General features: G+C 69.3%; 33 protein-coding genes. 5 read left to right on the top strand and 28 right to left on the bottom strand.

Annotated features, from left to right (window positions below; genetic code table 11):
- Window positions 1–131 precede the first annotated feature (131 nt).
- The 5 genes from ACFU53_RS17305 to proB form a co-directional block, all read right to left on the bottom strand.
- Window positions 132–1,202 (bottom strand): hypothetical protein, encoded by a 1,071-nt coding sequence (locus ACFU53_RS17305; RefSeq protein ID WP_383992352.1) that lies wholly within the window; start codon window positions 1,200–1,202, stop codon window positions 132–134.
- Between the two features lie 221 nt (window positions 1,203–1,423).
- Window positions 1,424–2,017 carry a hypothetical protein gene (locus ACFU53_RS17300; RefSeq protein WP_383992349.1) on the bottom strand — a complete coding sequence of 198 codons (594 nt, stop codon included), beginning with the start codon at window positions 2,015–2,017 and terminating at the stop codon, window positions 1,424–1,426.
- 119 nt (window positions 2,018–2,136) lie between these two features.
- The gene (locus tag ACFU53_RS17295; protein WP_383992346.1) at window positions 2,137–3,423 is read right to left on the bottom strand and encodes a glutamate-5-semialdehyde dehydrogenase; all 1,287 of its coding nucleotides are present in this window, start codon (window positions 3,421–3,423) and stop codon (window positions 2,137–2,139) included.
- 85 nt (window positions 3,424–3,508) lie between these two features.
- A complete protein-coding gene (locus ACFU53_RS17290) occupies window positions 3,509–3,976 on the bottom strand; it encodes a hypothetical protein (protein ID WP_383992359.1) in 468 nt (155 codons plus the stop codon).
- A 159-nt stretch (window positions 3,977–4,135) separates the two neighbouring features.
- Entirely contained in the window at window positions 4,136–5,242 is a 1,107-nt protein-coding gene (gene proB, locus ACFU53_RS17285; RefSeq protein WP_383992344.1) for a glutamate 5-kinase, read from the bottom strand.
- 397 nt (window positions 5,243–5,639) lie between these two features.
- On the opposite strand from proB, the gene ACFU53_RS17280 reads away from it, so the two are divergent.
- Window positions 5,640–7,700 (top strand): hypothetical protein, encoded by a 2,061-nt coding sequence (locus tag ACFU53_RS17280; protein WP_383992341.1) that lies wholly within the window; start codon window positions 5,640–5,642, stop codon window positions 7,698–7,700.
- A 209-nt stretch (window positions 7,701–7,909) separates the two neighbouring features.
- Here the strand turns inward: ACFU53_RS17280 and obgE are convergent, their stop codons facing one another.
- The 8 genes from obgE to ACFU53_RS17240 all read right to left on the bottom strand — a co-directional run bounded on the left by obgE (window position 7,910) and on the right by ACFU53_RS17240 (window position 19,742).
- Entirely contained in the window at window positions 7,910–9,346 is a 1,437-nt protein-coding gene (gene obgE / locus ACFU53_RS17275; RefSeq protein ID WP_383992338.1) for a GTPase ObgE, read from the bottom strand.
- 168 nt (window positions 9,347–9,514) lie between these two features.
- Window positions 9,515–9,769, bottom strand: a complete 255-nt coding sequence (gene rpmA / locus ACFU53_RS17270) for a 50S ribosomal protein L27 (protein WP_020115438.1) — start codon at window positions 9,767–9,769, stop codon at window positions 9,515–9,517.
- A gap of 14 nt (window positions 9,770–9,783) precedes the next feature.
- Window positions 9,784–10,104, bottom strand: a complete 321-nt coding sequence (rplU, locus tag ACFU53_RS17265) for a 50S ribosomal protein L21 (RefSeq protein WP_067245664.1) — start codon at window positions 10,102–10,104, stop codon at window positions 9,784–9,786.
- 195 nt (window positions 10,105–10,299) lie between these two features.
- A complete protein-coding gene (locus ACFU53_RS17260; RefSeq protein ID WP_383992335.1) occupies window positions 10,300–11,601 on the bottom strand; it encodes a phospholipase D-like domain-containing protein in 1,302 nt (433 codons plus the stop codon).
- A gap of 241 nt (window positions 11,602–11,842) precedes the next feature.
- Window positions 11,843–16,075, bottom strand: a complete 4,233-nt coding sequence (locus tag ACFU53_RS17255) for a ribonuclease E/G (RefSeq protein ID WP_383992332.1) — start codon at window positions 16,073–16,075, stop codon at window positions 11,843–11,845.
- 245 nt (window positions 16,076–16,320) lie between these two features.
- Complete coding sequence (locus tag ACFU53_RS17250; RefSeq protein ID WP_383992329.1) at window positions 16,321–17,145, bottom strand: TIGR03936 family radical SAM-associated protein; 825 nt, start codon at window positions 17,143–17,145, stop codon at window positions 16,321–16,323.
- A 48-nt stretch (window positions 17,146–17,193) separates the two neighbouring features.
- The gene (locus ACFU53_RS17245; protein ID WP_383992326.1) at window positions 17,194–18,456 is read right to left on the bottom strand and encodes a hypothetical protein; all 1,263 of its coding nucleotides are present in this window, start codon (window positions 18,454–18,456) and stop codon (window positions 17,194–17,196) included.
- Between the two features lie 158 nt (window positions 18,457–18,614).
- On the bottom strand, window positions 18,615–19,742 hold the full coding sequence (locus ACFU53_RS17240; protein WP_383992322.1) for a glycosyltransferase: 1,128 nt from the start codon (window positions 19,740–19,742) through the stop codon (window positions 18,615–18,617).
- A 174-nt stretch (window positions 19,743–19,916) separates the two neighbouring features.
- On the opposite strand from ACFU53_RS17240, the gene ACFU53_RS17235 reads away from it, so the two are divergent.
- On the top strand, window positions 19,917–20,663 hold the full coding sequence (locus ACFU53_RS17235; protein ID WP_383992319.1) for a peptidylprolyl isomerase: 747 nt from the start codon (window positions 19,917–19,919) through the stop codon (window positions 20,661–20,663).
- Here ACFU53_RS17235 and ACFU53_RS17230 read toward each other — a convergent pair.
- Entirely contained in the window at window positions 20,647–22,011 is a 1,365-nt protein-coding gene (locus tag ACFU53_RS17230) for a DUF2079 domain-containing protein (RefSeq protein ID WP_383992317.1), read from the bottom strand. The genes ACFU53_RS17235 and ACFU53_RS17230 overlap by 17 nt on opposite strands.
- A 439-nt stretch (window positions 22,012–22,450) precedes the next feature.
- Between ACFU53_RS17230 and ACFU53_RS17225 the strand changes: the two genes are divergently transcribed.
- Together ACFU53_RS17225 and ACFU53_RS17220 are read left to right on the top strand one after the other, a co-directional pair.
- Entirely contained in the window at window positions 22,451–23,551 is a 1,101-nt protein-coding gene (locus ACFU53_RS17225) for a hypothetical protein (protein ID WP_383992314.1), read from the top strand.
- A 180-nt stretch (window positions 23,552–23,731) separates the two neighbouring features.
- Window positions 23,732–25,348: a recombinase family protein gene (locus ACFU53_RS17220; RefSeq protein ID WP_383992311.1), complete on the top strand. Its 1,617-nt coding sequence runs from the start codon at window positions 23,732–23,734 to the stop codon at window positions 25,346–25,348.
- Window positions 25,349–26,360: 1,012 nt separating this feature from the next.
- Here the strand turns inward: ACFU53_RS17220 and ACFU53_RS17215 are convergent.
- The 11 genes from ACFU53_RS17215 to ACFU53_RS17165 form a co-directional block, all read right to left on the bottom strand.
- Window positions 26,361–28,301 carry a TIGR03960 family B12-binding radical SAM protein gene (locus ACFU53_RS17215; RefSeq protein WP_383992308.1) on the bottom strand — a complete coding sequence of 647 codons (1,941 nt, stop codon included), beginning with the start codon at window positions 28,299–28,301 and terminating at the stop codon, window positions 26,361–26,363.
- Between the two features lie 148 nt (window positions 28,302–28,449).
- On the bottom strand, window positions 28,450–29,979 hold the full coding sequence (locus tag ACFU53_RS17210) for a CHAD domain-containing protein (RefSeq protein ID WP_383992305.1): 1,530 nt from the start codon (window positions 29,977–29,979) through the stop codon (window positions 28,450–28,452).
- A 95-nt stretch (window positions 29,980–30,074) separates the two neighbouring features.
- Entirely contained in the window at window positions 30,075–31,271 is a 1,197-nt protein-coding gene (gene rodA, locus ACFU53_RS17205; RefSeq protein ID WP_383992302.1) for a rod shape-determining protein RodA, read from the bottom strand.
- Window positions 31,268–33,592: a penicillin-binding protein 2 gene (gene mrdA, locus ACFU53_RS17200; protein ID WP_383992299.1), complete on the bottom strand. Its 2,325-nt coding sequence runs from the start codon at window positions 33,590–33,592 to the stop codon at window positions 31,268–31,270. Before mrdA ends, rodA begins: the two co-directional genes overlap by 4 nt.
- Before the next feature lie 132 nt (window positions 33,593–33,724).
- Window positions 33,725–34,396: a rod shape-determining protein MreD gene (gene mreD, locus ACFU53_RS17195; protein WP_383992297.1), complete on the bottom strand. Its 672-nt coding sequence runs from the start codon at window positions 34,394–34,396 to the stop codon at window positions 33,725–33,727.
- Window positions 34,397–34,425: 29 nt separating this feature from the next.
- Entirely contained in the window at window positions 34,426–35,379 is a 954-nt protein-coding gene (gene mreC, locus ACFU53_RS17190) for a rod shape-determining protein MreC (RefSeq protein WP_383992294.1), read from the bottom strand.
- A gap of 174 nt (window positions 35,380–35,553) precedes the next feature.
- On the bottom strand, window positions 35,554–36,573 hold the full coding sequence (locus ACFU53_RS17185; RefSeq protein ID WP_004931372.1) for a rod shape-determining protein: 1,020 nt from the start codon (window positions 36,571–36,573) through the stop codon (window positions 35,554–35,556).
- A 371-nt stretch (window positions 36,574–36,944) separates the two neighbouring features.
- Window positions 36,945–37,358: a nucleoside-diphosphate kinase gene (gene ndk / locus ACFU53_RS17180; protein ID WP_383992291.1), complete on the bottom strand. Its 414-nt coding sequence runs from the start codon at window positions 37,356–37,358 to the stop codon at window positions 36,945–36,947.
- Between the two features lie 76 nt (window positions 37,359–37,434).
- Window positions 37,435–37,788 (bottom strand): DUF4233 domain-containing protein, encoded by a 354-nt coding sequence (locus tag ACFU53_RS17175; protein WP_383992288.1) that lies wholly within the window; start codon window positions 37,786–37,788, stop codon window positions 37,435–37,437.
- 10 nt (window positions 37,789–37,798) lie between these two features.
- Complete coding sequence (locus ACFU53_RS17170; RefSeq protein WP_383992285.1) at window positions 37,799–39,307, bottom strand: bifunctional folylpolyglutamate synthase/dihydrofolate synthase; 1,509 nt, start codon at window positions 39,305–39,307, stop codon at window positions 37,799–37,801.
- A 257-nt stretch (window positions 39,308–39,564) separates the two neighbouring features.
- Window positions 39,565–42,195: a valine--tRNA ligase gene (locus ACFU53_RS17165; protein WP_383992282.1), complete on the bottom strand. Its 2,631-nt coding sequence runs from the start codon at window positions 42,193–42,195 to the stop codon at window positions 39,565–39,567.
- Window positions 42,196–42,332: 137 nt separating this feature from the next.
- Between ACFU53_RS17165 and ACFU53_RS17160 the strand changes: the two genes are divergently transcribed.
- On the top strand, window positions 42,333–43,265 hold the full coding sequence (locus ACFU53_RS17160) for a hypothetical protein (protein ID WP_383992279.1): 933 nt from the start codon (window positions 42,333–42,335) through the stop codon (window positions 43,263–43,265).
- 488 nt (window positions 43,266–43,753) lie between these two features.
- Here the strand turns inward: ACFU53_RS17160 and clpX are convergent, their stop codons facing one another.
- The 3 genes from clpX to ACFU53_RS17145 all read right to left on the bottom strand — a co-directional run bounded on the left by clpX (window position 43,754) and on the right by ACFU53_RS17145 (window position 46,676).
- A complete protein-coding gene (gene clpX / locus ACFU53_RS17155; protein WP_383992356.1) occupies window positions 43,754–45,040 on the bottom strand; it encodes an ATP-dependent Clp protease ATP-binding subunit ClpX in 1,287 nt (428 codons plus the stop codon).
- A gap of 204 nt (window positions 45,041–45,244) precedes the next feature.
- Complete coding sequence (locus ACFU53_RS17150) at window positions 45,245–45,925, bottom strand: ATP-dependent Clp protease proteolytic subunit (protein ID WP_383992276.1); 681 nt, start codon at window positions 45,923–45,925, stop codon at window positions 45,245–45,247.
- A 142-nt stretch (window positions 45,926–46,067) separates the two neighbouring features.
- Complete coding sequence (locus ACFU53_RS17145) at window positions 46,068–46,676, bottom strand: ATP-dependent Clp protease proteolytic subunit (protein ID WP_326585827.1); 609 nt, start codon at window positions 46,674–46,676, stop codon at window positions 46,068–46,070.
- Window positions 46,677–47,024: the final 348 nt, after the last annotated feature.

Raw genomic sequence — 47,024 nt, 5'->3', positions numbered from 1 at the left:
GCCCGCAGGGGCCGTGTCTTCTAGGGGCGCGGGGAACTGAGCGAGAAGCCCCACCCACCCGCGGCCGAAGAACACACCGAAGCGGGGTCAAAGGGGCGCAGCCCCTTGAGGATGGGACAGGGGGCCGCGCTTCACACCTTCGGCTGCGCGCTCTGCGCGAGCGTGCCGCACAGGGCCGTGGCGGCGCCCGTGCCGTACGGGTCGGTGCCGGCGGACGGGCCGCCCTCCTTGGCCGTCTGGCCGGCGAGGAGCGGGCGGAGGTGGTTCGTGACGTCGTCGGCGCAGGCCAGCGGCCCGGCCTGGACGTAGGAGACGACGACCTCGACCTGGTGGGTGCGCAGGTCGTCCTGGTCGAAGCGGAAGTGCAGCTCGCGCCGGACCGTGAAGAGCGAGGCCTCGGCCCCGGCCTTGCCGCCGGGCGCCCGCAGCGCGTACACGAGGGTGTGGGCGGCAACGACCTCCAGGGTGCCGGAGTCGAACTCGGCGGCCTGAAGGGTGCCCTGGACGCGGATCCTACGGTCGGCGAGTTCCGCGCGGGACGGGTCGAAGCGGACCAGCCAGCCGGTGGGGGCGTGCCGCCCGTCGGCCGCCGGGCGGTCGAAACTTTGCTCGAATTGATCGAGCTGCTCCGAATCGAGCAGCCGCCGCACGGGCTGGACGGTGGTGCCCCCGAGCACCTCCGGGTCGAGCGCGGAGGCGACCAGGTACTCCTTGGCGATGGTCAGCGCGGAGACGACCTGGCTGTCGGTGAAGTGCTCGGTACGCCGGGTGGCCGGCATCGTGATGCCCTCGGCGCCGATCCGGAACTGGGCGGCCGGGCTGTGCGCGTACAGCGTCTCCGACTCCTCGGCGCCGGGCACCGCGGACTGCGGAGACAGCGGGATCACCGTCATCCTGAGCGGCTCGGTGGGCTTCGCGGCCGGGGTGTCGTACGGGTGGCGGACGCCCATGTAGATCGCGGTGCCGAAGGCGAGGGCGACCAGCAGGACGAGGACCAGGGCCTGGCGGGAGAGGCCGCGACGCATGGGCGGGCGGCGGCGGACGGCCGGGGCGTGGTCGGAGAGGCGTTCCTGGGCGGAGAACTCCTGGAGGCGGGCAGCGCGGACGAACGATTCGTCGAAGACGACGGATCGGTATTCGTCCTCTCCACCGCCGGGGGCACCCTCGGGAGTCCCCTCAGGTGGGTTTGCGGGCCCGCCCATACATTGAGAGTAGGTCTCCGGGGGCCCCGGTAAACGCGCGGGTACACGACAAGTTCTGACAGGTCCTCACCAGGTTCGCGAACACGTGGCGAACAGGTCGCGAACCGCCCGCCAGGGCCCACGCAGGGCCGCGTCAGGGCCCACGCAGGGCCGCGTCAGGGCCCACGCAGGGTCGCGTCAGGGCCCACGCAGGGCCGCGTCAGGGCCCACGCAGGGCCGCGTCAGGGCGTGCGCGGGTCCGCCGACACCGCCGGCTGGGAGTAGTCCGCGGAGGCGGAGGGGCCTGTCGGGGTGCCCTGTTCGACGCCGGTGGTGGCGGGGGGCAGGATCTGGTCGCCGCGGCCGGAGGAGGCACCCCGGTAGACCGCGGTGAAGGCCAGCGCGACCATGCCGATGCCCATCACGAGGGCGAGGATCCAGGCGACGGGCCGGTGCCAGCGGGTCTGCTTGGCGTACGACCTGCCGTAGGCCCCGTCGGCGCCCCAGCGGCCCTCCAGGATCTCGGCGTCGTCGAGGTCGTCCAGTTCGTCATCGCGACCGTGGCCGAAATGGGGGCCGTCCGAGCCGAAGCCGTCGTCGTCGCCGCGTGCGCCTCTGGAGTGCGCCCGGCGGGCTTCGGCCTCCTGGGCCGCGGCACGGGCCTCCGCCGCTGCGAGCAGACGTTCGACCGCGGTCGGCTCGTGGACCACGGCCGCCCGTACGAAGTCCTCGTCGAAGACCACGGAGGCGAACTCTTCGTCCATACCCCCGCGGTCGCGGTCGTCGTCGGGCTCCCAGCCGTTCGGGAACGGCGTGCCCCCCACGTCCTCCGGCACGAACCCAGAGTAGACCGGGGTGGTCAATTTGGGCAGACGGTAAGGAAATTCATCTGTTTTGCCAGCTGGGCGCCAGGCTGTTCACAGGAACGGCCCGGCGCCCCACGAGACCCGCGCCCCTAGCGACGGACGTGTCCGTCGCCCGTGACGATGTACTTCGTGCTGGTCAGCTCGGGCAGGCCCATCGGGCCCCGGGCGTGCAGCTTCTGGGTGGAGATGCCGATCTCGGCGCCGAAGCCGAACTGGCCCCCGTCGGTGAAGCGGGTCGAGGCGTTGACGGCGACCGTCGTGGAGTCGACCAGCTGGGTGAAGCGGCGGGCGGCCTGCTGGGAGGTCGTCACGATCGCCTCGGTGTGGCCGGAGCTCCACAGCCGGATGTGCTCCACGGCCCGGTCGAGCGAGTCGACGACGGCGGCGGCGATGTCGTACGACAGGTACTCGGTCTCCCAGTCCTCCGTGGTGGCCTCGACGACCGTGGCCCGGCTCTCCTTGGCGAACGCGAGGACACGCTCGTCGGCGTGGACCGTGACCCCGGCGTCGGCGAGCGCGTCGAGGGCACGGGGCAGGAACTCGGGGGCGATGTCCTGGTGCACGAGGAGGGTCTCGGCGGCGTTGCAGACGCTGACCCGGTGGGCCTTGGAGTTGATCAGGATCTCGATCGCCGTGTCGAGGTCGGCGCCCGCGTCGACGTAGACGTGGCAGTTGCCCGTCCCGGTCTCGATCACCGGGACGGTGGACTCCTCGACGACCGTGCGGATCAGGGAGGCGCCGCCGCGCGGGATGAGCACGTCGACCAGGCCGCGGGCGCGCATCAGCTCGCGCACGGACTCGCGGCTCTCGCCGGGGACGAGCTGGATGGAGTCGGCGGGCAGGCCCGCACCGCCGACGGCGTCCCGCAGGACCCGTACGAGGGCGGCGTTGGACTCGTGGGCGGAGGACGAACCGCGCAGCAGGACCGCGTTGCCGGACTTCAGGCAGAGCGCTGCGGCGTCCACGGTCACGTTCGGGCGGGCCTCGTAGATGATGCCGACGACGCCGAGCGGAACGCGGACCTGGCGCAGGTCGATGCCGTTCGGGAGGGTGGAGCCGCGGACGACCTCGCCGACCGGGTCGGGCAGGGCGGCCACGTCGCGGACGTCGGCGGCGATCGCGCGGACCCGTTCCGGGGTCAGCGTCAGCCGGTCGACGATCGACTCGCTGGTGCCGGCCTCTCGGGCCCGCTCGATGTCCTTGGCGTTGGCCTCGACGATCTCGCTCGTACGGACCTCCAACGCGTCGGCGATGGCGAGCAGCGCGTCGTCCTTGTCGGCGCGCGGGAGCGGCGCGAGGTCGGCGGCGGCGGCCTTGGCACGGTAGGCGGCCCGGGTGACCGGCGTCATGGAGTCGTACGGTGAGAGCGAGGTCATGGGGAAAGGGTAGTGCGCCCGGCAGGGGCGTTCATCGGCTGTTCCAAAGCGCGAGACACACCCCGCGCAGCTCCCGGCGGCACGGTCAAAAGGGGTGGATCCCTACGGGCGAGGCCGGGGGCGGCCCGAATCCCTCGGCGAGGCGCAGGTGGTACGTCTGGCGGTCGATGACCTCCAGGCCGACGATCTCCCAGGGCGGCAGCCCGGCCGTCCGGCGGTGCTCGCCCCACAGGCGCAGGGCGACGGCTGCCGCGTCGTGGAGGTCGCGGGCCTCCTCCCAGTAGCGGATCTCCGCGTGGTCGTTGGCATAGCGGCTGGTCAGCAGGAAGGGGTGGTCGTGGGCGAGCTGTTCGAGGCCGCGCCGCACCTCCTTGAGGGGGGCCTCGGGCCCGGACACGCTGAGCGTGACATGCCAGAGCCGGGGCAGGTCCTGCGGCTTCTCGGCGCTCTCGCCCTCGTACGTGTCCGAGACGGCGACGCTGGTGAGCGTCCGCTCCTCACCGGCCGCACGGGAGGTACCACCACCACGGGACGCCGCGGCCCCGGGGCGCACTCGTCTCACGACGGCCTCCTTCGCAACGATTCGTGCTTCGCAATAGGTCGTGCGGAATCTCCCCGAGACAAAGTTGAGCAGGCTCGGGGGCTTCGCGTGGCGGTTTTACGGAACGCGCACCGCCGGGGCCCGCGCCCTGTCCCTCCATGGGGCCGCTGGTCAGGGGTGCAGGAGGACGAGGTCGTCCCTGTGTACGACCTCTCGTTCGTACGCGGGACCCAGCTCGCGCGCCAGTTCCCGGGTCGAGCGGCCGATCAGCTGGGGGATCTCCTTGGCGTCGAAGTTCACGAGCCCGCGCGCGACCGCCCGGCCCGTGCCGTCGCGCAGTTCCACGGGGTCGCCGGCGGTGAAGTCGCCCTCGACGGCCGCGATGCCGGCCGGCAGCAGCGACTTGCGCCGCTCGACGACCGCGCTGACGGCCCCGTCGTCGAGGACGATCGCGCCCTGCGGGGTGGAGGCGTGCTGGAGCCACAGCAACCGGTCGGCGGAACGCTTGCCGGTGGGGTGGAAGTACGTGCCCGTGTCGCGGCCGCTGAGCGCGTCGGCCGCGTGGACGGCGCTGGTCAGGACCACGGGAATACCCGCTCCGGTGGCGATCGCGGCCGCCTCGACCTTGGTGACCATGCCACCGGTGCCGACACCGGCCTTTCCGGCGCTGCCGATCTCCACGTGCGCGAGGTCCGCGGGGCCCCGTACCTCCGCTATCCGCGACGTGCCGGGCTTGCTGGGGTCGCCGTCGTACACGCCGTCCACATCCGACAGCAGGACCAGCAGATCCGCCCGGACGAGGTGGGCGACGAGGGCGGCGAGACGGTCGTTGTCGCCGAAGCGGATCTCGTCCGTGGCGACGGTGTCGTTCTCGTTGACGACCGGCAGCGCGCCCATCGCGAGGAGCTCGTCGAGGGTGCGGGAGGCGTTGCGGTGGTGGGCGCGGCGGCTCATGTCGTCGGAAGTGAGGAGCACCTGGCCGACGCGGATGCCGTAACGGGCGCAGGAGGCCGTGTAGCGGGCCACCAGCAGGCCCTGGCCGACGCTGGCGGCAGCCTGCTGCCGGGCGAGGTCCTTGGGGCGGCGGCGCAGGCCCAGCGGCGCGAGCCCGGCGGCGATGGCACCGGACGAGACCAGCACGACCTCCCGCTCGCCCCCGCTGCGGGCCTTGGCGAGGACGTCCACCAGGGCGTCCACCCGGTCCGCGTCGAGGCCTCCGGACGCCGTCGTCAGCGACGAGGAGCCCACCTTGACGACGATCCGGTGCGCTTCCGCCACGCCCGCCCGTCTCCCACCACCCTCGACCGAGGCCCCTCGGGCCACCCCTCCTGTCCCTGTTGCCGCTGACACCCGTATCCCCAATGTTCCGAACCAGCCCGGTGTGTGCACTCCGCAATCTACGGGAGCGTGCAGACCGGACGCGTCCTCATTTCGAGGGGCGGACGGCGCCGGTTCTCGAGGCGGACGGCAGCGGTCCGCCTCTGAACCCTTTATGAGGAGATGCCGAGACGCCGCTCAAGGTTCCAGGCGTTATGCCCGACTACCGGTGATTGTTCCCACGGAAGATTGCTCCTCGGCCTCCCTAGGTCATACGGTCAGGGATCGGCCTTCCTCAGGCCACCCCCGGAATCACCCTCCCCCCTCCGTCGTCGCACCCTCCGCAGGAGCCCAGCCCGTGCCCTCCGCAGGCCTCGCACCCCGCCGCATCGCGCAGCTGTCAGCGCTGCTCGCGATGTTCGCGCTCTTCACGGCCCAGATCGTCTCCGCGCTGCTGCCGAACATCCCCGTGTTCGTCGCCGCCAGTGCGGCGGGCCTCGTCCTGGACACGTTCCTGCAGTACCGGGATCCCGGACTGCTCGCCACTCTGGGCAAGGTCCGCTTCGACGCGCTGGTGCGCCAACTGCTGCGCGACATGCTGGTCCTGGTGGGGCTGCTGCGCATCGACGGCATCGACCCGCTGCGCGAGCACGCCCCTCTCCTTGTCGGCCTCATCGTCTTCTACGCGGTGCATTTCGCCTGCCAGGCCGTCTCGGTGCTGGTGCGCCGTACCCGGACGCTGCCGATCGTCACCCGCAACATCGACGCCTCCGAGCTGTGTCTGACCGCCTCCCCGCCGCGCATCCTGGCCCGCCGCCAGGCCCACCGGCTGCTGACCTTCTCCCTGCCGATCACGGCCGGCCTGGTCCTCACCGCGGCCACCCAGGACGCCACCTGGGGCGGCCTCGGCCTCGGTGCCGCTCTCACCCTTCTCGTCGCGGGTACCGCGTACCTGGCGACCTGGCTGCTGCCGAAGAAGCGGGCGAAGAGCGAGCAGCAGGTCATGGAGTGGCTGGACGAGTGGCTGGCGCGGTACCGGCCGACCACCGCGATGTACTTCTCCGGCGGTACGACGTCGGCGTACCAGGCGAACATGTGGCTCTCGACGCTCTCGCAGCTCGAGAAGCCGCTGATCGTGCTGCGTGAGCGCTTCATGGTGCAGAAGATCGACGCGACGGACGTGCCGATCATCTGCTTCCCGAAGGTGTCGACGATGTTCTCCCTGGAGAACTCGACGCTGAAGATGATGCTGCACCCGGCCAACGCCGCGAAGACCTCCCAGGTGCTGCGCATCCCCACCGTCAAGCACGCCTTCATCAACCACGGCGAGAGCGACAAGCTGTCGTCCTGCAACCCGTACGCGAAGGCGTACGACGAGGTGTGGGTCGCCGGTCCCGCGGCGCGCGAGCGGTACGCGCTCGCCGAGGTCGGCGTCGAGGACAAGGACATCGTCGAGGTCGGCCGCCCGCAGCTGGCGCCGATCCGCCCGTACGCGGGCCCGCCGACCGGCACGTACACGACCGTCCTCTACGCCCCCACCTGGGAGGGCTGGGACGGCAACCCCGGCAACACGTCCGTGGTCCTGGCCGGCGAGAACATCGTCCGCAAGCTTCTCGCCGACGACAAGGTCCGGCTGCTCTACAAGCCGCACCCGATGACCGGCTCGGTCGACCCGCGCGCGGGGGCCGCGAACGAGCGCATCAAGGCGATGATCCGTGAGGCCAACACGAAGCGCTCGGGCGCGCGGCCGGGGGCGGAGGCGGAGGCTGAGCTCTCGCGCCGCACGGCAGAGTTGGACAAGCTGACCTCGACGTCGTTCCGTGCCAGCGCGGACGAGATGGAGCGGATGCTGCTGCAGGGCACGCCCAGCGGGGACCGTGAGGCGGCGATCGCCGAGGCGACGCTGACCTGGGAGAAGGCGTACTGGGCGTCGTTCCCGGAGTGGGAGCACAGAATCGTCACCGAGGCGCGGCCCGCGATCTTCGCCTGCTTCAACGTGTCGGACCTGCTGATCAGCGATGTCTCGTCGGTGGTCTCCGACTGGCTGTCCAGCGAGAAGCCGTACTCGGTCGCCAACACGTCCGGACTGTCGGAGGCGGCGTTCCGCTCGGCCTTCCCGACAGTCTCCGCCGGTGTCGTCCTGACGCCCAAGGCGGGCGGCGTCACGGCTCTTCTCGACGCGGTCCGCGACCCCGAGAAGGACCACTTCACCAAGGCCCGCGCCGACCTCAAGGAACAGCTCCTCGGCCCCTCCGACCCGCCCTCCCTCGCCCGCTTCGACTCCGCGGTGAAGGCGCTCTGCGCCAAGGCCGACGACCGCCGGGTACGGATGGAGTCCCGCCTCGCGAACGAGATCCCGTCACCCCGGGAGGCGGGGGACGAGCTCACCGAGGGCGAACCCAGCGAGGCGCTCGCCTAGGGACAACCGAAGGGCCCCGGAGATACCTCCGGGGCCCTTCGTCGTGTACGGGATCCCGCAGCTCCCCGCGCCCCTCACGGGGTTCACTCGGCTCCGGGCAGTCCTCCGCCGGGGCGGCACGGGTGGGCGCAGTGGCACCCGGCAAGCGCCGGTGAGCGAAACCCACCCCCGCCCAGCCCGGCCGCCGGGTGCCAAGGAACCCGGCGGCCCTAGAACGGCTCGAAGTCGTCGTACTCCTGCTGGAGCTCGTCCCGCTCCGCCTGGCGGTCACGGCGGCGCTGGACGGCCGGGCGGGGCTCCTCGAAGCGGTGGTCCTCACCCCGGCGTCCGAGCATCTCAGCGCCGGCCATGACGGTCGGCTCCCAGTCGAAGACGACCGCGTTGTCCTCGGGCCCGATGGCGACGCCGTCGCCGGAGCGGGCGCCCGCCTTCATCAGCGCTTCCTCGACGCCGAGCCGGTTCAGACGGTCGGCGAGGTAACCCACCGCCTCGTCGTTGCTGAAGTCGGTCTGGCGGACCCAGCGCTCGGGCTTCTCGCCCCGGACGCGGAAGAGCCCGTCCTCCTCCTGCGCGACCGTGAAGCCCGCGTCGTCGACGGCCCTGGGCCGGATGACGATCCGCGTCGCCTCCTCCTTCGGCTTGGCGGCACGCGCCCCGCCGACGATGTCGGCGAGCGCGAACGACAGCTCCTTCAGCCCCATGTGGGCGACGGCGGACACCTCGAAGACCCGGTAACCACGGGCCTCCAGGTCCGGCCGCACCATCTCGGCGAGGTCCTTGCCGTCGGGCACGTCGATCTTGTTGAGGACGACGATCCGGGGCCGCTTGTCGAGCCCGCCGTACTGCGTCAGCTCCTCCTCGATGATGTCGAGGTCGGAGACGGGGTCGCGGTCCGATTCCAGCGTCGCCGTGTCGAGGACGTGGACGAGGACGCTGCAGCGCTCGACGTGGCGCAGGAACTCCAGGCCCAGACCCTTGCCCTGGCTGGCGCCGGGGATGAGCCCGGGGACGTCGGCGATCGTGTAGACCGTGTCGCCGGCCGTCACCACGCCCAGGTTCGGGACGAGGGTCGTGAACGGGTAGTCCGCGATCTTCGGCTTGGCGGCGCTCAGCACCGAGATCAGCGAGGACTTGCCCGCGCTCGGGTAGCCGACCAGTGCCACATCGGCGACGGTCTTGAGCTCCAGGACGATGTCGCCCATGTCCCCCGGCACGCCGAGCAGCGCGAAGCCGGGCGCCTTGCGGCGGGCGGAGGCGAGGGCCGCGTTGCCGAGGCCGCCCCGGCCGCCCTGCGCGGCGACGAAGGAGGTGCCGTGGCCGACGAGGTCGGCGAGGACGTTGCCCTGCCTGTCCAGCACCACCGTGCCGTCCGGCACGGGAAGGACCAGGTCCTGCCCGTCCTTCCCCGACCGGTTGCCGCCCTCACCGGGCTTGCCGTTGGTGGCCTTGCGGTGCGGGGAGTGGTGGTAGTCGAGGAGAGTCGTCACCGACTGGTCGACGGTCAGAATGACGTCGCCGCCCCGGCCGCCGTTGCCGCCGTCGGGGCCGCCGAGCGGCTTGAACTTCTCCCGGTGTACGGAGGCACAGCCGTGGCCTCCGTTACCCGCGGCGACATTCAGCTCGACGCGGTCCACGAAGGTGGTCATGGTGGGTGCCTCCAGATACGCGCTATGCGTGGTGTTCGGAAATGTCTTACCTGTAACACGTCAAAGGCGGACCCGCTTCCCGTACGGAATCCCGTACGAGAAGTGAGGTCCGCCTCGACGAATCGCTCTACGGAAGCCTTGGTCGAAAGACCGGGCGAGTCAGAAGACTCAGGCGGCCGGAACGATGTTGACGACCTTGCGACCACGGCTGGTGCCGAACTCGACCGCACCCGCGTTCAGCGCGAACAGCGTGTCGTCCTTGCCGCGGCCGACACCCGAGCCCGGGTGGAAGTGCGTGCCGCGCTGGCGGACCAGGATCTCACCGGCGTTGACGACCTGACCGCCGAAGCGCTTCACGCCGAGCCGCTGAGCGTTGGAGTCGCGACCGTTCCGGGTGGACGATGCGCCCTTCTTGTGTGCCATGTCTCCTCAGTCCCTTACTTCGCAGCCGCGGGGATCTCAGTGACCTTGATCGCCGTGTACTGCTGGCGGTGGCCCTGACGACGGCGGTAGCCGGTCTTGTTCTTGTAGCGAAGGATGTCGATCTTGACGCCCTTGTGGTGGTCCACGACCTCGGCCTGGACCTTGATGCCGGCCAGCACCCACGGGTCGCTGGTCACAGCGTCGCCGTCGACAACGAGCAGGGTCGAGAGCTCGACCGTGTCGCCAACCTGGGCAGTGGAAATCTTGTCAACCTCAACGATGTCGCCGACAGCAACCTTGTGCTGGCGACCACCGCTGCGCACGATGGCGTACACGCGGATCTCACTCTCTCGCTCGGGAACGGCACCCCCGCAGTCCAGCCGCCCGACATGCGAACAGCCTCTCCCACGGCGCCCGGCGCGCGGAAGGAATGAGGTTTACGGGGATGTGACGCGTCTCTACCTACGGACACGCCGACGGTCAAGGTTACGGGGCTACGCCCGAAGGGGTCAAACCGAGCGCCTTCCTCGTCAGGTGACCGGCTTCTCACCGTCCGCGGGCAGCGGCTTCACACCCTTGCACAGGTCCGTGGTGTCGGCCTTGCCCGGGTGGGCGACGCCGATCACCTTGTCGAAGTGGGCCCGGTACATGTCGTGCACGGCGTCGTCGTCGACCTTGACGATCGACTCGTCGTTCTCCCGCAGCGCGGGCCCGGTGTAGTTGCCCGACCCGGTGAAACTGATCTTGTTGCGCACCCCGTCGTACTTGCCGTCGATCAGAATGTACTTGGAGTGGATGATGTACGGCGTGGTCAGCTTCCGGCCGGGGTCGAGCGGGTCCCGGTCGTCGTTGTAGCACCGGACCGTCGGCCCACCGGACGTGTGCATCTTCTCCCACGTCCCCTTGGTCCCGCCGCTGCTCTTGGCGCTGTCCGACTCGGCGTACACGATGCTCACGTCGCAGCCGGCCTGCTTCAGCGCCACCAGCTTCTCGGCGATCGCCAGCCGCGTGATCTTGAAGATCGCGACCCGCACCCAGGTCTTCCGCGTGGCGCCCGCGCTGTCCTTGTAGGAGCACTGCACGTTGTTGAGCACCGAGTACACGGTGTCGGTGGCCCGGCTGCTCCCGGTCCGGGGGAAGAAGTACGCCTTGTAGAGGCCGTTGCTGACGGTCCGGTACTCCCAGGATGCCCAGTCCCGGGCGGCCATCGTGTCGAAGTAGTCCGCGTACGCGTCGTACATCGTCGGGTTGTTCGGCAGCAGCAGCGCGTCGTTGAAGAACTTGGTGTGCGCTGAGGGCGTCGAGTTCGACGTCGTCTGTACGACCACGTTCGTGGCGCCCTCGACCGCCGAGAACAGCCAGAACTTGTTGTGCATGATCGACTGCCCGTACTTCGGATCACCGAGGCAGGACCTGTCGACGGGGCATGTCGCGATGTACGAGCCCTTCGTACGGTCGGTGCCGAGCGCGGCGGCGAGGCTGCCGTACGCGGTGTTGGTGGGCCGGTCGCTGACGCTCGACTCGTCCAGCAGGACCTGGACGCGGACCCCACGCTCCTTGGCGGCGACGAGCGCGTCGACGACGGAGGCCTCCCACACGTGATAGACGGCGACCTTGATGGTGGAGCCGGGCAGGGCCGCGGCCGTCAACTCTGTGAGCCGCGTGCGGATCGCGAGTTGCTCGCTCTCCTCGCCCAACGGGTCGTTGAAGATGGGGCCTTCGGTCCAGGCCGGGGCGGCCTGCGCGGTCCCCGCGGACATCGCCGCCTGCACACCGGCCACCGACAGCACGATGGCCAGCGCCAACGCCCCGCGCATGCGCACGCGCGCCATGCGATCCCCTCCCCGCTCCCACCCCGACCCAGATGCGTATGACTACGTGAGTGTTACAGGCGTTCGACAGCGCCCCCGAGACAGGGGGTGATTGCTGGGTGAGAGAGGAGGGCAAAACGTTCCAAATCTCAGCGCCTGGTGTGAAGTTACTCTCCCTGAACACACCGGTGCCCCCACCCGGCGGTGAAACCACCCGGCAGGGGCACCAGTTGGAGCGGACCGAACGTCCGTCCCGTCGGGCTCAGCTCTCGTCGGTCGAAGCAGTGACCGTGGCCGACGTCTGCTCGGCGGCCACCGTGGTCTTCTTCGTGGCCGTCTTCTTCGTCGCCGCCTTCTTGGCCGTGGCCTTCTTGGCGACCGTCTTCTTGGCGGCAGCCGTCTTCGTCGTGGCGGCCTTCTTCGCCGTCACCTTCTTGGCCGTCTTCCGCGCCGCCTTCTTGGCGGGCGCCCCGGCCTCGGTCTCCTCGGCGGCCGGCACGGCCTCCTCGACCGGAGCCTCGAGGGGAGCCTCGGCCGCGTCCTCGGCGGAAGCCGACGGGACCACGACCACAGCGGCCTCCGCGGACGCGGTGGGCGCCGTCGCCTTGCGCACGGCACGCCGACGCGGACGGGCCGGGGCCGCGCTCTCGGCAGCGACAGCCGCCTCGGGCTGCGCGACCGGCTCGCTCACGGGCTCGGCCACGGGCTCCACGACCGTCCCGGCCACGGGCTCCGCGACCGACTCGGTCGCCGTCACCGTCACCACGGTCTCGTCCGCCGCCGCCCCGGTCGGCGCGCCCGCGGGAGCGGACACCTTCCGGGTCGCCCGGCGACGCGTACGGCCCTTGGGCGCGGCCTCCTCGGTGCTCGCGGCGGCCGGCATCTCGACGACCGGGTCCTCCACCGCGACGGGCTCCGCCTCGGCGGCCTCCCGCGACATCGGCGCACGGTCCTCGAAGACGGTGGTGGCCACTGCCTCGCGGGACTTCGGCGCACCCGAGGGCGCGGAGGCCCGCCTGGTCGCACGGCGACGCGAACGGCCGCGCCCGACTGACGCCTCGGCCTCGGCGACGCTGCTGTACAACTCCTCGTCCGGCTCGAACTCGTGGGCGGGGAGCGCCACGGGCTCGGCGACCTCGGCGGCCACCTCGGCCTCGACCAGCTCGGCCGCCTCGGGAGCGGACACGTGCTCGAGCTCGTGGTCGTGCTCGGCACCGCCACGCCCGCGCTTACGGCGCTTGCCGCCACCGCCGACGGCCGTCGGCTGGTCCATGTGCACGATCACGCCGCGCCCGTTGCAGTGGACACACGTCTCGGAGAAGGACTCCAGGAGACCCTGCCCGACCCGCTTCCGGGTCATCTGGACCAGGCCCAGCGAGGTGACCTCGGCGACCTGGTGCTTCGTACGGTCGCGTCCCAGGCACTCCAGCAGGCGCCGCAGCACCAGGTCCCGGTTGGACTCCAGGACCATGTCGATGAAGTCGATGACGACGATGCCGCCGAGGTCGCGCAGCCGCAGCTGGCGCACGATCTCCTCGGCCGCCTCCAGGTTGTTCCTGGTGACCGTCTCCTCCAGGTTGCCGCCCTGGCCGGTGAACTTGCCGGTGTTGACGTCGACCACGATCATGGCCTCGGTCTTGTCGATCACCAGCGAACCACCGCTGGGCAGCCACACCTTGCGGTCCAGCGCCTTCATCAGCTGCTCGTCGATGCGGTACGTCGCGAAGACGTCGACCTCGGAGGTCCACTTCTGCAGGCGGTCGGCCAGGTCGGGCGCGACGTGCGAGACGTATCCGTGGATGGTCTCCCACGCCTCCTCGCCGCTGACGATGACCTTGGAGAAGTCCTCGTTGAAGATGTCGCGGACGACCCGGACGGTCATGTCCGGCTCGCCGTACAGCAGCGTCGGCGCGGTTGAGCTGCCGCCGTTCTTGGCCTTCTTCTGGATGTCCCCCCACTGCGCGTGCAGTCGCTCGACGTCGCGGCGCAGCTCGTCCTCGCTCGCGCCCTCGGCGGCGGTGCGCACGATGACGCCCGCGTCCTCGGGGACGATCTTCTTGAGGATGGTCTTCAGCCGGGCCCGCTCGGTGTCGGGCAGCTTGCGGCTGATACCGGTCATCGACCCCTCGGGGACGTAGACCAGGTAGCGGCCCGGCAGGGAGACCTGGCTGGTCAGACGCGCGCCCTTGTGCCCGATCGGGTCCTTCGTCACCTGGACGAGGACCGACTGGCCGGACTTGAGGGCGGACTCGATGCGCCGCGGCCCGTGGGCCATGCCCAGCGCCTCGAAGTTGACCTCACCGGCGTACAGGACGGCGTTGCGCCCCTTGCCGATGTCGATGAAGGCGGCCTCCATCGACGGCAGCACGTTCTGCACCTTGCCGAGGTAGACGTTGCCGACGTACGAGGTCGACTGCTCCTTGTTGACGTAGTGCTCGACGAGCACGTTGTCCTCGAGGACGCCGATCTGGGTGCGCTCGCCGCTCTGGCGGACGACCATCACGCGCTCGACGGCCTCACGGCGGGCGAGGAACTCGGCCTCGGTGATGATCGGGACACGACGGCGCCCCTGCTCACGGCCTTCCCGACGGCGCTGCTTCTTGGCCTCCAGACGGGTCGAGCCCTTGATGGACTGCACCTCGTCGGACGGCTCGGTCTCCTTGGCGCGCCGCTCGCGCGGCTCACGGACCTTGACGACCGTGCGCTCGGGGTCGTCGGTGGACGCCTCGGGCTCGGTGCCGGAGTCACCGGCGCGTCGGCGTCGGCGACGGCGCCGGCGGCTGCTGCTGGAGCCGGAACCGGAGTCCTCGCGGTCGTCGGCCTCGTCCTCGGCGTCCTCGTCCGCCTGCTCGGCGGTGTCCTCGGCATCCTGCGCGGCCTGCTCGGCGGCGAGTTCGTCTCCCTCGGCGGCGTCGTCCGCCTCGGACGACTCGCCCCGACGGCGGCGACGGCCGCCCCGGCGACGGCGACGCCGCGACCCGGTGGACTCCTCCTCGCCGAACTCGTCCCCCTCGGCGGCGTCCTCGTTGTCCTCCTCGGACTCCTCGGGCTCCTCGGGCTCCTCCGGCTCGTCGGCCACCACGGCGGCGGCCACGGGCTGCTCCGCCTCGGCGGGCTCGCCCCGACGGCGACGGCGACGACGCGACCCGCCGGTGTTCTCCTCCTCGGCGAACCCGCCGAGGTCGGTGGTCTCGGCGGTCTCCTCGACCTCCACTGTCTCGGTCTCCGCCTCGGCGGCGGCCTGGGCGGCGGCCCGCTCCGGCGTCTGGAACATCGGCTCGGTGAACACCGGCGCCTGGAACACGGCCACAGCGGGCCGCGACGGCCGCGACGGCGCGTCTTCCGCGGCCGGGGCAGGCGCCGAGAACCCACCGGCGGCCTTGCGGGCGGCCCGACGGCGGCTCCGCCGCGGTCCGGCGTCCTCCGCTTCGGCCTCGGCAGCCGCCTGCGAAACCTCGACCGGCTCACGCTCGGCGACGGCGGTCGCCCGCCCGGCCTTGGCGGTCGTCGCCTCAGCCGCGGGGGCCTCGGCAGCGGCGGGTGCCTGAACAGCCGGGGCCGACACGGTCTCGGCGGCGACGGACTCGGCCGCGCGCTCCTCGGCGACCTCGCCCTCGGGCGCACCGGCGGGCGCGGCCACCCGCCGGGTGGCACGACGACGCGTACGACGCGGCGCGGCCTCCTCGGCCGCCTCCTCCACAGGCGCGGCTTCCCGCGCGGCGGCGGGCTGGGTCTCCACGACCTCCGCCGGAGCCTCCATGGCCTCGGCGGCCTTCGGCTCAGCGGCGGGGGCGGACGCACGACGCGTGGCACGACGACGCGTACGACCGGCGGGCGCGGCCTCCTCGACAGCGGCGGGCGCCTCGTCGGCCTCGGCAGCGGCGGTGGTCTCGGCTGCAGCCTCGGGCGCGGCCACGGCGGCGGTCTCGGCGACGACCTCCTCGGCGTCCTTGGGCGCGCCGGTGGGGGCCGACGCCCGACGGGTCGCGCGACGACGCGTACGACCAGCAGGCGCGGTCTCCTCGACAGCAGCGGGCGCCTCGGCGGCGGCAGTCTCAGCGGCGGCGACCGGCGCCACGGTCTCGACAACCTCGACGGCCTCGGCGTCCTTGGGCGCACCGGCGGGCGCGGAGGCCCGGCGGGTCGCGCGACGACGCGTACGACCGGCAGGCGCGGTCTCCTCGACGGCAGCGGGCGCCTCGGCGGCGACAGCGGCGGTCTCAGCCTCGTCCGCCTCCTCGGCATCCTCCGCCTCTGCGGTCGCCTCGGCCTCGGCAGCCTGCGCGGCCTCTCCGGTCACGGCGGCCGCGAGGTCCTCGGACTCGGCGGCCGGTATGGCCGGCGCGGTGGTCTCCGCGGCCTCTTCGGAGGCGGCGGACGGCGGTCCCGCCGGGCGGGACGCGGCACGGCGCCGACGGCGCGGCGGCAGGGTGTCGCTCGGGGTGTTGTTCTCGGAGCCCTGTGCGGGCTCTGCGGATTCGATCGATTCGGGCATGCGGGCGTTTCTCCCGTCAGGCTCCCGGGCGCCGCACCCGGTCCGGCATGGCCGGTGACGTCCGCGGCTCGCGTCGTGCGCGACTGCCGCCGTCCGGGGCGCGGGCGCCGCACGGGAGCTCTCTGTGTCCTGTCTCGCCGGTTCCGTACGCCATGTTGCGTACGGCCTGGCGAAAGTCTTGTGGTCGGTGCGCTGCCCGACCCAGGTGGCTCCCGGATCCGAGGGCTGCGCTACGACGTCCGTCCCTACGCGGGGCCTACCGGCGCCGACGCCTTCGCGGCGGCAGCGGGTTCGGCCGTTGAGGGGGCCGGCGCTGCCTCGCGGTCGGGCGCGAGCGGGTCGGTCACCGTGCCGGTCTCTTCATCGAAAAGCCCCTGCGCCAGCCTGGTCACCGCTGCGGGGACCGGCGGCGCCAGGTCGGCCACGGCGCGGAGACCGGACAGGACGTCGTCGGGTCGTACGGCAGGCGTCACGTGCCGAACAACCAGCCGCAGTATCGCACAGGGCTGCTCCGTCGGCCTATCAGCCTGTGGACTCTGCGTCTCAGAACCGTCAGGTCCGTCGCGTCCGTCACATCCGTCGCGGCTGTCGAGGTCGACGACGGCGGCCCGGGCGTCGAAGGTCCGTAGGCCGTTCTTGGCCCTGCGCTGGACCTCGACGAGGTCCGCCGCCTTGAAGGCCTCGACCGCGCGCCCGGCGTCCGCCGGGTCCACGCCGTCCAGGCGCAGCTCCCACACGGAGGCCGTGAGCCGGTCGGCGAGCCCGGAGGTCCGGGCCTCGACCGCGTCGACGATGTCGAGCCCGGTAGGCATCGACTCGTCGAGCAGGATCCTGAGCTTTTCCGGATCGCGCGCGTCGGTGAGCGCGATCTCCAGGTACTCCGCCTCACTGCCCGTGCCGGTGGGTGCGGCATTGGCGTACGACACCTTCGGATGCGGCGTGAACCCCGCCGAGTACGCCATCGGCACCTCGGCACGGCGCAACGCACGCTCGAAGGCGCGCTGGAAGTCACGGTGGCTGGTGAACCGGAGGCGGCCGCGCTTGGTGTAGCGCAGTCGGATGCGCTGCACCGCGGGTGCGGGCGGCGGGCCTTCGGGCTGTCGCTTGCCCAGTGTCGTTCAGTCCTTCGTGAGAGCGGTCTTACTGCTACCAAGAGTACGTGTCTCGGCGGCCCTCGGTTCCCGCCTGTGGACGGGCTTCTGCTCCGCCGGCTGCCCGAAGAGCGCCGACCGCACACCGGCGCGGGCCTGGCGGACGGACTCGCGGGCGGTGGCCAGGGCCTGCCGGCTGGTACGGCCCACAGCGCGCCCGACCGCCGCGGCCGGCTTCCACACGACGTCCCGTACGAAGTGACCGGCGGGCGTGAGGACGGTCCGGTACACCCACCGTGTCGGTTCGACGAAGATCCACCGGAAGAGGTTCGCCAGGAAGCGCCCGACCACGAGCGAGATCCGCCCGGCCACACGCCACGCGTGCCCGAGGGCGCCCCAGATCTCCCGTCCGGCGACGGCGAGCACCCGCCCGACCGGCGTGAGCACCCACCGCCACACGGCGAGCGCCGGCAGGACGAGCAGCACACGCAGCGTCCAGTAGACGCCGAGCCAGAGCCCGGTGAAGATCATCCGTACGAGCCACACGGCACCCCGGGCCACCCACGCGATCGCGTGTCCCACGGGCGTCAGCACATACCGGTACAGCCCCACGGCCGGTACGACGAGGAGGTACCGCACCAGCCAGGCCAAGGCCGTGAACAGCGCGACACCGACGGCGGCGACCCCGGCCCCGATGCCCCTGGCCAGCCAGGCGATGCCCCGCCCGAGCGGCGCCAACGTCCACCGGTACAGCCACCCGAGCCCGGCCCAGACGCCTTGGGCGGCCCAGGCGACCCCGGCCCAGACCCCGGTGGCCACCCAGACGGCTCCGCCCCAGATCCCGGCGGCCACCCAGGCCATCACCTGCCCCACGGGCGTCAGCACATACCGGTACACCCACACCACCGGCACGACCAGCAGCCAGTACCCGAGCCATCCGAGCCCCTTGGCGACCGGCACGACGACGTACCGCCACAACGCCACCCACGGCCACACGAAGACGGCCCTGCCGACCCACAGCGACGCCCGCCCCAGCGGCCGCAACAGGGCGTCCATCAGGAACCGCCCGACCACCACGAGCACGTCCCACACCATCCGCACCGGCACGACCAGCACGAGCACGACGATCCGCACGGGAATCCGGATCGCGACGACGAGACACCCCTCGGGCGTCTGCCGTACAGGCTTCTGCTGCCGCACAGGCTTCTGCTGCCGCACAGGCGGCTGCCCCGCCGACGGCTCTGCGGACGGTTCGCCGGGCGGCCGGGCGGGCCTCTTCTCCAGGTCCATGACGACGTAGACGCCTCAGCGCCCTGTCCGGATCCAGCCACACGTCTGCAAATTCCCGCCCCGTTCGTCCTGATGTCCCTGCCGCCGACCGCGCTCACCCTACGCACGACGACCGAAGAAGGCGCAGCTGGGGAGGGGCACTTGGGGCCTGCGGCGCCCTACGGACCGGCCAGGCCGACCGATGACGCGAGGGCACACGGCGTTTCCGCCTTCTCCTTCCCGCCCAGCTTTCGCAGGGCGAACTCGAGGTTCCCGGTGACCCGTTCACGCTGATCGTCGGGCAACTCGTCACCGGCGAGAAGACGTTCACAGCAAGCCCGCGACTCCTCGTACTCCCCCACCCAGTACGCGGACACCGCGAGTTCGTCCAGTGCCCGCCACCGGTACCAGTCGAACTCCACGAACAGGATGTCGCTCGGATACGGGATCCCGGTCGCCTGCTTCGCGAACATATGGGCGAGAGGCCAGCGCGGACCGTTGAGGCGGCAGTGGCGGGCCAGTTCACCGAGGGCTTCGGCGCGGGTGGGGCGGCTCTCGTGCGCGCGGAGGTAGCGGTCCATCACCTCCGCGGCCGGCCGTTCGAGGCGTACGGCGAGGCGCGCGGCGTAGAGGTGGGAGCAGAAGACCTCCTCGCCCCATCCGCCCATCGCGGCCCGGCGGTCGTAGGCGGCCAGCGCCTTCTCCGGCTCGTCGGCGTCGCGCCAGCTCTGGGCGAGATAGAAGACGTAGCGGGGGTTGCCGGGCTCCTTGACCAGGCCCTCCTGGAGGATCTCGGTGTCGCGCAGGTACTTCTTCCGCCGGCCCTCCCGCAGCCGCGCCCCACCGCCCACCGAGAGGATGTTGGCGCCCTCGAGTGTCCCGAGGCTGTACGACCGTCCGCACTCGATGTACTCGTGCAGCACGCCGACGTACCGCCAGGGCAGCCGGGTCGAGACCAGCGCCGGGCGCCAGTGGATGATCGGCCCGTCGTGCAGGGCGATTCGATAGGCATCGTGCGTCAGCTCCGGCATACGGAACCCCGGTTCGACCTGCATGAGGTCGTCCGCGTCGATGAAGAGCAGGTAGTCCGCACGGTCGCGGGCGAGGTCGATCGCCTCGCTGCGACTGCCGTCGAAGCCCTTCCAGGGGCGCTCGTACAGGGTTCCGGGCAGATCACCGAAGACCTCGCGTACGACGTCCTGCGTGCCGTCAGTGGAGCCGGTGTCCAGGATGACCCAGGTGTCGATCAGGGGGCGGAGGGATTCCAGGCAGCGGCGGACGACCGGGGCCTCGTCTTTGACGATCATGTTCAGGCAGACCGTTGGTTTCACAGGCCAGATCAAAATCCACCTTCCCTGCCTGAATGGCTGAGGCGCGCCGAATCGATGGCACTGATGTGTGTCGCCCGCACCCATCCGCGCCCCTTGGATAGGCTCTCCGCGTCTTTTCTCCCATTGCCGTCGACCACCATCGGGGAACGAATGTCCGCGAGAAATTGGCCGAGAAAGCTCACCTCCTTCGGGCGACCCAGGAGTCCCGCGCCCCGGGCCGTACTGACGGCTCTCGCTGTCACCGGACTCTGTTCGGCACTGACCTGGGCGTCGCTCTCCCTGACCGCTGAGAAACGTCCACCGAAGCGGCCTTCCTCGTGCTCCTACACGCCCACCCGCAGTGGAAATCCTGTCGGCATCCCGGTCTTCGACGCGGAAAAGGCGTCCCAGCCGTACAAGGCAACTCTGATCACCAACAGAGGGGCGGTACTGCTGGAGGTGCTGTCCTCCCAAGCGCCTTGTGCGGCAAACTCGTTCGCCTTCCTTGTCGGGAAGGGGTACTTCGACAACAGCGAGTGCCATCGGCTGACGACCCAGGACGTTTTCACCTTGGAGTGCGGGGACCCGAAGGGGGAAGGCAAGGCGGATCCCGGGTACTTCTTCAAGGACGAGAATCTGAAGGGGGCCACATATCCGGCGGGCACCGTGGCGATGTCCAAGGTGGTGCCGGGGAGGAACGGCAGCCAGTTCTTCATCAGTTACGCCGATCCGGACTTCCCCATGCCGGCCCACTGGACTCCGTTCGCGCGGGTCGTCGGCGGTCTGGACGTCCTCAAGGAGGTCGCCCAAAGCGGGACTGCGGACGGATCCACCGAGGGCCGGCCTAAGAAGCCCGTGATCATCGAGTCGGTGATCCTGCGCCGGGCCGGCTCCCCTTTCGTCAGCCCGAGCGGGTGAGCAGGACGAAGCCGTCCCGTTCGGCCACCGTGCGATAGCCCTGCATGAGGGCGCGGTCCAGGGAGATCCTCTCCTCCATGGGGTTCAGCGGCCATCGTCGGCTCAACGGCACCTGGGTGTCCACCATGATCCACTCCGGGTGGGGGCGGCTGTCGGGCCACCCGTAGAGGCTGGCTTTCGTCCGGTCGGTGAGCTGGGGCACGAGTTGGTTGGACGCCTGGATCGTGGCCCCGTCGGGTACCCGGTCCATCAGGCGGTGGGCGACGGCGACGCGCGGATCGGTCCGCCAGGTCTCGGGCTTGACCAGCTGCCACAGGGGGAACTGCGGCAGGAACAACGTCGTGACCACGACGGAGCCCACCAGGTAGCGGCGAAGGCTCTTCCCGCTCGGCTGCCGTCGGCTCAGAGCGTCGACGAAGGCGGCGAAGACGATCGGCATCAGCACGAGCGAGTAGTGGTAGCTGGTGCCCCAGTGGGTCCACAGACCCGAGGCGAAGCGCCAGAGCAGGGTCGGCAGCACCACCCACAGCAGCGGCGACCGCAGGGCGAGGAACAGGGTGGGTGCCAGCACGAACAGCAGGGTCGTGACCTTGGCCTCAGGGGTGATGAGCCCGATCGTGCCCTTGAAGAGCAGTTCCGCGAGCCCGCCTTCGCCGCCCTCGCCGCCCTCGCCGCCTCCCGCGCCGGGCAGCCAGTGCAGATACGCGTAGCCTCCCTTCGGGTTGAAGGCCGGCAGGATCACGAACATCGCCAGCGCGGCCCCGACCACGCCGATCGCGGCCGTGGCGATCCCGAGCCGACGGGCCCCTCGCCGGGCGATGAGCACTCCGATCACGGCCACCGTGAGGCCGAGGTCCTCCTTCACCAGCAGCAAGGGCAGGGCCCAGCACGCGGCGGCGACCAGTCGGTCGTTCCCGAGAGCGGTCAAGGAGAACGCGAGCAACGGCACCGCGAAGGCCACTTCGTGGAAGTCCATGCCGACCGCGCTCGCGATTCCCCAGGACAGCCCGTAGCAGACTCCGATGACCCCGGCGGCGCCGGAACCCAGCGCCCGGCGGGCCCACAAGGTCAACGGCAGCACACTCACCGCGATCAGCGCCGCCTGCACCACCAGCAGGACCATCGGTGACGGCCAGAGCCGGTAGAAGGGGGCCACCGACGCCAGAATCGGATGGAAGTGGTCCCCCATCACGGGAAAGTCCGGCCCCTTGATCTCGGACAGGGGCAGATGCCCTTCCGCATACGACTTGACGACCTGCTCGAAGATCCCGAGATCGAAGGCGTTGGAGAGCATCCGCTGATGAAGGCGGAGCGAGAGCGTCGTGTACGTGAAGAACAAGGCTCCCATCAGGCCCCAGATCCACCACGGAATTCCGGACCGAGTCCTGTCGGCCGCCCCCTCCACATGGTCCTGATTTTCCGGAGCCGTCTGCCGGGGTGGGAGGACGGAGCTGTCGACGGGTAGTGCTGGCATGACTGTGCCCTTCCAAAAAGCGGCGGCCGTTCCTGACGGCCCATCAAGGTGTCAGCCATATCCGGACGCGACTCCAACCACTTCCCGCGCGGTCAGAATCCTCCGAACAGCCGCACGCCTGGACCGAGATGTCTCTCAGTACGGGTGAACCTCTCCCCTTTGCGGTGTGGCCCGCCAATCCGCTGCCCGCCCACGTTCGGCCGAATTTCAGGTCCTCACACCGAGCGCGTATCGGCAAAGCGTGGCCGAATGTGCAGAGGAGGATCAAGGCCTCCGGATTCCATCCGCATCGGTTCCACAAGGAGCAATCCCTATGAGTCCTGAGAACAGGACCAAGCCCGGTCTGGGCCCGCTTCCCCGACGGGGCAGATGGCTCGTCGGCGGCGCCATGGCGTCGGTCGGCATCGTCATGCTGAGCTTCACCAGCACCGCGCTGGCAGCCGACGGTCCCGCCACCGCACCGGCACGGGTGAACCCTCACCCGCAGGGCGGCGAAGAGTGCGAGGAGCGCCACAACGAGAACGGCGAATGGCACGACGAGAACGGCCAGGGGCACAACGAGAACGGCCAGGGGCACAACGGCCCCAGGGCGAAGGGCGACGACCGCCCCGACGAGTGCGAGGGCGAGCCCGGGCCTACGGGCCCGACGGGCCCTGCAGGTGAGGACGGCGCCACCGGCCCCACCGGCCCCGCGGGCTTGGACGGAGCGACTGGCCCCACCGGCCCCGCGGGCTTGGACGGAGCGACTGGCCCCACCGGCCCCGCGGGCTTGGACGGAGCGACTGGCCCGACCGGGCCCGCAGGCGAAGACGGCGCCACCGGTCCGACCGGGCCCCTCGGCCCCACCGGACCCGGCACCGGCGCGACCGGCCCGACGGGTCCTGCCGGAACCGACGGCGCGACCGGCCCGACCGGGCCTGCTGGAACCGACGGCGCCACCGGCCCCACCGGGCCTGCCGGAACCGACGGCGCCACCGGCCCCACCGGCCCCACCGGGCCCACCGGCCCCTCTGGAGCTTGCGTCGAGGTCGACGGATTCCAGGACCAGCAGGTGTACGAGGTCCGCGGCGCGGTGAGCGACGGGATCGCGTACGCGGGTATCCGCGATATCCGCTCCAGCAAAGACAACACGATGAGGTGGACCGACCTCAGCGGCCGAACCGGCTATCCGACCGACGCCGGCGACATCTGTGGTGTGTCCGTCAACGAGCACCTCCGGGGCAATCCGGAGTTCGCAGGCGTCAAGATCGACATCATCACGACCGACAGTCGGGTCTTCGAGATCATCTGCCAAGTGGAAAACGCTGACAGCGACGACGCCGAAGCCATCCTGACCTGCCCCGACCCAGTCCTCCCGGACTTGGCCTGGAAGCCGCTGAACTCACCTGTAGCGGGCGCCGACAACAACGAATAGCCCTCGGCTCCCACACACAAGGGCCCGGTCACGTCCTCCGACGCGACCGGGCCCCGCCGCGTGAACCCAACTACTTCACGACCGACAGCGGCAGCAGCTTCTTCCCCGTCGGCCCGATCTGGATGTGCGTGTCCATCTGAAGCAATAGACCAACAGAGTTAAATCTGACAGCCTGGCGACATGACGAAGCGAGATGGGACGCCAGCAGCAGCACAGCGGCAGTACGACGTGGAGACGGAGTGGAAGGCGGCGGACCTTGCCCTTCTGGAAGAGCTGAAGCAGGCGGAGGCCCTGTTACCTGACGACGCCCCGCGCGCGCTCCTGTCCGTTCGCCTGTCAGTGCTCACCGACGACACGACGTCGCCGGTACGGCAGGAACTCGACCTCCGCATGCTGGCCAGGGAACGGGGCTGTCGCGTGGTCGGTGTCGCCAGCGACCTGAACGTGTCGGCGACGAAGGTTCCGCCGTGGAAGCGCAAGGCACTCGGGGAATGGCTGAACAACCGGGCGCCGGAGTTCGACGAGATCCTGTTCTGGAAGCTCGACCGCTTCGTACGACGACTCTCCGATCTCAGCGTCATGATCGACTGGTGCCTGAAGTACGGGAAGAACCTCGTCTCCAAGTACGACTCGATCGACTTGACCACGACGGCTGGAAAGATCATGGTCACGGTCATCGGCGGTATCGCCGAGATCGAGGCGACCAACACGAGCACTCGCGTCACGAGTCTCTGGGACTACACCAAGACGCAGAGCGACTGGCTTGTGGGCAAGCCTGCGTACGGCTACGCGACGAGCAAGAACAAGAACGACAGGACCGTTCTCGTCATCGACCGCGACGCGTACAGGGCGCTGCACTGGTGCCGCCAGGCCACCTTGCGGGAGCGGCCCGCCTCCGCTCGGCGCATGGTCAAGGTGCTTGTGCGAGCGGGTCTCTGCGGGCCTGGACTGACGGCGGCCACGCTGTTGCGTCGCCTCAGGAACGCCGCTCTCCTGGGGTACCGCGTGGAAGAGAACAAGAACGGAGGCGTACGTCGATCGAAGCTCATCCTGGGCAACGACGGGAAGCCCATCCGCGTAGCAGATCCCGTCTTCACCGAGGAAGAGTTCGAGAGCCTTCAGAAGGCCTTGGACAGGCGTGGGAAGAACCAGCCGACGCGCAACCCCGATGGAGCGACGAAGTTCCTTGGTGTCCTTCTCTGCGAGGACTGCGGCACCAACATGACCGTGCAGAAGACCAGCAACAAGGGCAGGTCGTACGAGTACCTGCGGTGCGGCAAGTGCCGGAGCGGGGGCCAGGGCGCACCCAACCCGGAGGAGATCTACGGTCAGCTCGTCGACGACGTGCTGAGGGTCCTCGGGGACGAGCCGGTCATGGTGCGCGAGTACCACCAAGGCGCCGAAGCACGTAAGGAACTGAAGCAGCTGGAAGAGTCCATCAGTTACTACATGGCTGGCCTTGAGCCCGGTGGGCGCTTCACGAAGACCAGGTTCACCAAGGAGAGGGCTGAGGAGACTCTCGACGACCTGATCAAGAAGTTGGAGGCCATCGACCCCGAGTCCACCAACGACCGATGGGTTGCCGTGCACAACGGCAAGTCGTTCCGGGCCCACTGGGAGGAGGGCGGCATGGAGGCCATGGCTGCCGATCTTCTTCGCGTCGGCGTGAAGTGCAAGATCAAGCGGACCAAGGTCCAGGGCGTACGCGCCCCGAGCATCCATATGAAACTCATGATCCCCAGGGATGTGCGAGACCGCCTGGTGCTCAAGGAAGACGACTTCGCGGAAGCCTTCTGAGACCGCCCAGCCAGTACGCATGCGCAGCCGCCTCCCGAGAGTCAAGGGAGGCGGCTTCTCGTCTCACTCAGACCAGGACGCGGAGTCAAACGGTCCCTCCGTACCGTCGTCGTCCACGATCACTATCTCGCTTTCGATGTGGCTCGTGATCGTTCGCACGCCCGACCGAGGTAACCACGACCACCAAGGTTCTTGCAGCTCTAGGATTTTTCAGCGTGCGAACGACCCTTAAGTCGCCTCTCGACCTCGGCAGCAGTAACTAACTCATGCCAAGGAGAGGGCCATCGCACGCTGGTAAAGGTTGTTCAGGCCACTGCGCTGCACATGCCATGCGCCACCGGTCTCCCAGCACTCAAGAGCCTCCTTGCCACCCCAGAAGCAACAGGCTGCAGGAAAGTCTCAGGAGGGAGCTGCGGGTCACTTGCAAAGCCGACAGCGCCATGCCGTTTCATGGCGTGATGTAGTCGCCCCAGCCGAACGTAACCACGTACGCGCGCCGCACAGCGTTCCAACCACGCCAATCGCGCAGATGCACAACCAGCAACGCCATGGAGTACCAGGCACCGAAACAGCCCACGACCATCCATGCCCGTCCGAAGCTTCCAAGGGTGGCGACGACAGCTACCGCAATGGCGGTAACCACCAAGCCGATGTGAGCACCCCGAACATCGACCCTCATGGCACGGCGCACCGACTGACGGTCCACAGGTACATCCCGCGCGGGCCGGAGCCCCGCAGCCGCACCGTCACCGTCGAAGTCAGTACCGCCCGACACGGGCACCTCCGAAGCGCTCGGTCACCGGCACCGTCTCAGACCCACTCCACCTCGGACAGAACCCGCGAAGAACCCCCAGGAGGCGGCAGCGGCGTCCTAGGTGCATCCCGTGAGGCCCGCTGCCGCCCGCCGCGAGCACCAAGCCCGCGAAGCACAGCGGCAGCCTCCTCTTCAGTCACGTCCGCCAACGCAACCGCGATGCGTCGCAGCGCCTCACCGCTCATCCCAGGGACCGTTTCAGCTGGTAGGCGCCGTCTTCTTCACCGACAGCGGCAGCAGCTTCTTGCCGCTCTCGCTCAGTTGTGGCCATGTGTCGAACTGGGGGCACACGCCGCAGTCGAAGCACGGGGTCCAGCGGCAGTCCTCGACCTCGGTCTCGTCGAGGGCGTCCTGCCAGTCCTCCCAGAGCCAGTCCTTGTCGAGACCGGAGTCGAGGTGGTCCCAGGGGAGGACCTCCTCATAGGTGCGCTCCCGGGTGGTGTACCAGTCGACGTCGACGCCGAAGGCGGGGAGGGTCTTGTCGGCGCAGGCCATCCAGCGGTCGTAGGAGAAGTGCTCGCGCCAGCCGTCGAAGCGGCCGCCGTCCTCGTAGACCGCGCGGATCACGGCACCGATGCGGCGGTCGCCGCGGGAGAGCAGGCCCTCGACGATGCCCGGCTTGCCGTCGTGGTAGCGGAAGCCGATGGAGCGGCCGTACTTCTTGTCGCCGCGGATCTTGTCGCGGAGCTTCTCCAGCCGGGCGTCCGTCTCCTTGGCGGAGAGCTGCGGGGCCCACTGGAACGGGGTGTGCGGCTTCGGCACGAACCCGCCGATCGACACGGTGCAGCGGATGTCGTTCTGGCCGGAGACCTTGCGGCCCTCGGCGATCACCCTCATCGCCATGTCGGCGATCTGGAGGACGTCCTCGTCCGTCTCCGTCGGAAGACCGCACATGAAGTACAGCTTCACCTGGCGCCAGCCGTTGCCGTACGCGGTGGAGACCGTCCGGATCAGGTCCTCTTCGGAGACCATCTTGTTGATGACCTTGCGCATGCGCTCCGAGCCGCCCTCGGGGGCGAAGGTCAGGCCGGACCGGCGCCCGTTGCGGGTCAGCTCGTTCGCCAGGTCCACGTTGAAGGCGTCCACGCGGGTGGAGGGGAGGGACAGGCCGATCTTGTCCTCCTCGTAGCGGTCCGCGAGGCCCTTCGCGACCTCGCCGATCTCGCTGTGGTCGGCGCTCGACAGCGAGAGCAGGCCGACCTCCTCGAAGCCCGTCGCCTTCAGGCCCTTCTCCACCATCTCGCCGATGCCGGTGATCGACCGCTCGCGGACCGGGCGGGTGATCATGCCCGCCTGGCAGAAGCGGCAGCCGCGGGTGCAGCCGCGGAAGATCTCCACGGACATGCGCTCGTGGACCGTCTCGGCGAGCGGGACGAGGGGCTGCTTGGGGTACGGCCACTCGTCCAGGTCCATGACGGTGTGCTTGGACACGCGCCACGGGACGCCCGACTTGTTCGGTACGACGCGGCCGATGCGGCCGTCGGGGAGGTACTCGACGTCGTAGAACGCCGGGATGTACACCGAGCCCGTCCTCGCGAGGCGGAAGAGGACCTCCTCGCGGCCACCGGGACGGCCCTCGGCCTTCCAGGCGCGGATGATCTCGGTCATGTCGAGCACGGCCTGCTCGCCGTCGCCGATGATCGCCGCGTCGATGAAGTCGGCGATCGGCTCGGGGTTGAAGGCCGCGTGGCCGCCGGCCAGCACGATCGGGTCGTCGACCGTGCGGTCCTTGGACTCCAGGGGGATCCCGGCCAGGTCCAGGGCGGTCAGCATGTTCGTGTAGCCCAGCTCTGTGGAGAAGGACAGGCCGAACACGTCGAAGGCCTTCACCGGACGGTGGCTGTCCACCGTGAACTGCGGCACGCCGTTGTCGCGCATCAGCTGTTCGAGGTCGGGCCACACGCTGTAGGTGCGCTCGGCGAGGACGCCTTCGCGCTCGTTCAGTACCTCGTAGAGGATCATGACGCCCTGGTTGGGCAGACCGACCTCGTACGCGTCCGGGTACATGAGCGCCCAGCGGACGTCGCAGGACTCCCAGGGCTTGACGGTGGAGTTGAGTTCACCGCCCACGTACTGGATCGGCTTCTGCACATGCGGGAGCAGGGCCTCGAGCTGTGGGAAGACCGACTCGACAGACATCGCGGGGGTTACCTTCGTGAGCTGACAGGGGTGACCATCTAGCGTAACGCCCCCGGAGACACCCCTCGCACGCCCAGTCACCGGCAGAGCGCCACAGGCCCGGCCGTCATCGCTGCACGCCCGACCGTGGGCGCCGGAAGCCCGGCCGTCAGAAGGGCATGTCGGCGCTGATCTTCGCCCAGGTCTCCGGCAGCGCCCCCTCCGCCAGCTCCGCCCGCCGCTCCTCCCTGCCGTACAGCAGTCCGTACGTGAAGGCGCTCTCCCCCGCCGCCGCATGGGCCTGCTGGGCGAGGTCGCGCAGGGCCTCGCGGGTCATCACGCTGTCCTGGTGGTCGCCGAGGAGGGTCTGCAGGGACTTCATGTCCTTGACGACTGCCTTGGCCGGCTTGCCGAGGAGGGGGCCCGCCGCCTCGGCCGCGTACCGGGTGCGCTTGGTCTTCTTGCGGGCCTCGTGCATGGCCAGGTCGCGGTCGGTGCCCGGCGGCTGCGCCAGGGCCTCCTCGACCAGGGCCGCCACCTTGCCGAAGTCCTTCTTGACCGCCTTGGTGATCACCTTCTCGGGATCGCCCCCGGCGGCCTCGAGCAACGGCGGGTCCTTGAGCACGGCGTCGAGGGAGTCCAGCAGGTCCAGATACCGCTGTCCGTCCAGCGCGTCGATCAGCTCGGGCCGGGGGCCGGTACCGCCGTCCTTGTCCGCCCAGGTGCGCAGCCGCGCACGGACCGGGCCCGTCACCAGGCTCTCCGGGAGGCCGTCCAGCGCCTCGGTGAGCCGCTCCGTCAGGACCTCCTGGTCACGGTCGACGCCCAGCTCCCCCGCCAGCCACTTCAGCTCTTCGCCGATCGGGTCCGTGACGGCACGGTCCAGGACCTTCCCGAACGACTTGAAGGTGCTGCGCAGCCGGCGCGTGGCGACCCGCATGCTGTGGACGGAGTCGAAGACGTCACGGCGGACGGCGGGATCGAGCTCGACGATCGCGTCACGCTGGGCACGGACGTAGGCGAGGACGTGGTCGCCGGGGGTGACGGGCTCGCCCGGCGCCTCGGCCTTGCCCTGCTTCTTGTCCTTCTTCTTGCTCTTCTTCGGTGCCGTCTCCTGGAGGGCCCTGGCCAGCTTCGACGGTGAGTCGGACGGCCGTACACCCGCCTTGCGCAGCTTCTTGTCGACCTTCTCGAGGAAGGCCGGGTCACCGTCGTCGGCGAGTTCCACCTCGATCTCGGACCACTGGGCGGTCCGGCCGTCCTCGGTGAGCCGTTCGGCGACCACGGCGTCCACGCTGACCTCGGCGAGGAAAGTGCCGTCCGCGTCGAGCAGGTCGCTGACGTCGCGGGTGGAGAGGAGCCGGACCAGCGGGATCAGCTCGGCCTCCCGGACCCGGGAACGCACCAGTCCCGCGAGATCGTCGGGCAGCGTGTCGGAGAGCGGGGCCCGGATCTCGTCCCGTACACCCGGCGAGACCGGGATCTTCAGATGCCAGCCCGCGTCACTGCCCCCAGTGCGACGACGCAGGGTGATGGAGGCGGCGGCGAGGCGTTCGTCCGGGGTGTCGTAGTAGACGGCGTCCAGCTCCGCCACGCCTTTGTCTATGACGGTCGCGACCCCGGCCACACCGGTGAGGTCGGGCAGGCCGCTCTCGTCGGACTCGTACTTCCGCTCGATCTCGCGCTTGATGTCCGCCATAAAATGAATCTAGTCCTACTTCGCCTCCCTGGGCAGAGCCCCAACTTGTTGAACGGCTGACAACTACCGTTCGCCTCGGCGTCACCTGCCCTTGCCTACGCCGACATGGGGCGCTCCACGCGAATGGACTGCAGCAATCCCACCGCCACCCACACCGCGAACATCGACGAGCCGCCGTACGACACGAACGGCAGTGGCAGTCCTGCCACCGGCATGATGCCGAGGGTCATTCCGATGTTCTCGAAGGCCTGGAAAGCGAACCAGGCGATGATGCCGCCGGCGACGATCGTGCCGTACAGCTCGGTGGTCTCGCGGGCGATCCGGCAGGCCCGCCACAGGACGACACCGAGCAACAGGATGATCAGCCCTGCGCCCACGAACCCCAGCTCCTCCCCCGCCACCGTGAAGACGAAGTCGGTCTGCTGCTCGGGCACGAACTGTCCGGTGGTCTGCGAGCCCTTGAACAGCCCGGTGCCGAGCAGTCCGCCGGAGCCGATGGCGATGCGGGCCTGGTTGGTGTTGTAGCCGACGCCGGCCGGGTCGAGCTCGGGGTTGGCGAAGGCCGCGAAGCGGTTGATCTGGTACTCGTCGAGCACCCCGAGCTGCCAGACGGCGATCGCGCCCATCGCTCCGGTGCCGATGAGGCCGAAGATCCACCGGTTGGACGCGCCGGAGGTGAGCAGGACGCCCAGCACGATGACCACCATGACCATGACCGAGCCGAGGTCGGGCATGAGCAGGACGATCAGTATCGGGACGGCAGCGAGACCGAGGGCCTGGACGACCGTGCGGTGATCGGGGTGGGCTTTGTCGCCCGCGTCCACCCGGGCCGCCAGCAGCATCGCCATGCCCAGAATGATCGTGATCTTCACGAACTCGGAGGGCTGGAGCGAGAAGCCTCCGCCGATGACGATCCACGCGTGGGCGCCGTTGATGGTCGCGCCCAGCGGGGTCAGCACCAGCAGGATCAGCAGGACCGAGATGCCGTACAGGATCGGTACGGCCGTGCGCAGGGTGCGGTGGCCGAGCCAGACCGTGCCGATCATCAGGGCGAAACCGATGCCGGTGTTGAGCAGGTGCCGGAAGAGGAAGTAGTACGGGTCGCCCTGGTTGAGCTCGGTGCGGTTGCGGGTCGCCGAGTAGACGAGGGCCGCGCCGATCAGGGAGAGCGCGATGGCCGAGAACAGTATCGGCCAGTCGAGCCGGCGGGCGAGCGAGTCACGGGCGAACAGCCGGGTCCAGCCGGAGCGTTCGGGCCCGTACCCGGAGACGGAGAAGCTGTTGCCGGTCATACGGACGTCCTCCGCCCCTTGCCGCTCCCGCGACGGTCTCTGCCGCCGCCCGTACGCCGTCGGCCGCGGTCCGTTCGTCGGCGTGCGGCCCGGTTGCCGCTGCCGCCGCGCGTACTGACGATCGCCGCCGGGCCGTCGACCCACACCGGCTGGGCACCCGGCCCGGCGGCGACGGCCTGGGTGTCGTCCTCCGCGGCCTCCTTCTCGGTCTTCTTCGGCGGATAGGAGTCCAGCTTCGGGGCGTCGATCGAGCCGTCGGTCTCGATCTTCGGCAAGCCCTTCTGCGGGGTGGACAGCAGCGCCTTCCTCTTGTCGATCTTGCCGTCCTCGGAGACGCCGTACAGCGCGTTGTAGAGCTTGCGCACGGCGGGGGCCGAGGCGCCGGAGCCCGTACCACCCTGGGAGATCGTCATGACGATCGAGTAGTCCTTGGTGTACGTGGCGAACCAGGAGGTCGTCTGCTTGCCGTAGACCTCGGCCGTACCCGTCTTGGCGTGCATCGGGATCTCGTCCTGCGGCCAGCCCTGGAAGCGCCAGGCGGCCGTACCACGGGTCGCGACTCCCTCGAGGGCTTCGTCTATCTCGTCCTGGGTCTTCTTCGTCATCGGCAGCTTGCCGTGCGACTTGGGTGCGATCTCCTGCACGTTCTTGCCGTCGGCGCTGATGATCGCCTTGCCGACGGTGGGGTCGTAGAGGGTGCCGCCGTTGGAGATGGCCGCGTAGATGGTGGCCATCTGGATGGGAGTGACGAGAGTGTCGCCCTGGCCGATGGAGTAGTTGACCGAGTCACCGGCGCGCATGCGGTTGCCTTCGAGGCAGTTTTCGTACGCGATCTGCTCGGCGTACGTGCCGCCCTTCTTGCCGTACTTGCACCAGGCGTCCTTGTTGGCCTTCCAGTAGTCCTGCTTCCACTGGCGGTCCGGGATGCGGCCGGTGACCTCGTTCGGCAGGTCGATGCCGGTCTCGGCGCCAAGGCCGAACTGGTGGGCGGTCTTGTAGAACCAGTCGTTGGCGCCCTTATTGGGCTTGATGCCACCGTCGCGCTTCCACTCCTCGTGGGCGAGGCGGTAGAAGACGGTGTCGCAGGAAACCTCCAGCGCCTTGCCGAGGCTGATCCCACCGTGGCTCTGGGACTCGAAGTTCTTGAAGACCTGGCCGCCGATCGAGTACGAACTGGAGCATTCGTAGGGGCCGTTGAAGGAGTAGCCGGCGTTCACCGCGGCGGCGGTCGGGACCACCTTGAAGATGGAGCCGGGGGCCGACTGGCCCTGGATCGCGCGGTTCAGCAGCGGGTAGTTGGACTTCTTGCCGGTGAGCTTGGCGTAGTCCTTGGCGGAGATGCCGCCGACCCAGGCGTTCGGGTCGTAGTCCGGGTTGGACGCCATGGCGACGACGCGGCCGGTCTTGGCCTCCATCACGACGACGGCACCGGAGTCGGCCTTGTAGTTCGTCCCCGTGTTGCGGTCCATCTGCTTGCGGGCTTCCTTCATCGCCTCGTTGAGCTCGTACTCGGCGATGCGCTGCACGCGGGCGTCGACGCTGGTGACCAGGTTGGCGCCGGGCTCGGCGGGGTCGGCCTCGGCCTCACCGATGACGCGTCCGAGGTTGTCGACCTCGTACCGGGTGACGCCGGCCTTGCCGCGCAGCTCCTTGTCGTACTGGCGCTCCAGGCCGGAGCGGCCGACCTGGTCGGAGCGGAGATACGGCGATTCGGTGTCCTGGGCCTTGGTGATCTCCTCGTCGGTGACCGGCGAGAGATAGCCGAGCACCTGTGAGGTCTGGGAACCGCCGGGGCCGGCGTAACGGCGGACGGCCTGGGGTTCGGCGGTGATGCCGGGGAAGTCCTCGGAGCGCTCGCGGATCTGCAGGGCCTGCTTGGCGGTGGCCTCGTCCGTGATGGGGATCGGCTGGTAGGGCGAGCCGTTCCAGCAGGGCTGGGGCGTCTCGGAGTCGCAGAGCCGGACCTTGTCCATGACGTCCTGGGGCTTCATGTCCAGGACGCCGGCGAGCTTGGTGAGGACGGCCTTTCCGTCGTCGTCCATCTTCAGCAGGTCGGTGCGGGAGGCGGAGACGACCAGCCGGGTCTCGTTGTCGGCGATCGGCACTCCGCGCGCGTCCAGGATCGAGCCGCGCACGGCGGGCTGCACGACCTGCTGGACGTGGTTCCCCGAGGCTTCCTTGGCGTAGGCGTCGCCCTCGCGGATCTGGAGGTACCAGAGGCGGCCGCCGAGGGTGCCGAGGAGGGAGAAGACGAGGATCTGGATGATGATGAGCCGGATCTGGACCCGTGGGGTCCGCCCGGTCTCCGGGATGTTGGTCACTGCCTGTCTCCCCCTCTCAGTGCGTGTGCGGGTGGTGCGTGTACGGGTGGTGCGCGTGGTGCTGGTACATGGGGTACACCGCTCGGCTGTGATCGGTTCCCGCATCCGGCCCAGGTGTCATGTGCCGTACCGTCACAGCCGCTTGACCCCCTTGATGCGTCCCGCCCTGGCCATCCGCGATCGCGCGGCCTTGATGCGGAGTCCGCCGCGCTGGTTGCCGATGCGCAGGCCGGTGCCGGAGGAGAGCCATCCGGAGGAGACGTCGGACGCCTTGCCGGCGCTGTTGGTCTCGGCGAGCGGGTCGTTCTCGGCGCGCCGGGCGAGCGCCATGACGCCGGGAACGACGAAGGGGGCGAGCAGCAGGTCGTAGAGCGCGGCGGTGAACAGCAGGCTGGGCAGGCCGACATGGCGGGCGGCGTCGTCGCCGACGAGGGCGCCGACACCGGCGTAGAGGAGCGTCGCGCCGAGCGCGGCGACGACGACCACGGCCATCGGACCCGTCGCCGACTTGAGCCGGCCCGTCTCGGGCTTGGCAAGGCCGGCCAGGTAGCCGATGACGCAGAGGACCAGGGCGTACCGCCCGGCCGCGTGGTCCGCGGGTGGCGCGAGGTCGGACAGCAGCCCGGCGCCGAAGCCGACGAGGGCGCCGCCGACATGGCCGTAGACCAGGGCGAGGCCGAGCACGGTGAGGAGCACCAGGTCCGGTACGGCGCCCGGGAGATGGAGTCTGGCGAGGACGCTCACCTGGATCACCAGGGCGACGATCACCAGGGTGGTGGAGAGCAGCATCCGGTTGAAACGCATGAGGGGTTCAGCTCCTACTGTCCTACGTCCTACTGCTCTTGCGGCTGTCCGTCGGCGCCTTCACCGGGTTCGTCCGCGCCCGGCGTGACCGTCACCGTCACGGTCGGCGTGGGCGTGGCCTTCGGCTTGTTCGGCAGGACGGTGTCGCGCGGGTCCTTGCGGGGCGGCTGGACGACGACGCCGACGATGTCGAGCTGGGTGAAGGCCACGAACGGCTTGACGTAGATCGTGCGGGTGAGATCGCCGCCGGAGGGGTCGACGCGGGAGACGACACCGACCGGGACGCCGGGTACGAACGGCTTGTCGGCCTGCGAACCGAAGGTGACGAGGCGGTCGCCCGCCTTCACCTTGGCCTTGCCGTTGAGGAGTTCGACGCGCAGCGGGCGGTCACCCTGGCCGGAGGCGAAGCCGAGTTCGTCGGTGGCCTCCATACGGGTGCCGACGGTGAAGTCGGGGTCGTTGGCGAGGAGCACGGTCGCGGTGTTCGGTCCGACGGTGGTGACGCGGCCGACGAGCCCGTCGCCGTTGAGGACGGTCATGTCGCGGGTGATGCCGTCGTTGGTGCCGATGTCAATGGTGACGGTCCAGGAGAAGCCCTGGGCCGCTCCTATGGCGATGACCTCGGCGCCCTTGATGCCGTACTGGCCGTTCGCGGCGGTCTTCAGCATCTTGTCGAGCTGGTCGACTCTGCTGCGGTTGCGGTCGTCGCTGCCGAGGGACGCCTTCAGCTCGGCGTTCTCCTTCTCCAGCGCGGCGAGGCGGTCGTGGCGGGAGCCGGAGTCGCGGACTGCGCTTATGGCGTTGCCGATCGGGTCGACGGCGGTCGACACCCCGTCCTCGATCGGGCCGAAGACGGTGGCGGCGGCACGTCGGGCACCGTCGACCGGTGACTCCTCCCCGCCGCGGATGTCCACCGTGATCAGCGCGAACGCGACGGCGATCAGCAGCACCAGGAGCAGCCGGCTCTCTCGTGTGTCCCTCACGTGCGGCGGCCGTGCCTTCCTCATAGGAATTCGACAGGAATTGGGGAATTCGGGTAGCCCCTGGGAATCCCGAGGCGGGAACGACAGGGGCGCTTTGTGGGAGCTTATGCCTCAATATCAACGATCCGCCGCACGAGAGGAGAACGTCCCGTACGGCGGAATCGAAGTGTTACGTCATCTGCGGGGCTGGGCGTCGAGCACCTGCTGCAACGCCTCGAACTCCTCGACGCACTTGCCGGAGCCGAGCGCCACACTGTCCAGCGGGTCCTCGGCGATATGGATCGGCATTCCGGTCTCACGGCGCAGCCGCTCGTCGAGACCGCGGAGCAGGGCGCCGCCGCCGGTGAGGACGATGCCGCGGTCCATGATGTCGCCGGAGAGTTCCGGCGGGCACTTGTCGAGGGTCGTCTTGACGGCATCGACGATGGCGTTGACGGGTTCCTCGATCGCCTTCCGCACTTCCGCGGCGGAGATGACGACGGTCTTGGGCAGCCCGGACACCAGGTCCCGGCCGCGGATTTCGGTGTGTTCGTCAGCGTCGAGGTCGTACGCCGAACCGATCGTGATCTTGATCTGCTCGGCCGTCCGCTCACCGAGAAGGAGCGAGTACTCCTTCTTGATGTGCTGGATGATCGCGTTGTCCAACTCGTCGCCCGCGACGCGGATGGACTGGGCGGTGACGATGCCGCCGAGGGAGATGACCGCGACCTCCGTGGTGCCGCCGCCGATGTCCACCACCATGTTGCCCGTGGCCTCGTGGACCGGCAGGCCGGAGCCGATGGCCGCGGCCATGGGCTCCTCGATGATGTGCACCTGACGGGCGCCGGCCTGGGAGGACGCCTCGATGACGGCGCGACGCTCGACACCGGTGATGCCGGACGGCACGCAGACGACGACCCGAGGACGGGCGAGATACCGCCGCTTGTGGATCTTCAGGATGAAGTAGCGGAGCATCCGCTCGGTGATCTCGAAGTCGGCGATGACACCGTCCTTCAGCGGACGTACGGCAACGATGTTGCCCGGCGTCCGCCCGATCATCTTCTTCGCCTCCGCGCCGACCGCGAGAATTCCACCGGTGTTGGTGTTGATCGCGACGACGGACGGCTCGTTCAGTACGATCCCGCGACCCCTGACGTACACCAGCGTGTTGGCGGTCCCGAGGTCGACAGCCATGTCACGGCCGATGAACGACATTGAGTTCCCCATCAGGATTCGTGTGGCCTTCCCAAGTGGAGCGCTGACGGCTTTTGAGAGCTTTTCAGGCTTTTCAGGTCGGCGAAGTGGGTGCTGTGACGTGAAGGCTTACATCGTAGTCTCGCCCGCACGAACACTGCGCGAGGGTCTTCGCCATTGTGGGCATGCGATGCGCCGCCTCGCCTCTGGAGACGATCCATCAGGGGTGTGCGTTCCCCCGATCGCCGCGCATATGCCGTTGTACGGCCGGATTTTCGGTGGGTTGGCAGGTCAGGCAGGGGTAGGCCGTGTGGGTGGTGGCCGAGTGTTGCCAGAAGAGTAAGGGTGGCGGGGGCGAGACGACTCACCGGCCCCCGCCGTCACGGACGTTGCTACGCGCGCCCGGGGAAGAAGATCTTCAGCTCGCGCTCGGCCGACTCCTCGGAGTCCGACGCGTGGATCAGGTTCTCGCGCACGATGACGCCGTAGTCACCACGGATGGAACCGGGCTGCGCGGCGATCGGGTCGGTCGGGCCGGCCAGCGCCCGTACACCCTCGATGACGCGCTCGCCTTCGACGATCAGCGCGACGACCGGCCCGGAGGCCATGAATTCGACGAGCGGCTCGTAGAACGGCTTGCCCTTGTGCTCGCCGTAGTGCTGCTCCAGCGTGTCCTGGTCCAGGGTCCGCAGCTCCAGCGCGGTGATCTGCCAGCCGGCCTTCCGCTCGATACGGCTGATGATCTCGCCGGTCAGGCCACGCCGGACGGCGTCGGGCTTGAGCAGGACGAGGGTGCGCTGGCTCACGGTGGTGACTCCTTCATTTCACACGGGTGCGGAGCTCAGAGGCTACAGGGCCACGCCGACAGCGCGTTACGCAGCGTCAGGAAGCCCCGGCGGGCGACTCCCCCTGAGCCGCGAACCGGGCCTTCGCCTCGTCGATCTTCCGCCCGAAGTGGACCGAGGCCCACCACAGAGCGGCGAAGACCGCGCCCATGAAGAACATGGTCGGGACGAAGAAGCCGGAGAGGATCAGCGCGATCTGGAGGGCCCAGCCGAGCTGGATGCCGCCGGGCCGGGTGACGAGGCCGCACAGCAGGACGCACAGGAACATGGCGATGCCGCTGACCGTCCAGACCGTCGACATGGTCAGATCCGGATCCTTCATGGCGACCAGCCCGGCCAATCCGATCACGAAGAACTCGCCGATCAGGGTCGAAGCACAGAGGGTACGCATGTCGTGGAACTCAGCCCTTCCCCAGCAGCAGCCGGGCCTCGCCGACGGTGATGACGGAACCGGTGACCAGGACGCCACCGCCCGCGAACTCGCCCTCCTCCTCGGCGAGCGTGATCGCCGCCTCCAGGGCGTCGGGCAGCCGCGGCTCGACCTGCACCCGCTCCTCGCCGAACACCTCGACCGCGATCCCGGCCAGCTCGTCGGCGTCCATCGCCCGGTGGCTGGAGTTCTGCGTGATCACGACCTCGGCGAAGATCGGCTCGAAGGCCTCCAGGAGACCTCGTACGTTCTTGTCGCCGCTGGCCCCGACCACGCCGATCAGCCGGCTGAAGTCGAACGCCTCGCCGACGGCCTCGGCCGTGGCCCGCGCGCCCGCCGGGTTGTGGGCGGCGTCGAGCACGACGGTCGGGGACCGCCGTACGACTTCGAGCCGTCCCGGTGCCGAGACCGCCGCGAACGCCTTGCGGACCGTGTCCAGGTCGAGCGGTTCCGGGCGCTGCGAGCCGACGCCGAAGAACGCCTCGACCGCGGCGAGGGCGACGGCCGCGTTGTGCGCCTGGTACGGGCCGTGCAGCGCGAGATAGACCCCGGGGTACTCGCCGCCGAGGCCGCGCAGGGTGAGCATCTGCCCGCCGACGGCGACCTGCCGGGAGACGACGCCGAACTCCAGGCCCTCCCGGGCCACCGTCGCGTCGACCTCCACGGCCTTCTTCAGCATCACCTGCGCCGCGTCCACCGGCTGCTGCGCCAGGATCACGGTCGCGTCCTGCTTGACGACCCCGGCCTTCTCGACGGCGATCTCGGCGGGCGTCGTCCCGAGCCGGTCGGTGTGGTCGAGGTCGATGGGGGTCACGACGGCGACGTCCCCGTCGATGACGTTGGTGGCGTCCCACGTGCCGCCCATGCCGACCTCGACGACGGCCACGTCCACGGGCGCGTCGGCGAAGGCGGCGTACGCCATGCCGGTCAGCACCTCGAAGAAGGAGAGCCGGTACTCCTGTTGGGAGTCGACCATCTCGATGTACGGCTTGATGTCCTCGAACGTCTCGATGAACCGCTCGGCGGAGATGGGGGCGCCGTCGAGGCTGATGCGCTCGGTGATCGACTGGACGTGCGGGGATGTGTACCGGCCGGTGCGCAGTTCGAAGGCGCCGAGGAGGGCCTCGATCATGCGGGCGGTGGACGTCTTGCCGTTGGTGCCGGTGATGTGGATGGAGGGGTACGACCGCTGCGGCTCGCCCAGGATGTCCATCAGCGCGGCGATCCGCCTGACCGAGGGCTCCAGCTTGGTCTCGCCCCAGCGGGTCGCCAACTCCGTCTCGACCTCGCGCAGCGCCTTGTCGACGGCCGGGTCGGTGGGCCGCGACGGTACGTCGGCCTCCGGCGCGCCGCCCTGGGCACGCAGGGTGCGGCTGCCGGCCTCGATCACCGCGAGGTCCGGGTCACGGTCCGTCTCGGCGGCGATGATCTCCTCGAACGGGTCGATCGGTTCTGGCTGCTGCTCACTGCGTTCACTCACGGGGTCAGTCTACGGATCCGGCGCCTTGTAGCTCGGGGGTACCCGCAGTACGGCGACTGCCGGTCGTACGTGGCTGATCACGCAGTTCCCCGCGCCCCTGGAAACCCGGCGGTCACAGCTGCGGGCAGTCGTGCCGCCCGGGGCGGCACGGGTGGGCGCAGGCGGCGCCCGGTGAGCGCCGGTGAGCGAAACCCACCCCGCCCAGCAGAAGGCCCCGGCGCCTGACAGCACCGGGGCCTTCGCCTACGTATGAACGGCTACGCCTTCGGCAGCCGGTCCAGCTGGGCGGCGATCCGGGCGATGTCCTCGTCGGCCTTGGTGAGGCGGCCGCGGATCTTGTCGACGACCTGGTCCGGGGCCTTCGCGAGGAATGCCTCGTTGCCGAGCTTGGCCGTGGCCTGGGCCTTCTCCTTCTCGGCCGCCGCGAGGTCCTTCGCGAGGCGCTTGCGTTCGGCGGCGACGTCGATGACACCGGAGAGGTCGAGGGCGACCTCGGCGCCCGCCACCGGCAGGGTCGCGGTGGCCGAGAAGCCCTCGCCCTCGGGCTGGAGGCGGAGGAGCTGACGGATCGCGGCGTCGTGCGGAGCCAGGACCGTACCGTCGAGGGTGAGGCGGGCCGGGACGCGCTGGCCGGGCTGGAGGCCCTGGTCGGCGCGGAACCGGCGGACCTCGGTGACGACCTGCTGGACCAGCTCGATCTCGCGCTCGGCGGCGTCGTCGCGGAAGCCACTGTCCTTGGGCCAGTCGGCGATGACGAGGGACTCGCCGCCGGTCAGCGTCGTCCACAGGGTGTCCGTGACGAACGGGATGACCGGGTGCAGCAGCCGCAGTGTGACGTCCAGGACCTCGCCCAGGACGCGCTGGCTGACCTGCGCCGCCTCGCCGCCCGCCTGGAACGTCGTCTTGGACAGCTCGACGTACCAGTCGAAGACCTCGTCCCACGCGAAGTGGAACAGGGCGTCGCTGAGCTTGGCGAACTGGAAGTCCTCGTAGTACGCGTCGACCTGCTCGACCGTCTCGTTGAGGCGGGCGAGGATCCAGCGGTCGGTCGCCGAGAGCCTCGACGCGTCCGGCAGCGCGCCCTCGACGGTCGCGCCGTTCATCAGCGCGAAGCGGGTCGCGTTCCAGATCTTGTTGGCGAAGTTACGGGAGGCCTGGACCCAGTCCTCGCCGATCGGGACGTCGGTGCCCGGGTTGGCGCCGCGCGCGAGGGTGAAACGGAGCGCGTCGGAGCCGTACTTGTCCATCCAGTCGAGCGGGTCGACGACGTTGCCGAAGGACTTCGACATCTTCTTGCCGCGCTCGTCGCGGACCAGGCCGGTCAGCGCGATGGTCTTGAAGGGGGCCTCGCCGTCCATGGCGTACAGGCCGAACATCATCATCCGGGCGACCCAGAAGAAGATGATGTCGTGGCCGGTGAGCAGGACGTCGGTCGAGTAGAACTTCCGCAGGTCCTCGGTCTGTTCGGGCCAGCCGAGCGTGGAGAACGGCCACAGGCCGGAGGAGAACCAGGTGTCCAGGACGTCGGTGTCCTGGGTCCAGCCCTCGGCCTCCGTGCCGGGCGGCTCCTCGTCGGGGCCGACGCAGACCGTCTCGCCGTTCGGGCCGTACCAGACGGGGATGCGGTGGCCCCACCAGAGCTGGCGCGAGATGCACCAGTCGTACATGTTGTCGACCCAGTCGAAGTAGCGCTTCGACATGTCCTCGGGGTGGATCTTGACCCGGCCGTCGCGGACCGCGTCGCCCGCGGCCTGGGCCAGGGGCGCGACCTTGACCCACCACTGCATGGACAGACGGGGCTCGACCGTGGTCTTGCAGCGGGAGCAGTGGCCGACGGAGTGCGTGTACGGGCGCTTCTCGGCGACGATCCGGCCCTGCGAGCGCAGTGCGCCGACGACGGCCGAGCGGGCCTCGAAGCGGTCCTGGCCGAGGAAGGGGCCGTGGACGGTGATGATTCCGTGCTCGTCCATGATCGTCATGGACTGCAGGTTGTGGCGCTGGCCGATCGCGAAGTCGTTCGGGTCGTGCGCCGGGGTCACCTTGACGGCGCCCGTGCCGAACTCCGGATCGACGTGGGTGTCCGCGACGACCGGGATGGTGCGATCGGTCAGCGGGAGCTTGATCTGCTTGCCGATGAGGTGCTGGTACCGCTCGTCGTCCGGGTGGACGGCGACGGCGGTGTCGCCGAGCATCGTCTCGGCCCGGGTGGTGGCGACGACGAGAGAGTCGTCTCCCTCGCCGTACCGGATGGAGACCAGCTCGCCGGCGTCCTCCTGGTGTTCGACCTCGATGTCCGAGATGGCCGTCAGACACCGCGGACACCAGTTGATGATGCGCTCGGCGCGGTAGATCAGCTCGTCGTCGTAGAGCCGCTTGAAGATGGTCTGGACGGCCTTGGACAGGCCTTCGTCCATGGTGAACCGCTCACGGTCCCAGTCGACGCCGTCGCCCAGGCGGCGCATCTGGCCGAGGATCTTGCCGCCGTACTCCTCCTTCCACTGCCAGACACGCTCGACGAACTCCTCGCGCCCCAAGTCGTGGCGGGACTTGCCCTCTTCGGCGAGCTGCTGCTCGACCTTGTTCTGGGTGGCGATGCCGGCGTGGTCCATGCCGGGGAGCCACAGGGACTCGTAACCCTGCATGCGCTTGCGGCGGGTGAGGGCGTCCATGAGGGTGTGCTGGAAGGCGTGCCCGAGGTGCAGGCTGCCGGTGACGTTCGGCGGCGGGATGACGATGGTGTACGCGGGCTTGTCGCTCTTGGCGTCGGCCGCGAAGTAACCACGCTCTACCCAGCGCTCGTACAGCGTCCCCTCTACATCGGCCGGCGCGTACTGGGTCGGCAGATCGGTGGCGGGCGCTGGAGGCTGCTGCTGAGCGTTCTCGGTCACCCGCCCAGTTTAGGGGTGTCACGGGGTGGTCCCGAAACCCGATTCTTCCGTAACGGTGTGCCCCCCGGTGCTTTGCGCACCTCGTGGCTACGCGAGGATGTCGGAACCACATAAGTATCTGGAGGGGAACCCAGAACATGAGCTACAACCAGCCGGGCCCGTACGGCGGGCAGCCCCAGCAGCCCGGACCGTACGGTCAGCAGCCGCCCCAGGCCGCCCCCCAGCCCGGCTATGGCTACCCGCAGCAGGCGCCCCCGCAGCAGCCCGGCTACGGCTACCCCCAGCAGACCCCCCAGGGCGTCCCGCCCCAGACCCCGCCCTACGGCCAGCCCCAGGCCCCGTACGGCCAGCAGCAGCCCTACCCGACCGTGCCCCAGCCCCCCGTCTCCGGCGGTGGCGGCGGCAAGAAGGTCGGCATCATCCTCGGCGCGGTGGCCGTGGTGGCGGCGGTGGCGGTGGGGGCGTACTTCGTGATCGGCGGGGGTGGCGGAGCGGACATCGCGGATGACGGGCCGCACAAGCTGACTACGCCGGCGACTGTGCTCAGTGAGTACAAGAAGAACGACAGCGGTGGCGGCGCCCTGTCCGACAGTGACGTGAAGGACGCCGAGAAGTGGGGAGTTACCGACCCCAAGGACGTCAGCGCCTCGTACGCGTCCGGTAACGAGAGCAACCCGATGTCGCAGAAGCAGCTTCACTTCAGCGGCGTCTACGGCGAGATCGAGGACCCCGAGAAGGTCGTCGACGCCATGCTGGACCACATGGCGTCCCAGTCCGGGAAGGATGACGAGGACGTGAAGGTCACCATGGTCGGTGACCCGACGTCGTACGACTCCGCCGACGGCGCGGTCCTCAAGTGCCAGGACGCCAAGATGGAGCCCACCGACGGCGGCACGAGCGATGGTCCAAGCGTGATGAACCTGTCATTCTGCGTTTGGGGCGACTACAGCACGGTGGGCATGGTGATGCCGATGGACCTGGCGAGCATCATGGCCGAGAAGGCGACGGAGCAGTCCACTGCCGCGGAGACCACGGCGAAGTTGCGCGAGGCGGTCCGCGTCAAGATCTGACGGGTTCACACAGGGGCGTCCCGCGGGCCTGCGGGACGCCCCTGTGTCGTTTGCTCAGACCCGAGCACAGGCCTCCACAGCATGACTAGCCGACACACGAACGCCTCGGAGGTCAAATATGCAGGCGGTACTGGGGCTAAGGATCCCTCCCCCCTTACCGCACGCCTTTGTCACAACAGGTCCGACCCTGTAGCCCTTGTCTTTGAGGTACTCCACGCAGTCGAATGGGGAAGCATGCGCTGTACCTGCCGTCACCACCGGTACGACTCCCGCAGCCGCGACCACGCTCAGTGCCGCCAACAAGCGCTTCATCTTCATCCCTCGTTCCTCCGTCTCACGCTGAGCTCAAGGTCGTCCTTGTGCTCGGCAAGAAGATCAACGACGGAGGCATGACACCAAAGGCCGACAAGCTTGTCTTGAATCCAAACAAGAACGGCCAGAAGAGGGCGCCCAGCCAGGGTGCCCTCTTCCTCGTTCACGCGTACGGGCTACGCCGTCTTCTGCTCCCCCGGCCCTCGCCCCCTTGCATCCCGTGGGATCAGGGTCGGGTTCACGTTCGAGCGGACTACGTCCGCCGTGATGACGACTCGGGCCACGTCCTTGCGGGACGGGACCTCGTACATGACCGACATCAGGACTTCCTCCATGATGGCGCGCAGGCCGCGCGCGCCGGTCTGGCGGAGGATGGCCTGGTCGGCGATGGCTTCCAGGGACTCGCGCTCGAAGTCGAGCTCCACGCCGTCGAGTTCGAAGAGGCGCTGGTACTGCTTCACCAGCGCGTTGCGGGGCTCGATGAGGATCTGGAGCAGCGCCTCGCGGTCCAGGTTGTGGACCGAGGTGATGACGGGCAGGCGGCCGATGAACTCCGGGATCATGCCGAACTTCACCAGGTCTTCCGGCATGACGGCCTCGAACTGGTCCTTGGACTCCAGCTCGCGCTTGGAGCGGATCGTCGCACCGAAGCCGATGCCCTTGGCGCCGGCCCGGGACTCGATGATCTTCTCCAGACCGGAGAAGGCGCCGCCCACGATGAACAGGACGTTCGTCGTGTCGATCTGGATGAATTCCTGGTGGGGGTGCTTACGGCCGCCCTGGGGCGGGACCGACGCCGTGGTGCCTTCCAGGATTTTCAGCAGGGCCTGCTGCACGCCCTCGCCCGACACGTCGCGGGTGATGGAGGGGTTTTCGCTCTTCCTCGCGACCTTGTCGATCTCGTCGATGTAGATGATGCCTGTTTCGGCTTTCTTGACGTCGTAGTCCGCCGCCTGGATGAGCTTCAGCAGGATGTTCTCGACGTCCTCGCCGACATAGCCCGCCTCCGTCAGCGCCGTCGCGTCCGCGATCGCGAACGGGACGTTCAGCATGCGCGCGAGGGTCTGCGCGAGGAGGGTCTTGCCGGAGCCCGTGGGGCCCAGCAGGAGGATGTTGGACTTGGCCAACTCGATGGCGTCCTCGCGGCTTTGACCGCCGCCGTTCTCACCGGCCTGGACCCGCTTGTAGTGGTTGTACACCGCGACGGAGAGGGCCTTCTTGGCCGCCTCCTGGCCGACCACATAGCCCTCGAGGAACTCGTAGATCTCGCGAGGCTTCGGGAGCTCCTCCCAGCGGACCTCGCTGGTCTCGGCGAGCTCCTCCTCGATGATCTCGTTGCAGAGGTCGATGCACTCGTCGCAGATGTACACACCGGGCCCTGCGATGAGCTTCTTGACCTGCTTCTGGCTCTTGCCGCAGAACGAGCACTTGAGCAGATCGCCGCCGTCACCGATGCGTGCCACGGTGTGCTTCCCCTTCGCCATGGGAGACGCCTGGACAATTGAAATCCAGCGACTCCTGGTGCTGCCTTATGTCGACGGTACCTTGCCGGGCCCCTCGTTCGGGCCCCCCTTGGCAGGGTTCGCTTTGGCGTGCACCCTGTCGTGCACTGGGTCAAACGGTGCCAACCATGCCAAGGGGCGGCAGACAATACAGCCTTTCCGCGGTCAGCGGACGTTGTCGTTGTTCATCTTCCGCGTGGAGATGATCTGGTCGATCAGGCCGTACGACAGCGCGCCCTCGGCCGTGAGGATCTTGTCGCGCTCGATGTCCTCGCGGATCTTCTCGATCGGCGTGGTGGAGTGCTTGGCCAGCATGTCCTCCAGCTGCGCACGCATCCGGAGGATCTCGTTGGCGGCGATCTCGAGGTCGGAGACCTGACCACGGCCCGTCTCGCTGTACGGCTGGTGGATCATGACGCGGGCGTTCGGCAGCGCCATGCGCTTGCCCGGCGTACCGGCGGCCAGCAGGATCGCGGCGGCGGAGGCCGCCTGGCCCATGCAGACCGTCTGGATGTCCGGCTTCACGAACTGCATCGTGTCGTAGATCGCCGTGAGCGCCGTGAAGGAGCCGCCGGGGCTGTTGATGTAGACCGAGATGTCCCGGTCGGGGTCCATCGACTCCAGGCACAGCAGCTGCGCCATGACGTCGTTGGCGGAGGCGTCGTCGATCTGCACACCGAGGAAGATCACCCGCTCCTCGAAGAGCTTCGCGTACGGGTCGTACTCACGGATGCCCTGCGAGGTGCGCTCGACGAAGCGGGGGATGACATAGCGGGACTCGGCGCGGGGGCCGGTGTACTCGGCCTCGGTGCGGGCGTAGAGGCCGCTGCCGGGGAAGTCGTTCACGGTGTCTCCTGGAAAGAGGGCTGGGGCGGTGGGCTGGAGGGACTGGGAAGGGCGCTGACGGCCCCGGGAGGCTCAGGGGCTCCCCCGGCGGGCTTCAGGGGCTCCGGGGAGCACCCTGTGGCCCTGCTGCCGTCTTCGGTTCTCAGGCCGCCCCGGTACCGCCGCCGCCCGGCATGCCGGCGGCCGTCGGCATGACGTCGTCGATGAGGCCGTACTCCTTGGCCTCGAAGGCGTCGAACCAGCGGTCACGGTCCGAGTCGCGGGTCACCTGCTCGACGGTCTGACCAGTGTGCTGGGAGGTGAGCTCCGCCATGCGCTTCTTGGTGTGCAGCAGCCGCTCGGCGTGGATCTTGATGTCCGAGGCCGAGCCGGCCAGGCCGGCGGAGGGCTGGTGGATCAGGATCTCGGCGTTCGGCAGCGCGAAGCGCTTGCCGGGGGTGCCCGCGCTCAGCAGGAACTGGCCCATCGAGGCAGCGAGGCCCATGGCGATGGTCACCACGTCGTTCCTGATGTACTGCATGGTGTCGTAGATAGCCATGCCGGCCGTGATCGAGCCGCCGGGGCTGTTGATGTACAGAAAAATGTCCTTGTCCGGGTCTGCGGCAAGGAGCAGCAGCTGTGCGGTGATCTTGTTGGCAATGTCGTCGTCGACCGGCTGGCCGAGGAAGATGATCCGCTCGCCAAGCAGCCGGTTGTAGACCTGGTCGCCGAGGCCACCACCGATGGAAGGCTCGCCGGCGGCATAGGGCATCAGATTCGTCACGTATCCACCTGCTCGTCTTACGACGGCGCCGGGCCGTCTTCACGTTTCCCTTCCGGGGACCGAGCCGTTCGCCGACAGCCCAGCCCTCGTATTCATGGACCCTAACGCGGTGGCTCCGCCGGTGAATCCCGCAAAGGGAACTGTTCGCTGTCAGCGCATGCGTGTGCGCTCCGCTGGTTGGGCGGGTGCCAGGTGATCCCCGGCCTCGAAAGGGACGCGGGGAACTGCGCGGCCGGCCCACGACAAGCCGCGGACGCGTCTGCCACGCGAGGTGCATCGGCGGGTGCGGCCGGTCGGGGGCTGATCGCGCAGTTCCCCGCGCCCCTGGACAGGCCG

This window comes from Streptomyces sp. NPDC057474, assembly GCF_042802555.1.
Classification (GTDB): Bacteria; Actinomycetota; Actinomycetes; order Streptomycetales; family Streptomycetaceae; genus Streptomyces.
This window is presented reverse-complemented; position numbering and strand designations above follow the sequence as displayed.

What these genes read in the sequence shown, in the direction of transcription:
- ACFU53_RS17240 (WP_383992322.1), bottom strand. Translation starts at nt 19,742, where the DNA reads ATGATCGTCAAAGACGAGGCCCCGGTCGTCCGCCGCTGCCTGGAATCC.
- ACFU53_RS17185 (WP_004931372.1), bottom strand. Translation starts at nt 36,573, where the DNA reads ATGTCGTTCATCGGCCGTGACATGGCTGTCGACCTCGGGACCGCCAAC.
- ACFU53_RS17215 (WP_383992308.1), bottom strand. Translation starts at nt 28,301, where the DNA reads ATGTCTGTCGAGTCGGTCTTCCCACAGCTCGAGGCCCTGCTCCCGCAT.
- ACFU53_RS17225 (WP_383992314.1), top strand. Translation starts at nt 22,451, where the DNA reads ATGAGTCCTGAGAACAGGACCAAGCCCGGTCTGGGCCCGCTTCCCCGA.
- obgE (WP_383992338.1), bottom strand. Translation starts at nt 9,346, where the DNA reads ATGACCACCTTCGTGGACCGCGTCGAGCTGAATGTCGCCGCGGGTAAC.
- ACFU53_RS17260 (WP_383992335.1), bottom strand. Translation starts at nt 11,601, where the DNA reads ATGGCGCGCGTGCGCATGCGCGGGGCGTTGGCGCTGGCCATCGTGCTG.
- ACFU53_RS17255 (WP_383992332.1), bottom strand. Translation starts at nt 16,075, where the DNA reads ATGCCCGAATCGATCGAATCCGCAGAGCCCGCACAGGGCTCCGAGAAC.
- mreD (WP_383992297.1), bottom strand. Translation starts at nt 34,396, where the DNA reads ATGCGTTTCAACCGGATGCTGCTCTCCACCACCCTGGTGATCGTCGCC.
- ACFU53_RS17230 (WP_383992317.1), bottom strand. Translation starts at nt 22,011, where the DNA reads ATGGGAGCCTTGTTCTTCACGTACACGACGCTCTCGCTCCGCCTTCAT.
- rpmA (WP_020115438.1), bottom strand. Translation starts at nt 9,769, where the DNA reads ATGGCACACAAGAAGGGCGCATCGTCCACCCGGAACGGTCGCGACTCC.
- ACFU53_RS17245 (WP_383992326.1), bottom strand. Translation starts at nt 18,456, where the DNA reads ATGGACCTGGAGAAGAGGCCCGCCCGGCCGCCCGGCGAACCGTCCGCA.
- ACFU53_RS17235 (WP_383992319.1), top strand. Translation starts at nt 19,917, where the DNA reads ATGTCCGCGAGAAATTGGCCGAGAAAGCTCACCTCCTTCGGGCGACCC.
- ACFU53_RS17295 (WP_383992346.1), bottom strand. Translation starts at nt 3,423, where the DNA reads ATGACCTCGCTCTCACCGTACGACTCCATGACGCCGGTCACCCGGGCC.
- rodA (WP_383992302.1), bottom strand. Translation starts at nt 31,271, where the DNA reads ATGACCGGCAACAGCTTCTCCGTCTCCGGGTACGGGCCCGAACGCTCC.
- ACFU53_RS17220 (WP_383992311.1), top strand. Translation starts at nt 23,732, where the DNA reads ATGACGAAGCGAGATGGGACGCCAGCAGCAGCACAGCGGCAGTACGAC.
- ACFU53_RS17175 (WP_383992288.1), bottom strand. Translation starts at nt 37,788, where the DNA reads ATGCGTACCCTCTGTGCTTCGACCCTGATCGGCGAGTTCTTCGTGATC.
- ACFU53_RS17145 (WP_326585827.1), bottom strand. Translation starts at nt 46,676, where the DNA reads ATGCCCTATGCCGCCGGCGAGCCTTCCATCGGTGGTGGCCTCGGCGAC.
- ACFU53_RS17160 (WP_383992279.1), top strand. Translation starts at nt 42,333, where the DNA reads ATGAGCTACAACCAGCCGGGCCCGTACGGCGGGCAGCCCCAGCAGCCC.
- ACFU53_RS17210 (WP_383992305.1), bottom strand. Translation starts at nt 29,979, where the DNA reads ATGGCGGACATCAAGCGCGAGATCGAGCGGAAGTACGAGTCCGACGAG.
- ACFU53_RS17305 (WP_383992352.1), bottom strand. Translation starts at nt 1,202, where the DNA reads ATGGGCGGGCCCGCAAACCCACCTGAGGGGACTCCCGAGGGTGCCCCC.